Source organism: Streptomyces sp. NPDC056480, from assembly GCF_042795405.1.
Lineage (GTDB): Bacteria > Actinomycetota > Actinomycetes > Streptomycetales > Streptomycetaceae > Streptomyces.
Window position 1 is genome coordinate 1 of sequence record NZ_JBHTSA010000036.1, and the last position, 56,289, is coordinate 56,289.

53 protein-coding genes and 1 pseudogene (1 of these 54 only partly in view) are annotated in these 56,289 nt (G+C 73.2%); 33 read left to right on the top strand and 21 right to left on the bottom strand.

All coding sequences use genetic code 11. From position 1 onward, the window contains the following. Positions 1–35: 35 nt before the first annotated feature. Positions 36–209 carry a hypothetical protein gene (locus ACFQ79_RS17985; protein ID WP_167346844.1) on the bottom strand — a complete coding sequence of 58 codons (174 nt, stop codon included), beginning with the start codon at positions 207–209 and terminating at the stop codon, positions 36–38. Between the two features lie 216 nt (positions 210–425). On the opposite strand from ACFQ79_RS17985, the gene ACFQ79_RS17990 reads away from it, so the two are divergent. The 4 genes from ACFQ79_RS17990 (at position 426) to ACFQ79_RS18005 (ending at position 4,374) form a co-directional block, all read left to right on the top strand. Next, positions 426–1,775: an NYN domain-containing protein gene (locus tag ACFQ79_RS17990; protein ID WP_383584422.1), complete on the top strand. Its 1,350-nt coding sequence runs from the start codon at positions 426–428 to the stop codon at positions 1,773–1,775. 20 nt (positions 1,776–1,795) lie between these two features. Then, a complete protein-coding gene (locus tag ACFQ79_RS17995) occupies positions 1,796–2,767 on the top strand; it encodes an ABC transporter ATP-binding protein (RefSeq protein WP_266973452.1) in 972 nt (323 codons plus the stop codon). A gap of 97 nt (positions 2,768–2,864) precedes the next feature. After that, positions 2,865–3,698, top strand: coding sequence for an ABC transporter permease (locus ACFQ79_RS18000; protein ID WP_383584425.1), 834 nt, complete (start codon positions 2,865–2,867; stop codon positions 3,696–3,698). Positions 3,699–3,732: 34 nt separating this feature from the next. Further along, positions 3,733–4,374 carry a DUF2567 domain-containing protein gene (locus ACFQ79_RS18005; RefSeq protein WP_383584428.1) on the top strand — a complete coding sequence of 214 codons (642 nt, stop codon included), beginning with the start codon at positions 3,733–3,735 and terminating at the stop codon, positions 4,372–4,374. Positions 4,375–4,469: 95 nt separating this feature from the next. Here the strand turns inward: ACFQ79_RS18005 and ybaK are convergent, their stop codons facing one another. The 4 genes from ybaK to ACFQ79_RS18025 all read right to left on the bottom strand — a co-directional run bounded on the left by ybaK (position 4,470) and on the right by ACFQ79_RS18025 (position 8,518). After that, positions 4,470–4,967: a Cys-tRNA(Pro) deacylase gene (gene ybaK / locus ACFQ79_RS18010; RefSeq protein WP_383584430.1), complete on the bottom strand. Its 498-nt coding sequence runs from the start codon at positions 4,965–4,967 to the stop codon at positions 4,470–4,472. Positions 4,968–4,981: 14 nt separating this feature from the next. After that, positions 4,982–5,719, bottom strand: coding sequence for an LON peptidase substrate-binding domain-containing protein (locus ACFQ79_RS18015; protein WP_187623885.1), 738 nt, complete (start codon positions 5,717–5,719; stop codon positions 4,982–4,984). Positions 5,720–5,729: 10 nt separating this feature from the next. After that, positions 5,730–6,770: a hypothetical protein gene (locus tag ACFQ79_RS18020; protein WP_383584432.1), complete on the bottom strand. Its 1,041-nt coding sequence runs from the start codon at positions 6,768–6,770 to the stop codon at positions 5,730–5,732. A 134-nt stretch (positions 6,771–6,904) separates the two neighbouring features. Beyond that, on the bottom strand, positions 6,905–8,518 hold the full coding sequence (locus ACFQ79_RS18025) for an oxidoreductase (RefSeq protein ID WP_383584434.1): 1,614 nt from the start codon (positions 8,516–8,518) through the stop codon (positions 6,905–6,907). Between the two features lie 214 nt (positions 8,519–8,732). Between ACFQ79_RS18025 and hisD the strand changes: the two genes are divergently transcribed. The 10 genes from hisD to ACFQ79_RS18075 all read left to right on the top strand — a co-directional run bounded on the left by hisD (position 8,733) and on the right by ACFQ79_RS18075 (position 16,447). Then, positions 8,733–10,076, top strand: coding sequence for a histidinol dehydrogenase (hisD, locus tag ACFQ79_RS18030; protein WP_383584436.1), 1,344 nt, complete (start codon positions 8,733–8,735; stop codon positions 10,074–10,076). Between the two features lie 5 nt (positions 10,077–10,081). Continuing rightward, positions 10,082–11,197 carry a histidinol-phosphate transaminase gene (locus ACFQ79_RS18035; RefSeq protein WP_383584553.1) on the top strand — a complete coding sequence of 372 codons (1,116 nt, stop codon included), beginning with the start codon at positions 10,082–10,084 and terminating at the stop codon, positions 11,195–11,197. Then, positions 11,194–11,787 carry an imidazoleglycerol-phosphate dehydratase HisB gene (gene hisB, locus ACFQ79_RS18040; RefSeq protein ID WP_015032911.1) on the top strand — a complete coding sequence of 198 codons (594 nt, stop codon included), beginning with the start codon at positions 11,194–11,196 and terminating at the stop codon, positions 11,785–11,787. Before ACFQ79_RS18035 ends, hisB begins: the two co-directional genes overlap by 4 nt. Before the next feature lie 2 nt (positions 11,788–11,789). Beyond that, entirely contained in the window at positions 11,790–11,954 is a 165-nt protein-coding gene (locus ACFQ79_RS18045) for a hypothetical protein (RefSeq protein WP_266965024.1), read from the top strand. After that, positions 11,951–12,598: an imidazole glycerol phosphate synthase subunit HisH gene (gene hisH / locus ACFQ79_RS18050; RefSeq protein ID WP_383584438.1), complete on the top strand. Its 648-nt coding sequence runs from the start codon at positions 11,951–11,953 to the stop codon at positions 12,596–12,598. Before ACFQ79_RS18045 ends, hisH begins: the two co-directional genes overlap by 4 nt. A gap of 2 nt (positions 12,599–12,600) precedes the next feature. After that, positions 12,601–13,332 (top strand): bifunctional 1-(5-phosphoribosyl)-5-((5-phosphoribosylamino)methylideneamino)imidazole-4-carboxamide isomerase/phosphoribosylanthranilate isomerase PriA, encoded by a 732-nt coding sequence (priA, locus tag ACFQ79_RS18055; protein WP_015032908.1) that lies wholly within the window; start codon positions 12,601–12,603, stop codon positions 13,330–13,332. Beyond that, the gene (locus tag ACFQ79_RS18060; RefSeq protein ID WP_383584441.1) at positions 13,329–13,742 is read left to right on the top strand and encodes a RidA family protein; all 414 of its coding nucleotides are present in this window, start codon (positions 13,329–13,331) and stop codon (positions 13,740–13,742) included. Before priA ends, ACFQ79_RS18060 begins: the two co-directional genes overlap by 4 nt. After that, entirely contained in the window at positions 13,739–14,494 is a 756-nt protein-coding gene (hisF, locus tag ACFQ79_RS18065) for an imidazole glycerol phosphate synthase subunit HisF (protein ID WP_383584443.1), read from the top strand. The genes ACFQ79_RS18060 and hisF overlap by 4 nt, the downstream gene beginning before the upstream one ends. A 118-nt stretch (positions 14,495–14,612) precedes the next feature. Next, positions 14,613–15,200 (top strand): ArsR/SmtB family transcription factor, encoded by a 588-nt coding sequence (locus ACFQ79_RS18070; RefSeq protein ID WP_383584445.1) that lies wholly within the window; start codon positions 14,613–14,615, stop codon positions 15,198–15,200. Beyond that, positions 15,197–16,447, top strand: a complete 1,251-nt coding sequence (locus ACFQ79_RS18075) for an MFS transporter (protein WP_383584447.1) — start codon at positions 15,197–15,199, stop codon at positions 16,445–16,447. The genes ACFQ79_RS18070 and ACFQ79_RS18075 overlap by 4 nt, the downstream gene beginning before the upstream one ends. Positions 16,448–16,653: 206 nt before the next feature. On the opposite strand, the gene ACFQ79_RS18080 is transcribed toward ACFQ79_RS18075, so the two are convergent. Continuing rightward, positions 16,654–17,289, bottom strand: coding sequence for a TIGR03085 family metal-binding protein (locus ACFQ79_RS18080; RefSeq protein ID WP_383584449.1), 636 nt, complete (start codon positions 17,287–17,289; stop codon positions 16,654–16,656). 84 nt (positions 17,290–17,373) lie between these two features. Between ACFQ79_RS18080 and hisI the strand changes: the two genes are divergently transcribed. From hisI to lgt, 11 genes and pseudogenes are all read left to right on the top strand, one after another. After that, positions 17,374–17,766 carry a phosphoribosyl-AMP cyclohydrolase gene (gene hisI, locus ACFQ79_RS18085; RefSeq protein ID WP_383584451.1) on the top strand — a complete coding sequence of 131 codons (393 nt, stop codon included), beginning with the start codon at positions 17,374–17,376 and terminating at the stop codon, positions 17,764–17,766. Positions 17,767–17,777: 11 nt separating this feature from the next. Further along, positions 17,778–19,268 carry an anthranilate synthase component I gene (locus ACFQ79_RS18090; protein WP_383584453.1) on the top strand — a complete coding sequence of 497 codons (1,491 nt, stop codon included), beginning with the start codon at positions 17,778–17,780 and terminating at the stop codon, positions 19,266–19,268. Positions 19,269–19,282: 14 nt separating this feature from the next. Then, on the top strand, positions 19,283–19,933 hold the full coding sequence (locus ACFQ79_RS18095; RefSeq protein WP_383584455.1) for a TIGR02234 family membrane protein: 651 nt from the start codon (positions 19,283–19,285) through the stop codon (positions 19,931–19,933). A gap of 169 nt (positions 19,934–20,102) precedes the next feature. Further along, complete coding sequence (locus ACFQ79_RS18100) at positions 20,103–20,351, top strand: HGxxPAAW family protein (protein ID WP_383584457.1); 249 nt, start codon at positions 20,103–20,105, stop codon at positions 20,349–20,351. A gap of 446 nt (positions 20,352–20,797) precedes the next feature. Further along, a complete protein-coding gene (locus ACFQ79_RS18105; RefSeq protein WP_383584459.1) occupies positions 20,798–21,223 on the top strand; it encodes a DUF2752 domain-containing protein in 426 nt (141 codons plus the stop codon). A 155-nt stretch (positions 21,224–21,378) separates the two neighbouring features. After that, positions 21,379–22,188, top strand: coding sequence for an indole-3-glycerol phosphate synthase TrpC (gene trpC / locus ACFQ79_RS18110; RefSeq protein ID WP_383584462.1), 810 nt, complete (start codon positions 21,379–21,381; stop codon positions 22,186–22,188). A gap of 7 nt (positions 22,189–22,195) precedes the next feature. Then, a complete protein-coding gene (trpM, locus tag ACFQ79_RS18115; RefSeq protein WP_383584464.1) occupies positions 22,196–22,456 on the top strand; it encodes a tryptophan biosynthesis modulator TrpM in 261 nt (86 codons plus the stop codon). Between the two features lie 515 nt (positions 22,457–22,971). After that, positions 22,972–24,210: a tryptophan synthase subunit beta gene (trpB, locus tag ACFQ79_RS18120; protein WP_383584466.1), complete on the top strand. Its 1,239-nt coding sequence runs from the start codon at positions 22,972–22,974 to the stop codon at positions 24,208–24,210. Further along, entirely contained in the window at positions 24,207–25,028 is an 822-nt protein-coding gene (gene trpA, locus ACFQ79_RS18125; RefSeq protein WP_383584468.1) for a tryptophan synthase subunit alpha, read from the top strand. The genes trpB and trpA overlap by 4 nt, the downstream gene beginning before the upstream one ends. 63 nt (positions 25,029–25,091) lie before the next feature. Then, positions 25,092–25,949, top strand: coding sequence for a DsbA family protein (locus ACFQ79_RS18130; protein ID WP_383584470.1), 858 nt, complete (start codon positions 25,092–25,094; stop codon positions 25,947–25,949). Between the two features lie 88 nt (positions 25,950–26,037). Then, positions 26,038–26,887 (top strand): annotated as a pseudogene (lgt, locus tag ACFQ79_RS18135) (prolipoprotein diacylglyceryl transferase); the annotation flags it as partial. Positions 26,888–27,188: 301 nt separating this feature from the next. Here the strand turns inward: lgt and ACFQ79_RS18140 are convergent. The 7 genes from ACFQ79_RS18140 to ACFQ79_RS18170 form a co-directional block, all read right to left on the bottom strand. Continuing rightward, positions 27,189–28,034: an HpcH/HpaI aldolase/citrate lyase family protein gene (locus ACFQ79_RS18140; protein WP_383584556.1), complete on the bottom strand. Its 846-nt coding sequence runs from the start codon at positions 28,032–28,034 to the stop codon at positions 27,189–27,191. Between the two features lie 5 nt (positions 28,035–28,039). Beyond that, a complete protein-coding gene (locus ACFQ79_RS18145; protein WP_383584472.1) occupies positions 28,040–29,347 on the bottom strand; it encodes a CaiB/BaiF CoA transferase family protein in 1,308 nt (435 codons plus the stop codon). Beyond that, the gene (gene rbsK / locus ACFQ79_RS18150) at positions 29,344–30,282 is read right to left on the bottom strand and encodes a ribokinase (protein ID WP_383584474.1); all 939 of its coding nucleotides are present in this window, start codon (positions 30,280–30,282) and stop codon (positions 29,344–29,346) included. The genes ACFQ79_RS18145 and rbsK overlap by 4 nt, the downstream gene beginning before the upstream one ends. Beyond that, positions 30,279–31,931, bottom strand: a complete 1,653-nt coding sequence (locus ACFQ79_RS18155) for an ADP-ribosylglycohydrolase family protein (protein WP_383584476.1) — start codon at positions 31,929–31,931, stop codon at positions 30,279–30,281. The genes rbsK and ACFQ79_RS18155 overlap by 4 nt, the downstream gene beginning before the upstream one ends. Beyond that, the gene (locus ACFQ79_RS18160) at positions 31,928–33,106 is read right to left on the bottom strand and encodes an ADP-ribosylglycohydrolase family protein (protein ID WP_383584478.1); all 1,179 of its coding nucleotides are present in this window, start codon (positions 33,104–33,106) and stop codon (positions 31,928–31,930) included. The genes ACFQ79_RS18155 and ACFQ79_RS18160 overlap by 4 nt, the downstream gene beginning before the upstream one ends. Continuing rightward, positions 33,063–34,340, bottom strand: coding sequence for an ADP-ribosylglycohydrolase family protein (locus ACFQ79_RS18165; protein WP_383584559.1), 1,278 nt, complete (start codon positions 34,338–34,340; stop codon positions 33,063–33,065). Before ACFQ79_RS18165 ends, ACFQ79_RS18160 begins: the two co-directional genes overlap by 44 nt. Positions 34,341–34,699: 359 nt before the next feature. Continuing rightward, complete coding sequence (locus tag ACFQ79_RS18170; protein WP_383584480.1) at positions 34,700–35,695, bottom strand: ADP-ribosylglycohydrolase family protein; 996 nt, start codon at positions 35,693–35,695, stop codon at positions 34,700–34,702. A 254-nt stretch (positions 35,696–35,949) separates the two neighbouring features. On the opposite strand from ACFQ79_RS18170, the gene ACFQ79_RS18175 reads away from it, so the two are divergent. From ACFQ79_RS18175 to ACFQ79_RS18185, 3 genes are all read left to right on the top strand, one after another. Further along, complete coding sequence (locus ACFQ79_RS18175; protein WP_383584482.1) at positions 35,950–36,678, top strand: VIT1/CCC1 transporter family protein; 729 nt, start codon at positions 35,950–35,952, stop codon at positions 36,676–36,678. 541 nt (positions 36,679–37,219) lie between these two features. Next, positions 37,220–41,779, top strand: coding sequence for a glutamate synthase large subunit (gene gltB, locus ACFQ79_RS18180; RefSeq protein ID WP_383584484.1), 4,560 nt, complete (start codon positions 37,220–37,222; stop codon positions 41,777–41,779). Then, complete coding sequence (locus tag ACFQ79_RS18185) at positions 41,772–43,232, top strand: glutamate synthase subunit beta (protein WP_383584486.1); 1,461 nt, start codon at positions 41,772–41,774, stop codon at positions 43,230–43,232. The genes gltB and ACFQ79_RS18185 overlap by 8 nt, the downstream gene beginning before the upstream one ends. A gap of 131 nt (positions 43,233–43,363) precedes the next feature. On the opposite strand, the gene ACFQ79_RS18190 is transcribed toward ACFQ79_RS18185, so the two are convergent. The 6 genes from ACFQ79_RS18190 to ACFQ79_RS18215 all read right to left on the bottom strand — a co-directional run bounded on the left by ACFQ79_RS18190 (position 43,364) and on the right by ACFQ79_RS18215 (position 52,138). After that, entirely contained in the window at positions 43,364–43,819 is a 456-nt protein-coding gene (locus ACFQ79_RS18190; protein ID WP_383584488.1) for a hypothetical protein, read from the bottom strand. Next, a complete protein-coding gene (locus ACFQ79_RS18195) occupies positions 43,816–44,145 on the bottom strand; it encodes a hypothetical protein (protein WP_383584490.1) in 330 nt (109 codons plus the stop codon). The genes ACFQ79_RS18190 and ACFQ79_RS18195 overlap by 4 nt, the downstream gene beginning before the upstream one ends. After that, entirely contained in the window at positions 44,142–49,331 is a 5,190-nt protein-coding gene (locus tag ACFQ79_RS18200; protein ID WP_383584492.1) for a caspase family protein, read from the bottom strand. Before ACFQ79_RS18200 ends, ACFQ79_RS18195 begins: the two co-directional genes overlap by 4 nt. A 73-nt stretch (positions 49,332–49,404) precedes the next feature. Continuing rightward, positions 49,405–50,295 carry an alpha/beta hydrolase gene (locus ACFQ79_RS18205; RefSeq protein WP_383584494.1) on the bottom strand — a complete coding sequence of 297 codons (891 nt, stop codon included), beginning with the start codon at positions 50,293–50,295 and terminating at the stop codon, positions 49,405–49,407. Further along, a complete protein-coding gene (locus ACFQ79_RS18210; protein WP_383584496.1) occupies positions 50,292–51,014 on the bottom strand; it encodes an SDR family NAD(P)-dependent oxidoreductase in 723 nt (240 codons plus the stop codon). Before ACFQ79_RS18210 ends, ACFQ79_RS18205 begins: the two co-directional genes overlap by 4 nt. After that, on the bottom strand, positions 51,011–52,138 hold the full coding sequence (locus ACFQ79_RS18215) for an LLM class flavin-dependent oxidoreductase (RefSeq protein WP_383584498.1): 1,128 nt from the start codon (positions 52,136–52,138) through the stop codon (positions 51,011–51,013). The genes ACFQ79_RS18210 and ACFQ79_RS18215 overlap by 4 nt, the downstream gene beginning before the upstream one ends. 96 nt (positions 52,139–52,234) lie before the next feature. Between ACFQ79_RS18215 and ACFQ79_RS18220 the strand changes: the two genes are divergently transcribed. After that, a complete protein-coding gene (locus ACFQ79_RS18220; protein WP_383584500.1) occupies positions 52,235–52,843 on the top strand; it encodes a PadR family transcriptional regulator in 609 nt (202 codons plus the stop codon). After that, positions 52,834–53,553, top strand: coding sequence for a VWA domain-containing protein (locus ACFQ79_RS18225; protein ID WP_383584502.1), 720 nt, complete (start codon positions 52,834–52,836; stop codon positions 53,551–53,553). The genes ACFQ79_RS18220 and ACFQ79_RS18225 overlap by 10 nt, the downstream gene beginning before the upstream one ends. Here ACFQ79_RS18225 and ACFQ79_RS18230 read toward each other — a convergent pair. Continuing rightward, complete coding sequence (locus tag ACFQ79_RS18230; protein ID WP_383584504.1) at positions 53,548–54,453, bottom strand: aldo/keto reductase; 906 nt, start codon at positions 54,451–54,453, stop codon at positions 53,548–53,550. The genes ACFQ79_RS18225 and ACFQ79_RS18230 overlap by 6 nt on opposite strands. Before the next feature lie 68 nt (positions 54,454–54,521). On the opposite strand from ACFQ79_RS18230, the gene ACFQ79_RS18235 reads away from it, so the two are divergent. From ACFQ79_RS18235 to ACFQ79_RS18245, 3 genes are all read left to right on the top strand, one after another. Next, positions 54,522–54,935 (top strand): MerR family transcriptional regulator, encoded by a 414-nt coding sequence (locus tag ACFQ79_RS18235; RefSeq protein ID WP_383584506.1) that lies wholly within the window; start codon positions 54,522–54,524, stop codon positions 54,933–54,935. Between the two features lie 5 nt (positions 54,936–54,940). Beyond that, a complete protein-coding gene (locus tag ACFQ79_RS18240) occupies positions 54,941–55,321 on the top strand; it encodes a VOC family protein (RefSeq protein ID WP_383584509.1) in 381 nt (126 codons plus the stop codon). A 163-nt stretch (positions 55,322–55,484) separates the two neighbouring features. Next, a complete protein-coding gene (locus tag ACFQ79_RS18245; protein WP_383584511.1) occupies positions 55,485–56,000 on the top strand; it encodes a pyridoxamine 5'-phosphate oxidase family protein in 516 nt (171 codons plus the stop codon). 28 nt (positions 56,001–56,028) lie between these two features. On the opposite strand, the gene ACFQ79_RS18250 is transcribed toward ACFQ79_RS18245, so the two are convergent. Further along, positions 56,029–56,289: the final stretch of an acyl-CoA dehydrogenase family protein gene (locus ACFQ79_RS18250; protein ID WP_383584513.1), read on the bottom strand. The gene runs 744 nt beyond the window's last position; only the last 261 of its 1,005 coding nucleotides appear in the window; its start codon lies off the right edge, out of view; it ends in the stop codon at positions 56,029–56,031.

The window sequence follows — 56,289 nt, forward strand, 5'->3', positions numbered from 1 at the left end:
TCACGGGCGCGCCCCTTTGCCGTACGCGGAGGCCGTCAGTTGTGGCCGAAGCGCTTCTGACGGCCCTTGCGGGCGACATCGCTCGGCAGCACCTGAGACGCGCGCTGCGACGCCTCGGACTCCATCGCCGACTGCTGCGCCTGCTGGGCGCCGCGCTCGGCCGGGGACTGCTGCTTCTGACTGCGGTTCTGGTTGCGGTTCTTGGCCATGGGGATGCCTCCTCAAAGGGACCTAGGGGCCAGGGCCGCTGTCAGACTCACATACGCCACGAACCGCCGCATGTTGGATCATTACGGAGCGTAAGGCGCCCCGGAACGTGACTTCCGCCACGCCGATGATCCAGTTCCGACCGTCGAGCCCCCGCCCTTCGGGCAGACTCGAAGGAAATCCGAAGCAACTTCCGATCCCGAGGTTCCCGAAAGAGGGTGGAACACGTGGACCGCTGCGTCGTCCTGGTGGATGCCGGCTACCTGCTGGGAGCCGCCGCCAGTCTTCTGGCCGGGGAACCGGCCCGCTCCAGGATCACCGTCGATCACGCCGGGCTCATCCAGCAGCTGCGCCAGCGCGCCGAGGCCGAGACCGCGCTGCCCCTCCTGCGGATCTACTGGTTCGACGGAGCGCCCGACCGGGTGCCCCAGCCCGAGCACCGGAGACTGCGCGTGATGCCCCGCGTCACCGTCCGGCTGGGCGCGCTGACGCGGAGCGACGGACGCTGGGCCCAGAAGGGCGTCGACGCGGCGATGCACACCGAGCTGACCGAGCTCGCCAGGAACCGGGCCTGCTCCGACATCGTGCTCGTCACCGGCGACGGCGACCTGCTGCCCGGGCTGATGTCCGCCAAGGAGCACGGCGTCGCCGTCCACCTCTGGGCCGTCCAGGCCGCCGACGGCGACTACAACCAGTCCGAGGACCTGGTGGCCGAGGCCGACGAACGGCGCGTCCTCGACCGGACCTGGATCACCCGGGCCGTCCGCGCCAAGGACCTCACCGGGATCTGCTCGCCCCCGCCCGCCCCGCGCCCCGAGATCGCCGCCATCCTCTCCGCGCCGCTTCCCGAGGCGGCCCTCGCCGCCTCCGCCGAACGGGCCGCGGAGGCGGCGGCCGCCCGGGCCCCCGGGGAGGTCTCCCACGCCAACGGCGACGCCGGCAACGGTCACGCCCACCACGCGAACGGGCACGCGGGCGCCAACGGTCACCTCCGCGAGGACGACCGCGGCCACGCCACCGGCGTCCCCGCCCCGGCCTCCGGCAAGGGCGTCCCCACCCCCAAGGACCTGGCGGGACTGCGCGCCCCCGGCGCCGCCTCACCGGGCGCCCCCGTGCCCCAGGGCGCCAGCGCCCTCCGCTGGTCCTCCGACCGGGGCTGGGTCGAACGCCCCGCCGCCCCCCTCGGCGAACCGGCCGAGACCGCCTCCCTGCCGACCCTGGCCGCCCTCACCAGCGCCGAGCAGCGCTGGGCGGACCGCGAGGAGGACATCACCACCGTCGGCGGAGACCCCTTCGAGGTCGGGCAGGTGTTCGCCCGGCGGTGGATGGAACGGCTCCCCGAGCAGAGCCACGTCCAGAAGCTGTCCACCCTCTACCCCCGCATCCCGCACCGCATCGACGGCGAACTCCTCCGGTACGCCGCCCGATTCGGGCTGCTCGCCCACAAGGACGACCAGATCGACGAGCACGACCGGTATGCGATCCGGGCCGGTTTCTGGCGCGAGATCGACGTCCGGGCCGCCGCCGAACACGCCCCCGCGCCCGGAGCAGGCCCGGCGACCCCGTAGGCTCTTCCCCCGTGAGTACGGTGTGCGTGGTGCGGGATCTGGTCAAGACGTACCCCGCCACGCGCGGCGGGCGCGGTGCGCCGGCGACACCCGAGGTGCGGGCCACCGACGGGATCAGCCTCGACGTGCGCGGCGGCGAGATCTTCGGGCTGCTCGGCCCCAACGGCGCGGGCAAGTCGACCCTCGTCCGCCAGCTCACCGGGCTCATGCGCCCCGACTCCGGCAGCGTCCGGCTCCTCGGCCACGACCTGGTGCGCCACCCCGAGCGGGCGTCCCGCCTCCTCGCCTACCTCGGCCAGGAGTCCACCGCCCTCGACGAGCTGACCGTCGCCCTCGCCGCCGAGACCACCGGACGGCTGCGCGGCCTCACCGCCCGCGACGCGCGCGCCGAGCGCGACGCCGTCCTGGACGAGCTCGGCCTCGGCGCGCTCGCCTCCCGGCCGCTCAAGAAGCTCTCCGGCGGCCAGCGCAGGCTCGCCTGCGTCGCCGCCGCCCTCGTCGGCGAGCGCCCCGTCCTCGTCCTCGACGAGCCCACCACGGGCATGGACCCCGTCGCCCGCCGCGCCGTCTGGGCGGCCGTCGACCGGCGGCGCGCCGAACACGGCGCCACCGTCCTGCTCGTCACCCACAACGTCATCGAGGCCGAGACCGTCCTCGACCGGGTCGCCGTCCTCGAACACGGCCGGGTCATCGCCTGCGACACGCCCGCCGGACTCAAGGAGCGCGTCGCGGGCGAGGTCCGCGTCGAGCTGGTCTGGCGCGAGTCCGCCCCGCTCCACCTGCCCGAGGTCGCCGCGCTGCGCGACCTCGCCCAGGAGACGGGCCGACGCTGGATCCTCCGGCTCGCCCCCGACGCCGCCCGCACCGCCGTCGCCACCGTCACCGGCGGGGCCGCGTTCGCCGCGCTCGACGACTTCACCCTGGCCACGCCCAGCCTGGAGGACGTGTACCTGGCGCTGGGCGGCGCGACCGAGGGGCTGGTGAAGGCATGACCCTCCCCGTACCGGCGCACGCACACCGCGCACCCCACCGAAGCCGTGTCCCGCACGTACTGCCCGTACCGCACGTCACCCCCAGGAGCTGTACGCAGTGAGCACCGTGCCCGCAGAGGCCCTGCCGACCGGCACGCCTGCCGTCCGCACCGGCGCCGCCGCCGACGACGAGGCCGCCGCCCCCCTCGCCCCGCGCGCCCGGCTGCTGCCGGCCCTGGCCGCCGTCTACCGCGCGCAGCTCTCCCGCGCCCGGGTCGCCCGCATCCCGCTGCTCTTCGTGGCCACCTTCCAGTCCATCGGGATCATGGTCCTGATGCGCGGGGTCGTCGACGGGGGCTCCGAGGCGCGCGCCGTCGTGGCCGGCTCCACGGTCCTCGTCGTCGCCTTCGTCGCGCTCAACCTGCTCGCCCAGTACTTCGGCCAGCTGCGGGCCACCGGCGGACTCGACCACTACGCCACCCTGCCCGTGCCGCCCGCCGCCGTGGTGCTCGGCGCGGCGGGCGCGTACGCCTCCTTCACCGTGCCCGGGACCGCCGTCACCGCCGTCGCCGGCTCCGTGCTCTTCGGGCTGCCGCTCGGCCACCTCTGGATCCTCGCCGCCGTCGTCCCGCTCGCCGGCGCCGCGCTCGCCGGCCTCGGGGCGGCCCTCGGGCTCCTCGCGCCCCGGCAGGAGCTGGCCACCCTCCTCGGCCAGCTCGGCATGTCCGCGGCGCTGCTCCTCGGCGTGCTCCCGGCGGAGCGGCTGCCGCAGCCCATCGGCTGGGCGCGTGACCTGCTGCCGTCGACGTACGGCGTGGAGGCCCTGGCCCGCACCTTCGACCGCCGTCCCGACTGGGCGGCCGTCGCCCTCGACCTCGCCGTGTGCGGGGTGGTCGGCGTGGTCTCGCTGGCTCTCGCCACCTGGGCGTACCGGCGGGCCGCCGTCCGCTGAGGCGGGCCACGGACACACCTGGCACGATGGCGGGGTGACCGCACCCCTGACTCCGCCTCACCAGCCACCGCCGCACGACCCCGACTGGCCCCCGCCGCCCCCGCCGATGCTCGGCCCGGCCGGGGACCCGATCACGGCGGCCGAGGTCCTTCAGGGTGTCCTGGTGACCCTCGTCTCGGCGGTCGCCGGGGCGGTGCTCGGAGTGCTGTGGCTGAACCTGGCCCCGCGGGTCCTGCTCATCTCGGACGGCAAGGGCGTCTACCTCCGCAATTCGGAGGGCGAGTCGGCGATCGGCTCGGACGGAACGTTCGTCCTGCTCGCGCTGGCCTTCGGCGCGGTCGCCGCGCTCGTCGTCTTCCTCGCCCGCCGCAAGGGCGGTGTCCCGCTGGTGATCGGCCTCGCGCTCGGCGGCGTCCTGGGCTCGTTGCTCGCCTGGGGCCTCGGGACGTACTTCGGCCCGACGAGCGACGTCGTCGCCCACGCGAAGGCGGTCGGCCCCAACGTCGCCTTCGAGGCGCCGCTCGAACTGAACCTGGGGGCCGCCGCGATGCTGGCCTGGCCGCTCGCCGCGATGATCGTGCACCTGGCGCTCACGGCCGTCTTCGGCCCGCGCGACCCGGAACCCGAACCGTGGGACCAGCCGAAGGCGTACACCCAGGGGCCGGGCCGGAGCTGACGGCCCCGGCTCCCAAGGCGGCCGCGGCTGCCCCGGCTCCCACGGCGGCCGCGCCGCCCGACGGACGCGGCCGACCGTCAGGCGCGGCCCGACCGTCAGGCGCGGCCGATCGGGGCCACGACCGCCGACGTGAGGGCGGCCAGATCCGCGGGGGAGAGCTCCACCTCGAGGCCGCGCCGGCCCGCCGAGATGCAGATGGACGCGTGGTCCGAGGCTGAGGAGTCGAGGACCGTACGGAGCCGCTTGCGCTGGCCCAGCGGGGAGATGCCGCCCCGCACGTAGCCCGTGGTGCGCTCGGCCGCCGCCGGGTCCGCCATCGCCGCGCGCTTGCCGCCGACCGCCGAGGCCAGGGCCTTCAGGTCGAGCTGGCCCGCGACCGGGACCACCGCGACCGTCAGCTCGCCGTCGACGTCCGCCACCAGGGTCTTGAAGACCCGGTCCGGGGAGACACCGAGGGCCTCGGCCGCCTCCTCGCCGTACGAGGGGGAGGCCGGGTCGTGCTCGTACGCGTGCAGGGTGAACGGGGTACCGGCCGCCGTCAGGGCCACCGTCGCCGGGGTGCCCCCGCCGTTCTTCTTCTGCTTCTTCGCCACGCGCGCGCTCTTCCTCAGTTCGGGTACGTCGGGGCCTGCGTCAGGTCCACCACCGGCAGCGACGGCAGATGCCGGAGGACCGCCGTCTCCGCGCGCAGCAGCGTCAGCTCCTCGCGCAGCCGGGTCGCCGTGTCCGGAGCCTGGAGCAGCCGCTGCTTCGACGGCGTGTCGAGCACCGCCGCCGCCGCGACCAGGTACGAGACCACCGAGGGGTCGTCCGGCAGCTCGCTCGTCGTCAGCGAACGCTCGCGCGCGCCGGCCAGCCGCTTCTGGTAGCTGCGGAAGGCCCGCAGCACCCCCTCGGAGAGGCTGCCGGCCTCCTCGCCCTGCTCCTCCGGGATCTCCTCGACCTCGGCGACCAGGAACGGCCCGCTCGCGTCGACGGACAGCAGCTTCACCCGGGTCGTGCCGGTGGCCGTCACCTCGAAGCTGCCGTCGGCCCGCTCGCGGATCTGCACCGCGTCGGCGACGCAGCCGACCCGGTGGAAGGACTGGATGGGGTCGGAGCCGAAGCCCGCTGCCGGGCCCTTCTCCGGCAGCGCCGTCTGGTCCGGCATGCCGGGGGCCGTCGGGGCGACCTCGCGGCCGTCGCGGATGGCGACGACGGCGAAGCGGCGCGGCTCCGAGTCGTCGATCGTGAGCAGCTCGCGCATCATGGCGCGATAACGCTCCTCGAAGACGTTCAGCGGCAGCACGAGGCCCGGGAACAGCACCGCGTTGAGCGGGAAGAGAGGCAGGCGAGCGGTGGTCACAGCGGTCAGCCTAATGGCCGCCGGGCCCGCCCCGTCCGGCCCGTCCCTCTCCGGTGCCCCAGAGAGGGGTACGGCGGGCCAGCTCGGTCCTGACCGTGTCCCGCGCGGCGAGGAACCGGCGCAGGGGATCCTCCCGTACGGCACCCCTGCCGGCTCCCCACGGGAAGGAGGTCGCGTGGACCCCGATCCGGCCGAACTCCGCCCGCGCCTCCTCCCATCGCCCCCGCTCCACCAGCACGTACGCCAGCAGGTTGCGGACCTCGGCGGGCCACGGGTCGCCCGCGGGGAAGAGCGCCGACAGGACCAGGGTCCGGTCCGCCGCCCGGTCGGTCCGCGCCTCCGGCACGGACGGGTCCCGGTCCGGCGCCACCCGGAGCAGGTCGTAGGCGGCGCGGACCGGCAGTGCCCGTACGAGCGAGTCCGGGGCGGCGTCGTCGGCCGCCTGTTCGGCGAAGTCGAACGCGGCCCGGTGCGAGCCGTACCACTGCGCCGACAGGTACTTGAGCGCCGCGACATGGCAGCCGTAGTGGTGCGGGGAGCGGCGCACCGCCTGCTCCCAGAGGGACTCGAAGACGGCGGGCCCGGCGTGCGCCCCGCGCGCGTGGTCCAGGGCGAGCCGCCACGGCACCGGGTCGTGCGGCGCCTCCTCGGCCATCGCCTGGATCAGCGGAGTGAGTTCGCGCAGCCGCTCGGCCCGCGCGGGCGAATCCCAGGCCCGGCGGACGGCGAGCTGCGCGGTGACGAGCAGGGCGTCCGGATCGTGGGGCGCGGTGGAGATCCAGTGGGTCAGCCAGTCGTCCCTGCGGTACGCGAAGGTGGCGAGCCGGGTGACGTACCGGTCGCGGTCCTCCCACTCACCGGAGTCCCGGGTGGTGGCGAGCAGCTTCGCCGCGGGCTCCGGGTCGGCCAGGGCGGCGGCGACCAGGGCGGGGGCGAGCCGCTCGTCCGGGGCGTCGAGCAGCACGTCGTCGTCCGGCACGAACCCGGCGGCGAGCCGCGGGGCGTGCCGGGCCGAACGAACGGCGCCCCTCAGGGCTCGGAGCAAGGACATGGTGCGACGTATTGTCCCCCGGCCCCCGCCTCCGCGGCAGCCGGTCTCACGGCCCGCTCACCAAACCTTCGCCGCTGCCCGACGCGTACACCAATCCTCCTCCGCGCCGCCTCACCCCCTGCCCGGCAGCCGCCTCACCCCCTGCTCAGCAGCCGGGTCGCTCCCGCCGCCACCGTCGTCGCCAGAATCCAGCCCAGCAGGATCAGCACCGCCGCCACCCACTGCCATATCCCCTCCAGGCGCCAGTAGCCGTCCTGGCCGAGATTGATCACCGGGAGCAGCAGATCGAGCGCGTACAGCGGACCGTTCCACGCGGGGGCCTCCTCCGCCTTCAGCGGTATCGGGCGGTAGTGGGAGAAGGCCACCGTGCCCGCCGCCCACAGGACCGCCATCCACAGCGCCGCCCGGCCCGGCCGGTAGCCGTAGGCCACGGTCCAGTCCTGGAGGTAGCCCCAGAGCTTCCCCGCCACCGGCAGGGTCTCGCGTCTGCGCCGCTGCTTGGCCAGCAGCACCTCGCGGGCGTCGGCGTCCTCCCCGCTGCTGCGCAGGACGGCCGCCAGGCGCTCGTACGGCTCGGGGGCGTACTCCGGGGTCGCCGCCGCCACCCACTCCAGGCGCCGGGCCAGCGGGAAGTGTCCGTACGGCACGAGGTTCTCGTAGGCGAAGCCGCCCATCGCGAGCCCGCCGGGCCCCGGCCAGCTGGTCGACAGGTCGATCAGGGTGACGACCTTCGCGCCGTTGAGCACGACGCGGCCCTCCTCCGGCCGCTCGCCGTTGAACCGGAGCTCCGGGGTGACGATCCGGCGCAGCGAGACCTCCTCCCGGCGCGCCCCGCTCAGCAGGAACCGGGCGTGGTGCAGGTCCACCGCGTCCCCGAACCGGCCGTCGTCGAGCCGCACCCCGCCGTGGAACTCGACCGGCTTGCGGTGGGCGCCCTGGGCGGGCGTCACCCCGTACGGCGGGGTGGCCGTGCTCTGCCCCGCCTGTCCCGCGGTGCCCGACTCCTCGTACACCCAGGCCGCGTTCAGATAGAGCGAGCGCTCCACCGTCAGCTGCGGCGCGTTGAGCGCGCGGCGGCCCTGCGCGCCGCGCAGCACGCTGCCCCGCAGACTGAGCGACACGCCGATCTTCGCCCCGCGCAGGCTCAGCTCCCCGTGCGTCTCGATCAGCTCGGCCTGGAGGTCCTGGGCGACCACGAGGCCGTCCGCCGTGATGGCCCGGCCGCGCCGGTCCGGCCACACCTGGATCTGGTTGACGAGCAGGTCCGTGCCGATCTGCGCGTCGGTCAGCCGGATGCCCCAGCGCACCCGGCAGCGCGGCAGATGCAGGTCCCCCTCGGTGTGCAGCCGGGCCGCCTCCAGGCGCGGCAGCGCGCACTCGACCATCCGCAGCGTGCCGAACCGGGCCTCCGGCAGCACCACCTCGCCGTCGAACCGGCAGCCGTGCAGCTCCACGTACGGCCCTATCGTCCCGCCCGCCAGGTTCAGCACGCCGGTGATCCGCACGCCGCGCAGCTTCAGCGCGGCCACCCGCCCGGACCGGGCCGGCGGCCCGGCGAGCAGCAGCAGCGCCACCACGTCGGCGCGGACGCTCCGCTCCTCCCCCCAGTCCCGTCCCCCGAAGGGGTCGTCCCGCTCCGCGATCCCCTCCGTCAGATCGCACGTCCTGCCGACGACGAACGCCCGCCACACCGCCCGCTCCGGGCCTGTGAGACCGTCCGGCATCCCGTCCTCGTGCGGCTCGGTCACTGCCGCCCCCCTCGCTTTCCACGATCCGCTCGCACGATTCCGCGATTCCGGGTTCGGTCGGTTTCCGGGGTCCCGTGGATTCGTACAGCCGTTCTTCCCGCTGAGTGACGGGCTGAACGCTAACGGTCAGGAGTGGCGACAAGACGCCAGTGTGGCCCGTATCAGCCATTGATACGGGCGACCGGCGCTGTGGGCCGTCTGCGAGAATTGACCCGTGATCTCTCGAATCGATCTGCGCGGCGAGACCCTCCCCGAGGGTTCCGCCCTGCGCGACCTGCTGCCCCGTGCCGAGTTCGACGTGGAAGCCGCCCTGGAGACGGTGCGGCCGATCTGCGAGGACGTCAGGCATCATGGCGCGGCCGCGGTGATCGACTACGGGGAGAAATTCGACGGCGTCCGCGTCCCGGGCCTGCGCGTCCCCGCCGAGGCGATCGCCCGCGCCCTCGACGAGCTCGACCCGCCCGTCCGCGCCGCCCTCGAGGAGTCCATCCGGCGCGCCCGTCTCGTCCACCGCGAGCAGCGCCGCACCACCCACACCACTCAGGTCGTCCCCGGCGGCACGGTCACCGAGAAGTGGATCCCGGTCGAGCGCGTCGGTCTGTACGTGCCGGGCGGCCGCTCGGTCTACCCGTCCTCCGTCGTGATGAACGTCGTCCCGGCCCAGGAGGCCGGCGTCGAGGGCGTGGCCATCGCCTCGCCCCCGCAGAAGGACTTCGGCGGGCTTCCGCACCCGACGATCCTCGCCGCCTGCGCCCTGCTCGGCGTCGACGAGGTGTACGCCGCCGGCGGCGCCCAGGCCATCGCCATGTTCGCGTACGGCACGGAGGGGACGGCCGGCGAGCCCGGCTGCGCCCCCGTCAACCTGGTCACCGGCCCCGGCAACATCTACGTGGCCGCCGCCAAGCGCCTCCTCAAGGGCCGGATCGGCATCGACGCCGAGGCCGGCCCGACGGAGATCGCGATCCTCGCGGACTCCACCGCCGACCCCGTGCACGTGGCCGCCGACCTCATCAGCCAGGCCGAGCACGACCCGATGGCCGCCTCCGTCCTCGTCACCGACTCGGACGAGCTGGCCGCCGCCACCGAGGCCGAGCTGAAGACCCAGGTCGCCGCCTCCAAGCACGTCGACGACCGGATCGTCCCGGCCCTGGCGGGCCGCCAGTCCGCGATCGTCCTCGTCCGCGACCTGGCCGACGGCCTCAAGGTCGTCGACGCGTACGGCGCGGAGCACCTGGAGATCCAGACCCGCGACGCCGCGGCCGTCGCCGACCGCGTCCGCAACGCCGGCGCGATCTTCGTCGGTCCCTGGGCGCCCGTCTCCCTCGGCGACTACTGCGCGGGCTCCAACCACGTCCTGCCCACCGGCGGCTGCGCCTGCCACTCCTCGGGCCTCTCCGTGCAGTCCTTCCTGCGCGGGGTGCACATCGTGGACTACTCGCGCGACGCGCTCGCCGACGTCGCCCACCACGTGGTGACCCTCGCCGAGGCGGAGGACCTCCCCGCCCACGGCGCTGCGATCAAGGCAAGGTTCGGATGGAAGGTGCCGGAGACCAAGTGACCGGAATCAGCGATCGATCCCCCTGGGACGAGCTCCCCGTCCGGGACGAGCTGAAGGGCAAGTCCCCCTACGGCGCGCCCCAGCTCGACGTCCCCGTCCAGCTGAACACCAACGAGAACCCGTACCCGCTGCCCGAGCCGCTCGTCGCCCGCATCGCGGAGCGCGTCGCCGAGGCCGCCCGTACCCTCAACCGCTACCCCGACCGGGACGCGGTCGAGCTCCGCACCGAGCTCGCCCGCTACCTCACCCGGACCGGCGGGCACCCCGTCGCCATCGAGAACGTCTGGGCGGCCAACGGGTCCAACGAGGTCCTCCAGCAGCTGCTGCAGACCTTCGGCGGCCCGGGCCGTACCGCGATCGGCTTCGAGCCCTCGTACTCGATGCACGCCCTGATCGCCCGGGGCACCGGCACCGGCTGGATCTCCGGCCCGCGCGACGAGGACTTCACCATCGACGTGGCGGCGGCCGTCGCGGCAATCACCGAGAACGCGCCGGACGTGGTGTTCATCGCCTCGCCCAACAACCCCACCGGCACCGCCGTCGAGGCCGACACCGTCCTCGCCCTGTACGAGGCGGCCCAGGCGGCCAAGCCCTCCATGGTGATCGTCGACGAGGCGTACGTGGAGTTCAGCCACCGGGGGTCGCTGCTGCCCCTCATCGAGGGCCGCCCGAACCTGGTGGTCTCCCGGACCATGTCCAAGGCCTTCGGCGCCGCCGGACTGCGGCTCGGCTACCTCGCCGCCCACCCGGCCGTGGTCGACGCCGTCCAGCTGGTCCGGCTGCCGTACCACCTCTCCGCCGTCACCCAGGCGACCGCGCTCGCCGCCCTGGAGCACACCGACACCCTCCTCGGGTACGTCGAGCAGCTCAAGGCCGAGCGCGACCGGCTCGTCACCGAGCTGCGCGGGATCGGCTACGAGGTCACCGATTCGGACGCCAACTTCGTGCAGTTCGGGAAGTTCCCCGACACGCACGCGGCCTGGCAGCGGATCCTCGACCGGGGCGTCCTGGTCCGGGACAACGGCGTACCGGGATGGCTGCGGGTCACCGCCGGCACCCCCGAAGAGAACGACGCGTTCCTCGACGCGGTTCGTGAATTGATGAAGGAGCAGGAGCGATGAGCCGCGTAGGCCGCGTAGAGCGCACCACCAAGGAGACCTCCGTCGTCGTCGAGATCGACCTCGACGGCACCGGAAAGGTCGACGTGTCGACCGGGGTCGGGTTCTACGACCACATGCTCGACCAGCTCGGCCGGCACGGTCTGTTCGACCTCACCGTCAAGACCGACGGCGACCTGCACATCGACTCGCACCACACCATCGAGGACACCGCCCTCGCCCTCGGAGCCGCCTTCAAGCAGGCCCTCGGCGACAAGGTCGGCATCTACCGCTTCGGCAACTGCACCGTCCCGCTTGACGAGTCGCTCGCCCAGGTGACCGTCGACCTCTCCGGCCGCCCGTACCTCGTGCACACCGAGCCCGAGAACATGGCGCCGATGATCGGCTCGTACGACACGACGATGACCCGGCACATCTTCGAGTCCTTCGTCGCCCAGGCCCAGATCGCGCTGCACATCCACGTGCCGTACGGGCGCAACGCCCACCACATCGTGGAGTGCCAGTTCAAGGCGTTCGCCCGCGCCCTCCGCTACGCCTCCGAGCGCGACCCGCGCGCCGCCGGAATCCTCCCCTCCACGAAGGGCGCGCTCTGACCGTGAACGGCCTCTCCACCATCCTCATCGTCGTCGGGCTGTTCCTGCTCGGCGGCATCTACTCCTTCGTCAAGCAGCAGATGCCCAAGGGCCTCATCGCGCTCGTCGCCTTCGGCGCCGCGATGTGCCTCGCCGCCGGTGTGCTGCGGCTGGACGTGTGGGCATGACCGCGAGCACCCCCAGGAAGGTCGTCGTCTTCGACTACGGCTTCGGCAACGTGCGCTCGGCCGAGCGCGCCCTCGCCCGGGTCGGCGCCGACGTCGAGATCACCCGCGACTACGACACCGCGATGAACGCCGACGGACTCCTCGTCCCCGGCGTCGGCGCCTTCTCCGCCTGCATGCAGGGGCTGAAGGACGCGCGCGGCGACTGGATCATCGGCCGTCGGCTCTCCGGCGGCCGCCCGGTCATGGGCATCTGCGTCGGCATGCAGATCCTCTTCGCCCACGGCTTCGAGCACGGCGTGGAGAGCGAGGGCCTCGACGAGTGGCCCGGTACGGTCGAAGCGCTGAACGCCCCCGTCGTCCCCCACATGGGCTGGAACACCGTCGACGCGCCGCAGGACACCGAGATGTTCGCGGACCTCGACGCCGACGCCCGGTTCTACTTCGTGCACTCCTACGCGGTGCGCGAGTGGACCCTCGAGGTCGGCAACAAGAACATCCGCGCCCCCAAGGTCACCTGGGCCACCCACGGCGAGCCCTTCGTCGCGGCCGTCGAGAACGGCGCCCTGTGGGCCACCCAGTTCCACCCCGAGAAGTCCGGCGACGCCGGAGCCCAGCTCCTCACCAATTGGATCGAGACCCTCTGATCATGGCTCAGAAGCTTGAACTCCTCCCCGCCGTCGACGTCCGCGACGGCCAGGCCGTCCGCCTCGTGCACGGCGAGTCCGGCACCGAGACCTCCTACGGCTCCCCGCTCGAAGCGGCCCTCGCCTGGCAGAACTCCGGCGCCGAGTGGCTCCACCTCGTCGACCTCGACGCCGCCTTCGGCACCGGTGACAACCGGCAGCTGATCGCCGAGGTCGCCCAGGCCATGGACATCAAGGTCGAGCTCTCCGGCGGCATCCGCGACGACGCCTCGCTCGCCGCCGCCCTCGCCACCGGCTGCACCCGCGTCAACCTCGGCACCGCCGCCCTGGAGACCCCCGAGTGGGTCGCCAAGGTCATCGCCGAGCACGGCGACAAGATCGCCGTCGGCCTCGACGTCCGCGGCACGACCCTGCGCGGCCGCGGCTGGACCCGCGACGGCGGCGACCTCTACGAGACGCTCGCCCGTCTCGACTCCGAGGGCTGCTCCCGCTACGTCGTCACCGACATCGCCAAGGACGGCACCCTCCAGGGCCCCAACCTGGAGCTCCTGAAGAACGTCTGCGCGGCCACCGACAAGCCCGTCGTCGCCTCCGGCGGCGTGTCGTCCCTGGACGACCTGCGGGCCCTGTCCGGCCTGGTACCGCTCGGCGTCGAGGGCGCGATCGTCGGCAAGGCGCTGTACGCCAAGGCGTTCACCCTCGAAGAGGCGCTGGAGGCGGTGGCTTCCGCATGACCGACGGCGTGAAGAAGGTCGTCACCGGGGCCCCCTGGGAGGAGCAGTTCGGCTACTCCCGCGCGGTGGAGCTGCCGAACGGCCTGGTCCTCGTCGCCGGCTGCACCTCGGTGGTCGGCGGCCAGATCGCCGGCGGAGGCCCGTACGACCAGACGGTGAACTCCTTCAACGTGGCCTTCGCCGCCCTGAAGCAGCTCGGTCTGGGCCCGGAGGACGTCGTCCGCACCCGGATGTACATCACCCACGCCCGGGACGTGGACGAGGTCGGCCGCGCCCACAAGGAGCTGTTCGACGCCGTCCGCCCGGCCGCTTCGATGATCATCGTCTCCGGTTTCGTCGACCCCAGCCTGGTCGTCGAGGTCGAGGTCGAGGCGTTCCGCCCCGAGGGCCCGAAGGGCGGTGCGGCATGAGCCTCGCCGTACGGGTGATCCCGTGCCTTGACGTGGACAACGGCCGGGTCGTCAAGGGCGTCAACTTCCAGAACCTGCGGGACGCCGGCGACCCCGTCGAGATGGCCAAGCTGTACGACGCCGAGGGCGCCGACGAGCTGACCTTCCTCGACATCACCGCCTCCTCCGGCAACCGGGAGACCACCTACGACGTGGTGCGCCGCACCGCCGAGCAGGTCTTCATCCCGCTCACGGTCGGCGGCGGGGTCCGCGCGGCCGAGGACGTCGACAAGCTGCTGCGGGCAGGCGCCGACAAGGTGGGCGTCAACACCGCCGCCATCGCGCGCCCCGAGCTGATCCAGGAGATCGCGGAGCGCTTCGGCCGCCAGGTGCTCGTCCTGTCGGTCGACGCCCGGCGGACCGCCTCGGGCTCCTTCGAGGTGACGACGCACGGCGGCCGCAAGGGCACCGGCATCGACGCCGTCGAGTGGGCGCACCGGGCCGCCGAGCTGGGCGCGGGCGAGATCCTGCTCAACTCGATGGACGCGGACGGCACCAAGGACGGCTACGACACGGAGATGATCGCGGCCGTGCGCAAGCACGTGACCGTGCCGGTGATCGCGAGCGGGGGAGCGGGCAAGCTGGCCGACTTCCCGCCGGCGGTGGCGGCGGGCGCGGACGCGGTGCTCGCGGCCTCCGTCTTCCACTTCGGTGATCTGCGGATCTCGCAGGTCAAGGACGAGCTGCGGTCGGCGGGCCACCCGGTCCGCTGATCCGGCATTCCGCTTGGGGGAAGGGCTCCTTCGAGGGCCCTTCTTCTTCACCAGATGCACAGGATTCATTGCGCAATTTTCATTGCGCAAGTTTTCTTTCGCATCTAGGGTCGGTGTCATGACCTCGCCGGAGCACCGCCGGATCACCGATCTCGGCACCTTGAAAGCCATCTCGCACCCGCTGCGGATGCGCCTCTACCGCGCCCTCTTCGTGGCCCGCACCGCCACCGCGTCCCAGCTCGCCGACCAGGTCGACGAGGCGGTCTCGCTGGTCAGCTACCACCTGCGCAAGCTCGCCGAGCACGGCCTCATCGAGGAGGCCGAGAGCCGGTCGACGGACGCCCGGGAGCGCTGGTGGCAGCCGAGCTCGTACGGCTTCGGCATCCACGACGAGGACCTCCGCGACTCCCCCGAACTCGCCGCCGCCAGCGCCGCCTTCGGCCGTACCGTCGACGAGCAGCGCACCGGGATGTACTCCCGCTTCCTCGACGAGCGGCACACCTGGTCCGACACCTGGCGCTCCGCCTCCCTCAGCGCCGAGTGGCTGCCCCGCCTCACCGCCGCCGAGCTCACCGCCCTCGGCGCCGAACTCGAGGCCGTCCTGCGCAAGTACGACCAGCAGGCCCGCGCCGCCGAAGCCGCAGGCGACAACGAGGGCCGCGAGAACGTCGCCATCCACCTCAACGGCTTCCCCTACCGGACATGACCGCCACCGTGCCCGCCCCGGCGACCACCGCCGCCGCCGGGAGCCCCGCCCACCGTGACCCCCAGGTGCTGCGCTGGCTCGGCGCCTACACCGCCTCCACCCTCGGCGACAGCGTCTACCACCTCGCCCTCTCCTGGTCCGCCGTCCGCGGCGGCACCCCGGCCGAGGCGGGTCTCGTCATGGCGGTCAGCGCCGTGCCGCGCGCCCTGCTCATGCTCGGCGGGGGAGTGGTCGCCGACCGCTTCGGCCCGCGCCGGGTCGTCATCGCCTCCGACACCGTCCGCTGCCTCGTCGTCCTCGGCGTCGCCGCGCTCGTCCTCGTCACCTCGCCCACCCTCTGGACACTGGCGGGCGTCGCCCTCGTCTTCGGCATCGTCGACGCGCTCTTCATGCCCGCCGTCGGCGCCCTGCCGGCCCGGATCGCCCCGCACGACCAACTCGCCCGCGTCCAGGGCATGCGCGGCCTCGCCTACCGCTCGGGGGCCGTCCTCGGCGCCCCGCTCGGCGGCCTGGCCGTCGCCCTCGGCGGGCCGGGCACCGCCTTCGCCGTGGCCGGAGCGCTCTTCGCCCTCTCCCTGCCGCTGCTGCTCGCCCTCCGGATCCGCCCGCTCACCGGCGAGGCCCGGAAGCGGAACGGCACCGCGTTCGGCGACCTCGCCGACGGACTGCGCTATCTGCGCGGCCACCGGGTCCTCGGGCCGCTCATGATCGTCATCGCCCTCAGCGACCTCGGCTTCGTCGGCCCCCTCAACGTCGGCCTCGCGCTCCTCTCCGACCAGCGCGGCTGGGGAGCCTCCGGCATCGGCTGGGTCCTCGCGGGCTTCGGCGCCGGCGCCGGCGGGGCCTCGCTGCTGCTCGGCGTCAGGGGACGGGTGCCGCGCGCCGGAGCCGTCCTCGGCTGGGCCATGGCCGTCGGCGCCGTCTCGATCGGCGCGCTCGCCTTCGTCCCGCAGCTGCCCCTGGCCGTGGCCGTGGCCCTCGCCATCGGCCTGTTCGCCGGCCTCTCCGGGGCGCTCTGCGGAGCCCTCGTCCAGACCGAGTGCGACCCCGCCTACCTCGGCCGCGTCTCGGCCGTCTCCAGCCTGGTGAGCCTGGGCCTCGCCCCGCTCAGCTTCCCGCTCACGGGCGCAGCGATCGGCCTGTGGGGCGTGGGCCCGGTCTTCACCGTCAGCGCGGCGGTCTGCGCGGTCGCGGGCGTCTACGGCCTCTCCGTCAGGGCCGTACGCGGCGCGGAACTACCCGGCTAGCACCGGCCGACCGCCACCGGTCCGGCGCCGCGACCCGGCCGCCACCGTTCCGGCGCCGCGACCCGGCCGCTACCGTTCCGGCGCCGGGACCTGGTCGCCACCGTTCCGGCGCCGGGACCCGGCCGCTACCGTTCCGGCGTCGCGACCCGGCCCGCCGCCGGTCCGGCGGCCCCGGCTCGCGCGCCGGCTCACCCCCGCCCGACCGCTCAGAGACCCAGCTGCTTCGTCTCCCGCAGCCGTTCGATCGCCTCCGGCTCCCCGTCCAGCTCCACCTTGGCCGAGTCCTGGCGGCCGAACAGGTACATCGTCAGCTCGCCCGGCTCCCCGGAGACCGTCACCACCGGGGTGCCCCGGTGCGCCACCGCCGTCTGGCCGTTCGGCCGGCGCAGCACCAGGCCCACCGGGACCTTGCGGCCCAGCAGACGGGCGCTGCGCTCCAGGCGGGACCAGAGGGCGTCGGCGAAGACCGGGTCGAGCTCCCGCGCCGACCATGCGGGCTGGGCACGGCGTACGTCCTCGGCGTGGACGTAGAACTCGACGACGTTCGCCCCCTCGTCCACCTGCTTGATGGTGAACGGCGAGAACCGCGGCGGCCCCGTTCGGATGAGCTGGATCAGCTCCTCGTACGGCTTGTCGGCGAACTCCGCCTGCACCCGCTCCTGCCGGTCCTTCAGCGCCGGTACGAGCGAACCGGCCGCCGCGTCCGGGCGCCGCTCGCGCACCACCACATGGGCGGCGAGGTCCCGGGTCCGCCAGCCCTCGCAGAGCGTCGGGGCCTCGGGGCCCGCCGCCTCCAACAGGTCGGCGAGCAGAAGCCGTTCACGTTTGGCATGGGTCGACATGACCGCCAGCGTACGGCGGGTGCCGCCGGTCCGCCCAGTGGACGCCCCGCCGGACACCACCCCGGGGCGCGGCACAATGGCGCCATGAGCAGCACGCCCCGGACCCCCAGCGACCTCGACCCGGCCATCGCCGCGCGCCTCAAGCGCGGCCCCGACGGGCTCGTCCCCGCCATCGCCCAGCAGTACGGCACCGGCGAGGTGCTGATGCTCGGCTGGATGGACGACGAGGCCCTCCACCGCACCCTCACCACCGGCCGCTGCACCTACTGGTCCCGCAGCCGCCAGGAGTACTGGGTCAAGGGCGACACCTCCGGCCACGTCCAGCACGTCAGGTCCGTCGCCCTCGACTGCGACGCCGACACCGTCCTCGTCACGGTCGACCAGGTCGGCGCCGCCTGCCACACCGGCGCCCGGACCTGCTTCGACGCCGACGTGCTCCCCGTATCCGGGTCCGACGCGGACCCCGTCTCCGAGTAGGGTCTGGCGCCATGGATCTCGACACCTTCCGCAAGCTGGCGACCGACCGCCGCGTCATCCCCGTCAGCCGCCGGCTGCTCGCGGACGGCGACACCCCGGTCGGGCTCTACCGCAAGCTCGCCGCCGAACGGCCCGGCACCTTCCTCCTCGAATCCGCGGAGAACGGCCGCTCCTGGTCCCGCTACTCCTTCATCGGCGTCCGCAGCGACGCCACCCTGACGGTGAAGGACGGCGAGGCCCACTGGCTGGGCACCCCGCCCGTCGGCGTCCCCACCGACGGCGACCCGCTCCAGGCCCTGCGCGCCACCGTCGAGACCCTCCACACCCCGCGCGACCTGGCCTCGGGCATGCCCCCCTTCACCGGCGGCATGGTCGGCTACCTCGGCTACGACATCGTCCGCCGCCTGGAGAAGATCGGCGACTCCACCCGGGACGACCTCGAACTCCCCGAGCTGACCATGCTCCTCACCAGCGACCTCGCGGTCCTCGACCACTGGGACGGCTCGGTCCTGCTGATCGCCAACGCGATCAACCACAACGACCTGGAGACCGGCATCGAGGAGGCGTACGAGCACGCCGTCGCCCGCCTCGACGCCATGGAGGCCGACCTGGCCCGCCCGGTCGCCACCGCCCCCACCGCCCTGCCCGCCTCCGCGCTCCCCGAGTTCTCCGCGCTCTGGGGCGGAGAGGCCTACCAGGACGCCGTCGAGGACATCAAGGAGCGCATCCGGGCCGGCGAGGCCTTCCAGGTCGTCCCCTCGCAGCGCTTCGAGACCGCCTGCACCGCCTCCGCGCTCGACGTCTACCGGGTCCTGCGGGCCACCAACCCGTCCCCGTACATGTACCTCTTCCGCTTCGAGAACGGCTTCGACGTCGTCGGCTCCAGCCCCGAGGCCCTCGTCAAGGTCGAGGACGGTCACGCGCTGCTCCACCCCATCGCCGGCACCCGGCACCGCGGCGCCACCCCGCAGGAGGACCACGACCTCGCCGAGGAACTGCTCGCCGACCCCAAGGAGCGCGCCGAGCACCTCATGCTCGTCGACCTCGGCCGCAACGACCTCGGCCGCGTCTGCGCGCCCGGCTCCGTCGAGGTCGTCGACTTCATGTCCGTCGAGCGCTACTCGCACGTCATGCACATCGTCTCCACCGTGACCGGCGAGGTCGCCGAGGGCAGGACCGCCTTCGACGTCCTCACCGCCTGCTTCCCGGCCGGCACGCTCTCGGGCGCGCCCAAGCCCCGCGCGATGCAGATCATCGAGGAGCTCGAACCCTCCCGGCGCGGCCTGTACGGCGGATGTGTCGGTTATCTCGATTTCGCCGGCGACGCGGACACGGCCATCGCCATCCGCACCGCCCTGCTCCGCGACGGAACCGCGTATGTGCAGGCCGGAGCGGGTGTCGTCGCCGACTCCGACCCCGTCGCCGAGGACAACGAGTGCCGGAACAAGGCCGCGGCCGTCCTCCGCGCCGTCCACACGGCCAACCGGATGAACGGCGCCTGACCACGTAGGGGATAGTGGGGTACGTGAGTGCCGTACCCGTACCCCAGCCCCGCGCCGCCCGCGCGGCCGTCGCCGGCGGCGGCCGCCGCAGCCTGGCCGCGGCCCTCTTCCTCGGTGCCCTCGGCGCCACCGTCGTCCTGCTCTCCGCGGGCCAGATCTGGGCGGAGGGCACCGCGTCCGTCGGCGGCGGCAGCGTCTCCGTCGAAGCCGACGGCGGCACCGTCACCGGTGTGCCGACCGCCCTCGCGATCGTCGGCCTCGCCGCGCTCTTCGCGGTCTTCGCCGTCCGCCGCACCGGCCGCACCCTCGTCGCCGCGCTCCTCACGCTCAGCGGCGCGGGCGCCGCGCTCGCCGCGGTCCTCGGCGCGTCCGACCGCGCCGCCCTGGACGCCGAGGCCGCCCGCATCAGCGGAGACACCGCCGCCGCCGTGGCCGGTCTGAGCCACACCGTCTGGCCGTACGTGACCGCCGCGGGTGCCGTCCTCATCCTGCTCGCCGGCCTCTTCGCGCTGCGCTTCGGCAAGAGCTGGCCCGCGATGGGCGGCCGCTACGAGCGCTCGGGCACCCCGCGGGCCGCCCGCAAGGCCCCCACGAACGACCCGGACCGGCCCGAGGACCTGTGGAAGGCCCTGGACCGCGGCGAGGACCCCACGCACGGGGCGTGACGGGCCGAGCCGCGGCGCCCGAGGGCGCAGCCGAGGCTCACCCGACCGCGACGCGTGATCGTCCCGGTACCCCCGATTCACCCCCGCGCGCCCGCGTGCGGGACAATGAGCGCCGAGAGTCCGCGCACGCGAGACCTCACCATCGAGCAACTGCAACGAGGAGCAACTCATGGCGGGCAGCGCCCACGGACACACCCCGGCCGCCTGGACCGGTGTCATCATCTCCTTCATCGGCTTCTGCATCGCCGGCGTCTTCATGGTGGCCGCCAACCAGGCCGGTTTCTGGGCCGGCGTGGGTGTCATCCTGCTCGGCGGCGTCGTCGGCGGGGCGATGAAGGCCGCGGGCCTCGGCATGCCGAAGGACTCGGCGGCCGTCGTCGCCGCCCGCGAGGCCGCGACGCTCCAGGCCCGTTCCTGACGCGCCACGACACATCCGAGAGCGCAGCCCGGCCGTGCCGGGCTGCGCTCTCGCGCGTCCGGGGCGAGAATCACCGGGTGGACCCGCAGCCGACGGCCGGAGCCGTGACCGACGCATCCAGCACCCGACCGGGTGAACCTGTCCCACCGACCGAACCGGCCCGCGAGGAGGCCCCCGGGGGACCGGGGGCTGCCGGGGCGCCCGGGGCTGCCGGGGCGCCTGGAGCTGCCGGGGCGTCGGCGGAGGGGCCGTCCACGCCTGCGCACACGCCTTCGCCCACGCACGGGCACACACACGGGCCCGCGGGGCCGGGGGCCGGGTCCGCAACGGCTGCGCCCACGGGGCCGGGGGCCGGGTCCGCCGCGCCTCCGCACGCGCACGCGTGGCCCGGTGGGGGGACCGTTCCGCCGCCGGGCGCCTGGGGGCCCGGCTGGACCGGCGGGCCCGTGACGGCACCGGTACCGCCACCGGCCCGGTCGCTCGCGCGTCGGCTGTTCGCGCCCGTCGCCACGCTCGCCGGGGTGGCGGCCGCCTTCGCGTACGTCGGGACCGTCGACCCCAACGAACCCGGGCACTACCCCGTCTGCCCGCTGCTCCGCTTCACCGGCATCTACTGCCCCGGCTGCGGTGGGCTCCGCAGCGCCCACGCCTTCGTCCACGGCGACCTTCCGGCCGCCCTCGGAGCCAACGCCCTCGCCGTCATCGGCTACGGAATCTTCGGCGTCCTCATGGTCGTCTGGCTGAATCGTGCTCTCCGCGGGGTGCCCATGCGCCTCGCGGTCTCCCCGGTCCTGTGGTGGGGGATCGGGGCCGTGCTCGCCCTCTTCACCCTGGTCCGGAACCTTCCCTTCGGCTCCGCGCTGGCCCCCTGAGGGCCCCGTGCGGCGCCGCGTGGACCCCTACGCGAGTCCCAGCAGATGGGACGCGACTCCGGCCGATGCGAGTCCGGGGCCGTCCTGCGGATAGGATCGATGTGGCTGAACCTGGTTCATCATCACCATCACCGTCCCGGAAGGGGGCCCCTCGCGTGAGTGTGCTCGACGAGATCATCGAAGGCGTACGCGCCGACCTCGCAGAGCGGCAGGCGCGGGTCACCCTCGACGAGCTCAAGGAGCGCGCCGCCAAGGCGCCGCAGGCCAAGGACGGCGTCGCCGCACTGCGCGGCGACGGCGTCAAGGTGATCTGCGAGGTCAAGCGCTCCAGCCCGTCCAAGGGCGCGCTCGCCGCGATCGCCGACCCGGCCGGACTCGCCGCGGACTACGAGGCGGGCGGCGCGGCCGTCATCTCCGTCCTCACCGAGCAGCGCCGCTTCGGCGGCTCGCTCGCGGACCTGGAGGCCGTCCGGGCCAAGGTCGACATCCCGGTCCTGCGCAAGGACTTCATCGTCACCGCGTATCAGCTCTGGGAAGCACGGGCGTACGGAGCGGATCTCGCGCTCCTCATCGTCGCCGCCCTGGAGCAGGAGGCCCTGGTCTCCCTCATCGAGCGCGCCGAGTCCATCGGGCTCACCCCGCTCGTCGAGGTCCACGACGAGGACGAGGTCGAGCGTGCCGTCGAGGCGGGCGCCCGGATCATCGGCGTGAACGCGCGCAACCTGAAGACCCTCAAGGTCGACCGCTCCACCTTCGAGCGCGTCGCCCCCGAGATCCCCGCGCACATCGTCAAGATCGCCGAGTCCGGCGTCCGCGGCCCGCACGACCTCATCGCCTACGCCAACGCCGGCGCCGACGCGGTCCTGGTCGGCGAGTCGCTCGTCACCGGCCGCGACCCGAAGGCCGCCGTCGCCGACCTGGTCGCCGCCGGCGCCCACCCGGCACTCCGGCACGGCCGGAGCTGACCGCGTCATGACCCGCCGCCGCGCCACGCCGACCCCTCCGGGCACCGCCCGGGGGACCGTCGGCGTGCCCGGCGGCAGGCTGCGCGTCGCAGCCGCGTCCGTACCCGCGCCGCACGCCCCGCTGGCCCGGGGCTGCCGTCCGCGTGGCTGCCGCGCGCCCGCCCGCCGTGTCCACGGTCGCCGGGTGCGGTACGTCATCGGGGACGAGCCCGGCCAGGTCAACGGCATGCGATGGCGCCGGCGCCCTGCGCGCACCTCCACGAACTGACGCAACCGCCCAGCCACCGAGCCCTCCGGCCCTGTGGCCCAGCGCCGTACCGCGCCGCGCCGTTGTCCCCGCCACCCGCCGCCCGTGTGGGCAATCGTCCCGCTGGGGCGGGACGGGTGGGCACACGGGACGGCGCGCTCGGCGGCGCCTCCGCCCCTTGTGCCTGAACCCGCACCGCAAGCACGGTGCACAAAGGGTGCGGGTCAGGGCGCGGGGAGCCTGGGCCCGGCAAGGGGCGCCGTCCGTTGTGCCCACCCGTTCCGCCCCTGGGAGTCCCCCCTGGACGAAGTCCTTGGGGGAGGAACGAATGCCCACAACGGGCGGGGCGAGCGGTCCGAGGCCCACGACGGGCGAGGCCCACGACGGGCGAGGCCCACGACGGGCGCGGCCCGCAGTGGGCGCCGACCGCGGCGCGAGCCGGCTATGGCGTTGGCGGACAGGAGTGGGGCGGGCGCATACCGTGACCATCGACCGCACGTAAAACACGGGGCACCCGCCCCGCGAGGAGCATCCGCATGTCCAGCGAGTTCTTCATTCCAGACCCGGAGGGTCAGGTCCCCACCCCCGAGGGCTACTTCGGTGCCTACGGCGGCAAGTTCATCCCCGAGGCCCTCGTCGCCGCCGTCGACGAGGTCGCCGTCGAGTACGACAAGGCCAAGTCCGACCCGGAGTTCGCCCGCGAGCTCAACGACCTGATGGTCAACTACACGGGCCGCCCGAGCGCCCTCACCGAGGTGCCCCGGTTCGCCGAGCACGCCGGCGGCGCCCGGATCTTCCTCAAGCGCGAGGACCTGAACCACACCGGCTCGCACAAGATCAACAACGTGCTCGGTCAGGCCCTGCTCACCAAGCGCATGGGCAAGACCCGCGTGATCGCCGAGACCGGCGCCGGTCAGCACGGCGTGGCCACCGCCACCGCCTGCGCCCTCTTCGGCCTCGACTGCACCATCTACATGGGCGAGGTCGACACCCAGCGCCAGGCCCTCAACGTGGCCCGGATGCGGATGCTCGGCGCCGAGGTCGTGGCCGTGAAGTCCGGCAGCCGTACCCTCAAGGACGCCATCAACGAGGCGTTCCGCGACTGGGTCGCCAACGTGGACCGGACGCACTACCTGTTCGGCACCGTGGCGGGCCCGCACCCCTTCCCCGCCATGGTCCGCGACTTCCACCGCGTCATCGGCGTCGAGGCCCGCCGCCAGATCCTGGAGCGGGCCGGCCGCCTCCCCGACGCGGCCATCGCCTGCGTCGGCGGCGGCTCCAACGCCATCGGCCTCTTCCACGCCTTCGTCCCGGACGCGGACGTCCGTCTGATCGGCTGCGAGCCGGCCGGCCACGGCGTCGAGACCGGCGAGCACGCGGCCACCCTCACCGCCGGCGAGCCGGGCATCCTGCACGGTTCGCGGTCGTACGTCCTCCAGGACGAGGAGGGCCAGATCACCGAGCCGTACTCGATCTCGGCGGGCCTCGACTACCCGGGCATCGGCCCGGAGCACGCGTACCTGAAGGACAGCGGGCGCGGCGAGTACCGCGCCGTCACCGACGACGCCGCCATGCAGGCGCTGCGGCTGCTCTCCCGTACCGAGGGGATCATCCCGGCCATCGAGTCGGCGCACGCCCTCGCCGGGGCGCTCGAGGTCGGCAAGGAGCTCGGCAAGGACGCCCTGCTCCTCGTGAACCTCTCCGGGCGCGGCGACAAGGACATGGACACGGCCGCCCGCTACTTCGGCCTGTACGACGGGGAGGGCTCCAAGTGACGACCGGCAACATCCAGCTGCTCAGCGACACCCTCGCCAAGGCGAAGGCCGAGAACCGGGCCGCGCTCATCGCGTACCTCCCGGCCGGCTTCCCGACCGTCGACGGCGGCATCGCGGCGATCAAGGCCGTCTTCGACGGCGGTGCGGACGTGGTCGAGGTCGGCCTCCCGCACAGCGACCCGGTCCTCGACGGGCCGGTCATCCAGACCGCCGACGACATCGCCCTGCGCGGCGGCGTCAAGATCGCCGACGTCATGCGGACGGTCCGCGAGGCCCACGAGGCCACCGGAAAGCCGGTCCTCGTCATGACGTACTGGAACCCGATCGACCGGTACGGCGTCGAGCGCTTCACCGAGGAGCTCGCCGCGGCCGGCGGCGCGGGCTGCATCCTGCCCGACCTGCCGGTCCAGGAGTCCGACGTCTGGCGTGCGAACGCCGACAAGCACGGTCTCGCGACCGTCTTCGTCGTCGCGCCCAGCAGCAAGGACGAGCGCCTCGCCACCATCACGGCGGCCGGCTCCGGCTTCGTCTACGCGGCCTCCCTCATGGGTGTCACCGGCACCCGCGAGTCGGTCGGCGAGCAGGCGGCCGACCTGGTCCGCCGCACCCGCGCCACCTCCGCGCTGCCCGTCTGCGTCGGCCTCGGCGTCTCCAACGCCACCCAGGCCAAGGAGGTCGCCGCCTTCGCCGACGGCGTCATCGTCGGCTCCGCGTTCGTGAAGCGGATCCTCGACGCCGACGGCGACGAGACCGCGGGACTCGCCGCCGTAAGGGAACTGGCGGCCGAACTCGCCGAGGGCGTCCGGCGCGTTTCGTAACCCATCCGGGTGGATCTGCGACCGGGGAGGCACGCACGTGCCTCCCCGGTTCGTTTCCGAGGCGTGAGCCAGAAGAACAGTGGTGACGGTAATCGGAGTGCGCGGGAGCGTCTCCAGCAGCAGCGCGAGCACGAGAAGGCCCGCGAGAAGCAGCGGCGGATCCTGATCGTGTCGGCGGCGGTGGTCGGCGTCCTCGGACTCGCCGCGGTCGTCGGTGTGATCGCCGCGGGCGGCGACAAGGACAGCGGATCCGACAAGGCGGGCCCGGTCGTCGCGCCCACCGGGGCGACCGAGGAGGACGGCAAGCCCGCCGTCCCCACCGGGAAGGCGGACGCCCCATCGACGCTGGCGATCTGGGAGGACTTCCGCTGCCCGGCGTGCGCCCAGTTCGAGAACGCGTTCCGGGACACCATCCACGAGCTGGAGGCCGCGGGCGCGGTCAGGACCGAGTACCACCTCGCCACCCTCATCGACGGGAACATGGGCGGCAGCGGCTCCCTGCGCGCGGCGAACGCCGCCGCGTGCGCCCAGGACGCGGGGAAGTTCACCGCGTACCACGACACGCTCTACATCAACCAGCCGCCGGAGACGGACGACGCCTTCGGCAGCAACGACAAGCTGATCGAGCTCGCGGCGAAGGTGCCGGGGCTCGACACGCCCGCCTTCCGCAGCTGTGTGAACGACGGCACGCACGACACCTGGGTGGCCAAGTCGAACGAGGCCTTCCAGAACGGCGGCTTCCGCGGCACGCCGTCCGTCCTGCTCAACGGGGAGTCGATCTTCCCGCAGAAGGGGAACGAGCAGATCTCCCCGGACAACCTGAAGAAGTGGGTCGCCGAGGCAAACAAGGGCAAGAAGCCCGGCACGGCGGCCCCGGCGACCGCCCCCGCGGCCTCCCCGGGCTCTCCCTCGGCGGGCTGAGCCGCCGCCTCCGGCCCGGGTTAGTTACCCATACGTTGCCGGGTGGGCTGCCGTCCCGCCCGCCCGGCAGGGTAGCGTCGGTCCTGCCATGGACCTTGCCTACATTCCCAGCCCGTCGACCGGCGTGATCAACCTCGGACCGATCCCGCTGCGCGGCTATGCCTTCTGCATCATCATCGGTGTCTTCGTCGCCGTCTGGTACGGCAACAAGCGCTGGATCGCCCGGGGCGGCACCGCCGGCACCGTGGCCGACATCGCCGTCTGGGCGGTGCCCTTCGGCCTCGTCGGCGGACGCCTCTACCACGTGATCACCGACTACCAGCTGTACTTCAGCGAGGGTGAGAACTGGGTCGACGCCTTCAAGATCTGGGAGGGCGGCCTCGGTATCTGGGGCGCCATCGCGCTCGGCGCGGTGGGTGCCTGGATCGGCTGCCGCCGCAGGGGCATCCCGCTCCCGGCGTACGCCGACGCCATCGCTCCCGGCATCGCGTTCGCCCAGGCCATCGGCCGCTGGGGCAACTGGTTCAACCAGGAGCTGTACGGCAAGCCGACCGACCTGCCCTGGGCCCTGAAGATCACCGAGGGCGCGAACCGCGAGGCCGGGCTCTACCACCCGACCTTCCTGTACGAGTCGCTCTGGTGCGTCGGTGTCGCCGTCCTCGTCATCTGGGCCGACCGCCGCTTCAAGCTCGGCCACGGGCGCGCCTTCGCGCTGTACGTCGCCGCGTACTGCGTGGGCCGGGCCTGGATCGAGTACATGCGCGTCGACGAGGCCCACCACATCCTGGGCCTGCGCCTGAACGTGTGGACCGCGATCGGCGTCTTCGTGCTCGCCGTGGTCTACATGGTGATCTCGGCGCGGATCCGCCCGGGCCGCGAGGAGATCGTCGAGCCGAAGGCCGCGAAGGAGGCCGCCGGCAAGGCGGCGGGCAAGACGGCCGAAGGCGACGAGGACGCGTCGCCCGAGGACGCTGCCGCGGACTCCGTCACGGATCCCCTCACGGACAGCGGGAAGGACGCCGACAGCGCCGACGCCGCTGGCCCCGACAGCTCCGACAGCTCCGACAGCTCCGACCGTTCCGGTGGGGACGTGGAGCACGGGGCCGACAACGGCGCCGGGTCCGCCGCCAAGAGCTGAACCCCCTCCAGCCGGTCGAAAGGGCCGTCGGGACCGAGAGGTCCCGGCGGCCCTTTCGCGTACGCGGGTGCGGGAGCCGGGCTCATGCCCGGGTCCCGGCGTCAGGCCGTGCGGGCCGCGAGGGCGAGGGTCCGGTGGGCGCCCGCCACCACCGCCGCGTCCACGAAGCGCCCGTCCGGGAGGGCGAGGGCGCCCAGCTCGGGGCCGGCGGCCGCGACGACCTCCCGTGCCGCGTCGACCTCCTCCGGGGTGGGGAGGTAGGCGCGCTCGATGACCGGGAGCTGGCGGGGGTGGATGGCCGCCCGGCCGAAGAAGCCCATGGCACGGCCCCGGGCGCAGCCCGCGGCCAGCGCGTCCAGGTCGCTGATGTCGGGATGGACCGACTGGGCCGGGGGCGGGAGGGCGGCCGCGCGGGCCGCGACCACCACCCGGCCGCGCGACCAGTCCAGGGCGCAGTCCTCCCGTACCCCGAGGTCCGCGCGGAGATCGGCCTCGCCGAGCGCGATGCCGCGGACGGCGGGATGGGCGGTGGCGATGGCGTACGCGTGCTCCACGGCCAGGGCGTTCTCCAGGAGCGGGTAGAGCGGGAGGCCGGGGGCGAGCTCGACGAGCCGGTGGATGTCAGTGGCGTGTGTCACCTTGGGAACACGAAGACCGTGGAGGCCGGGGAGGAGGGCCAGGGTGGGGATGTCGCGCGGGGTGTGGACGCGGACGTGGACCGGGACGGGGTGCGGGTCCGTGAGCAGATCGGCCGTGGCCTCGAGGGCGTACGCCTTGCGGTGCGGGGCGACCGCGTCCTCCAGATCGACGATGACGACGTCGGCGCCGGAGGACAGGGCCTTGCGGACCACATCGGGGCGGTCGCCCGGGGCGTACAGCCAGGTGAGGGCGGGCGTGGAGGGCGGGCGGCGCGTCGTGGCCTTCGCGCGGGTCGGGGTCTCGCTCATGTTGCTCATACCGCTCCCTGCTCGCGGAGGCTGCCGATCTCGGCGGGGGTGAGGCCGATCTCGGAGAGGACGGCGGTGGTGTCGGCGCCGTGGGGGCGGCCGGGCCAGCGGATGGCTCCGGGAGTCTCGGAGAGGCGGAAGAGGACGTTCTGCATCTTGATCGGGCCCAGTTCGGGGTCCTGCACCTCGGTGACGGTGCTGAGCGCCTGGTACTGGGGGTCGTCGACGACGTCCCGGATGTCGTAGACCGGGGCGATCGCCGCCTCGGCCTTCTCGAACACCGCCATCGCCTCGTCCCGGGTGCGGCGGGCGATCCAGGAGCCGACCGCCTCGTCGAGGACGTCCGCGTGCTCGGCCCGTCCGGTGCCGTCGGCGAACCACGGCTCGTCGATCAGATCGGGGCGGCCGACCAGCACCATGACGCGTTCGGCGATGGACTGGGCGGAGGTGGAGACGGCGACCCAGGAGCCGTCGGAGGTGCGGTACGTGTTGCGGGGCGCGTTGTTGCGGGAGCGGTTGCCCGTGCGGGGCTGGACATAGCCGAGCTGGTCGTACCAGAGGGGGTGGGGCCCGATGACCGAGAGCATCGGTTCGATGATCGCCATGTCGACGACCTGGCCACGCCCGGTCGTGGTCCTCGCGGTGAGCGCGGTCATCACCGCGTACGCCGTGGCCAGGGCGGCGATCGAGTCGGCCAGGCCGAAGGGGGGCAGGGTGGGCGGGCCCTCGGGCTCGCCGGTGATGGCGGCGAAACCGCTCATGGCCTCGGCGAGGGTGCCGAAACCGGGGCGGTGGGCGTACGGGCCGAACTGGCCGAAGCCGGTGACCCGGGCCAGGACCAGACGCGGGTTGACGGTGGCGAGCTCCTCCCAGCCGAGACCCCAGCGTTCCAGGGTGCCGGGGCGGAAGTTCTCCACGATCACGTCGGCGTCGGCGGCGAGCGCGAGAAGGGTGTCACGGCCGCCGGGGGAGGACAGATCGAGGGTGATCGTCCGCTTGTTGCGGCCGAGGACCTTCCACCAGAGACCGATGCCGTCCTTGGCGGGGCCGTGGCCGCGGGACGGGTCGGGCTTGCGGGGGTGCTCGACCTTGACGACGTCGGCGCCGAAGTCGCCGAGCATCGTGGCGGCGAGCGGGCCGGCGAAGAGGGTCGCGAGATCCAGGACCCGCAGACCGTGGAGGGGCGCTCGGGGTGCGGCGCCGACGGCGGACGTGTCGGAGCAGTGGGAGGCGTGAGCGGCGTGAACGGCGTGGGACGGGGTGGTGGACGCGGCCGGGGTGTGCGGCGTGCGGGCGTGAGGCGTGGGGGTCATGCGGGGTCGGTCTCCTTCTCGTCCTGGTCCCGGGGCTCGCCGAGGGAGCCGAAGGCGGCCTCGATCTCGGTGCGGTAGGGCATCGACGTCGACGCGCCCTCGCGCTGGACGGAGAGCGCGGCGGCGGTCCCCGCCCAGGCGAGTGCCTCGGGGGCGGGGCGGCCCTCGCCGAGGGCGACCACCAGCGCGCCGACGAAGGTGTCACCGGCGGCGGTGGTGTCCACGGCCCGGACGCGGGGCGCGGGCACCGTCACCGGATCGGCGCCCCGGACGGCGTACAGGCTGCCGGCCGCCCCCAGGGTGACGACGACCTCGGGGACGTCCCGGAGCAGCGCGAGCGCCGCCTCGCGGGGGTCCTTCAGGCCGGTCAGCGCGGCGGCCTCGTGCTCGTTGGGCACCAGCAGGTCGATGGTGGCGAGCAGTTCGGGAGGGAGGGGCTGGGCGGGGGCGGGGGTGAGGACGGTGCGGACGCCGAGGCGGCGGGCGGTCGCGGCGCCCTCCACGACGACGGAGAGGGGGAGTTCGAGCTGCAGCAGCAGGGCGTCGGCGGTGCCGATGAGGGCCTCGTCGCCGTGGTCGAGGGAGGTGACGGTGCCGTTCGCACCGGGGACGACGACGATCGCGTTGCCGCCGTCGTCGTCGACGACGATGTGCGCGGTGCCGGAGGCGCCCTCGGCGGTGCGCAGGAGATCGGTGTCCACCGAGCACTGTTCGAGGGTGGCCCGGAGCCGGGTGCCGAAGTCGTCGGCGCCGACCGCGCCGATCATCGACACCTCGCCGCCGGCGCGCGCGGCGGCGACGGCCTGGTTGGCGCCCTTGCCGCCGGGGATCGTACGGAAGGCGCGGCCGGTGACGGTTTCGCCGAGGGCCGGGGCCCTCGGGACGTAGGCGACGAGGTCCATGTTGGTGCTGCCGAGTACGACGATGCTGGTCATGGGCGTACTGCCTCCAGGTGGGTCAGTTCGGCCAGGGTGTCGAAGCCGATGCCGTCGAAGGACGGGACGGAGGTCGCGAGACGGTTCTTGAGGGGGGAGGTCCAGCGCTCCGGCAGCCGGTCGGGGTGACCGGCGAGCAGCCCGGCGACCGAACCCGCGGTGGCGCCGTTGGAGTCGGTGTCCCAGCCGCCGGAGACCGCCGCGCAGATGGAGCGGGTGAAGTCGCCGTCGGCGTGGGTGAGGGCGGCGGCGAGCAGGGCGGCGTTGGGGACGGCATGCACCCAGTGGTACCCGCCGAGTTCGGCGTGCAGACGGTCGACGACGGCGTCGAAGTCGGGGGTCTCGCGGGCGAGCCCGATCCCTCGGCGGACCGCCCGTGCGAGGCGGGACCGCGGTGGGATCACGGCGAGGCCCTCCGCGAGCGAGCGGTGGACGTCGGCGGTGCCGGTCGCGGCGGTGGCGAGGGTGGCGGCGACGAACATGGCGCCGTAGACGCCGTTCGCCGTGTGGGTGAGGGTCGCGTCCCGGTACGCCTGCCCGGCGGCGGCGACCGGGTCCCCCGGGTGGGTCCAGCCGTGGACGTCGGCCCGGATCTGGGCGCCGATCCACTCGCGGAACGGGTTGCGGTGGACGGCGGTCAGCGGGGGTTCGACCCCGTCGAGGAGATTGCGGTAGGCCACGCGCTCGGCCGTGAAGGTGCGGCCGGCGGGAAGCTCGTCGAGCCAGAGGCGGGCGACGTCGGCGGTGGTGAAGCCGCGGCCGTGGCGCTGGAGCAGCAGCAGGTTGAGGAGGGGGTAGTTGAGGTCGTCGTCCTCGGGCATCCCGTCGATGTTCTCGGCGAGGGAGGTGGGGGCGGAGCGGCGGTTCCAGGGGTGGGCGGCGAGCAGCTCGGGCGGGACGCCGCGGGCGGTGAACCAGGTGGAGAGGGGCCAGTTGCCGGTGGCACGGGCGAGGGCGCGGATGGCGGGGAGGCCGAGCTTCTCGACGGGCTTGCCGAGAAGGCAGCCCGCGGCTCGGCCGAGCCAGGAGGCGTGCAGGCGGTCGTGCAGGCGGTCGTGTAGACGGTCGTGCGGGGTGTCGCCTCCCCCCGACCCGCCGCCTGCGCCCGTCGGCGCGGGGGGACGCCCCCTTCCCGAGGCCTCGGCGGGGCCGGGGCCTTCGTTCGCGAACCCCCGGGTCCACGGCGCCTCGCGCGGGGAGCCGGAGCCCGACAACGGGGGATGCGTCCACCCCCCACCCCCGGACTCCGGCCGGGGGTGCCACCAACGCCCCTCTGGGCGACAGCCCGCAGTGACCGTCGCCGGGTCCCCGTCGGTGTCCCCGTCCCCGCCCCCGTCCGCGTCCGGGGCCTGGACCGGGGGAGGGGCGGTGTGGGGGGTCGTCAGCGCCCGGATGCCGGCGAGGTCCGTCGGCTCCTGCGCCGACAGCGGGGTGGGGAGGGCCGACAACGCGGCGAGGAGGGAGTCCGCCAGGGGGCGGAGGTCCGGCCGGGGGGAGGCGGAGGCGCCGGCCGTCTCCGGGGCGGGTGGGCCGCCCGCCGCCGCCCAGCGGGCCGCGAGGGCACGGGCGTCGCGGCCGTCCTCCGCCGCCTGGCGGAGTTCGTGGCCCACCAGGTCCTCCGCTTGGACCCAGGTCAGGCGGAGGCTCATCGGACGGCCGCACCCGTCAGGGTCGCGAACGTCCGCTCGTGGGCCCTGCGGCGTTTCCTGTCCTGGGCGAAGATCTCGTGGGTCACCTCCGTCAGGGCCCTCGCCGGCGCGTGCAGGTCCAGCCGGCTCGCCTCCGCCACCCGCTTCGCCCACTCGGCCGGCACCGCCTGCTCCCCGTGCAGCGCGCCCACGATCGCGCCCGCCATCGTGGCGATCGAGTCGCAGTCACGGCCGTAGTTGACGGAGCCCAGCACCGTACGCCGGTAGTCGCCCTCTCCGACGAGCAGCATGCCGAGGGCGATCGGGAGTTCCTCGATCGCGTGGAGACGGGACGGGCGACGGGCGCCGAGGGAGGGGGAGCGGTAGTCGGGGCCCACCGAGTCGAACGGGGCCACCGCCGTCCGGAGCGGCGTCAGCGCCGACTCGAAGTCCCGGTGCCGGGAGGCCACTTCCGTCACCGCCTCGATCGCCGCCAGGGTCCCGTCCTTCGCGAGCGACAGGGCGGTGTCGACCACGGAGGCCGGCGTGGCGCCGGGCTCGCACGCAGCCGCCACCGCCGCCGCGAACACCGCCGCCGCCTCGCGGCCGTACGAGGACTGGTGCGCGCCCGCGATGTCGAGGGCCTCGGCGTACGCGGCCTCCGGGTGGGCCGCGTTGACGAGCCCGACCGGGGCCATGTACATCGCGGCACCGCAGTTGACGATGTTGCCGCTGCCGGCCTCGCGCGGGTCCACATGGCCGTAGTGGATGCGTGTCACCAGCCACTTCTCGGCCAGGAAGATCCGCTGGAGCGGGAGTGCCTCCGCCTCCAGTTCCGGGATCCAGACGGGGTTGCCCATGAGGTCGGGGACGAGGTGGTCCGCGACCGCGTACGCGTCGAGGTGGCCGCGGACCTTCTCGTACACCCGGATCAGCGCATGGGTCATCAAGGTGTCGTCGGTGACGTGCCCGTCGCCCTTGTGGTACGGGGCGATGGGGCGGGCGGTGCGCCAGGCGTCGCCGTTCCACGGGCCGACGATCCCGGTGACGCGGCCGCCGTGGCGTTCCAGGATCTGCTGGGGGGTGTAGCCCTCGACGGGGCCGCCGAGCGCGTCGCCGACGGCGGCCCCGAGGAGACTGCCGGTGATCCGGTCATCCAGTGCGGGCGTCACCACGGGGGGTGTTGTGGGTGTCATGTCGGGATTGTCCACCCAGGGTGGGCGGTTCCGTGGCTGCGAGCAGCCCGGCGAGTTCGACCAGATCCGTTCCCGCGAGGCGGGGCAGCGCGCAGCCCGCGAGGGTTCGGCACGCCTCCCGCCAGGTCGCCGGCACCGAACGGCCCCCGCCCAGCGCCCCGGTGAGCGCGCCGGCCAGCGCGGGCGCGGAGTCGGCGACCCGGGAGAGGCAGACGGCGGCCGGGACGGCGGCCGTCATCTCGCCCCGGGCGGCGGCGGCGAGGGCGAGCGCCACCGGGACGGTCTCGGCGGCGGCGATGCCGTAGCTGTAGACGTGGTCCACGATCTGGTGCTCGAGGAGCGGGACCAGTTCGAAGGCCGAAGCGGCGGTCTGGGCCAGCTTCACCGCGTACCGGGCGTTGCGGCCGATCTCGGTGACGGGCGGGAGCTCGGCGAGCGCCGCCTCGACGGCCTCGTCGACCGTCGCCCCGCCGAGGGCCGCGGCGACGGCCGCCGCCATCGCGCGGGCGCCGTGGACGCCGTCGCCGTCCTGGGTGTACCGGGCGTCGAACGCGGCGAGTTCGGCCGCGGCGCGGGGGTCGCCGGGGTGGACGACGGCCAGGACGACGGCCCGGACGGAGGCCGCGTCGTCGAAGAAGTGCGGGTTGTCGTGTCCGGTCGCGGGCGGACGCAGGCCGGTGGCGAGATTGCCGAGTCCCGCGCGGACGGAGATCCGGGCGCGCAGCGGGAGCACGGCGGACTCGACCTCGGGGGCGCGTTCCGCCGCGGCGGCGACCTGTCCGGCGAGGGCGTTCCAGGCGAGGTCGACGGCGGCGCGGAGCCGGCGCTCCTCCGGGAGGCCGGTGAAGACCGGGCCCGGGGCGGCGAGGATCGCCTCGGCGGTGAAGACCGCCCATTCGGCGTCGTCGGAGGGGCCGAGGCGGAGGGGCTCGGGGGGCTGGTTGAGGGCGATGGGGACGGGGAGGGTGGTCGTGGCGTTCTGCTCGGCGAAGGTGTCGAGCTCGCGGGTGAGACGGCGGGTCCACTCGGGCATGCGGGCGGCGCGGTGCCTGGCGGCGGGCCATCCTGCGGCGTCGCCTGCGGCGAGGCCGAGGAGGAGGCCCTCCACCGCGTCGCGCGGTGGCCTGCGGGGGGCCTCGGGCTGTCGGTCCTCTCGGGTGCCGCCCCACGAACCCGTGCCGTGCGGAGGGGCGGGGTCCGGTGTGTCGGTGCCCGGCAGCGGGGTCACCGTCAGGTCCTGGTGGGCGCCGAGCAGGGGGCCGGCGTCCGGCGAGGGGTGCCGCGCCCACCCTCCCCCGGACTCCGTCTGGGGGTGCCCCCACCGCCCTGCGGAACGATTGCCCACGGCGGTGGGAGCGTCGCCCAGGGCGGTGGGGGCGTCGCCCGCAGAGGCGAGAGCGCTGCCCAGGGCGGTGGGGGCGTCGCCCGCAGAGGCGGGAGCGCTGCCCAGGGCGGTGGGGGCGTCGCCCGCAGAGGCGGGGGAGTTGCCCACGGCGGTGGGGGCGTTGCCCACGGCGGTGGGGGCGTTGCCCTTGGCGGTGGGAGCGCTGCCCGCGGTCGCCGCGGCCGTGGTCGTCGTCGTGTCGTCGCTCATCAGGATTCCCCCTCCGGGGTCAGCAGGTCCGCTACGTCCAGGACGTGGTAGCCGCGCATCGAGGGAAGGCAGCTGCCCGTGACCGGGGTGATGGCCGAGGCCCATTCCTCGGGGATCGACCGCACCCCGCCGGCCGCGCCCGCGAGCGCGCCCGCCACCGCCGCCGTGGTGTCGGCGTCGCGGCCCATGTTGACCGCCGTCAGGACCGCCGTACGGAAGTCGCCCCGCGCCGCCGCGAAGGCGCCGAACGCCAGGCCCACCGCCTCCGGGGCCAGGTCCGTCCACGGGTAGCCGCCGATGACGACCGCCGAGCGGACCTGGCGCTCGCGGGTCAGCGGGTCCGGCTGGACGCGCTGGGCGGCGACCACCGCGCGGCGCAGCGAGCGGGCCGTCCACGAGTCCATCGGGACGGCCGAGAGGGCTGCCGCGATCACCGAGGTCACCCCCGCTCCCGCCATCGCGGCCGCGACGCCCGCCGCGACCGCCTGGCCGCCGTAGATGCCCTCGCCGTCGTGGCTGACGCTGCCGTCGATCGCGACCAGTCGGGCCGCCTCCGCCGGGCGGCCCGCCGCGAACACCCCGAACGGCGCCGCCCGCATGGCGAGACCGTCGCTCCAGGCGTGCCGGTGCTGCGCGGAGATGGGCGCGGCGAGGCCGCGGCGGAGGTTCTCCAGGGTGCCGCGCTCCGAGAAGCCCGCCCCGCGGAACGGGCCTTCGTCGAGATCGGCGATCCAGTGGTGCCAGGCCCGTTCGACGTGGTGGACGGTGAGGGCCGAGCCGTGCCGGGCCAGGAGCAGCGCCGAGAAGATGGCGTACTCGGTGTCGTCCGTGCCCGCCGGGCTGTCCGTCACGAAGCCCTCGATCCGGCCCCAGCGGCGGCGGATCTCGGAGGGGCGCATGTTCTCGGCGGGCGCGCCGAGCGCGTCGCCGACGGCGAGGCCGAGGAGCGCCCCTCTCGCCCGTTCGCGCGTATCGCATGCCGTGGTGGTCACCATGTCCGTGGCCCCTTCCTCGGTGGGGGCGCATCGACGGCGCCCCGATGCCTGGATCTGTGCCACGACGGGCCGCGAACTCGCCGAAGAAACGTCTCTGTCACCCGCCTGACACCTCGCCAGAACCCGGTTCACGCAGCAAGGCACGCCTTAGTAAGTACGGCCTGCCTTGCTGGCGCGCCCCTTACATCGCGCGTATTTTCGAGGGTGTTGGGGGCGGCGGGAGCAACCCGGCCCGCCGGAACGAGGGGAGAGCCATGTCCATCATCGAAGCTCAGGCGCCACTGCACGAGGCCCACCGCGACAACCACACGCACCGTGACGTGAACGGCGGTTGGCTGCGGCCGGCCGTCTTCGGCGCGATGGACGGACTCGTCTCCAACCTCGCCCTGATGACCGGTGTCGCCGGCGGCGCGGTCTCCACCCAGACCGTCGTCATCACCGGTCTCGCCGGACTCGCGGCCGGCGCCTTCTCCATGGCGGCCGGCGAGTACACCTCCGTCGCCTCGCAGCGCGAACTCGTCCAGGCGGAACTGGACGTCGAGCGCCGCCAGTTGCGCAAGCACCCCATCGACGAGATGGAGGAGCTCGCCGCGCTCTACGCCTCCCGGGGCGTCGAGCCCGCGCTGGCCCGCGAGGTCGCGATGCAGCTGTCGAAGGATCCCGAGCAGGCCCTGGAGATCCACGCCCGCGAGGAGCTCGGCATCGATCCGGACGACCTGCCGTCGCCGATGGTCGCCGCGGTCTCGTCCTTCGGCTCCTTCGCGATCGGCGCGCTCCTCCCCGTCCTGCCGTTCCTGCTCGGGGCGACCGCGCTCTGGCCGGCCGTGCTGCTCGCGCTCGTCGGGCTCTTCGCCTGCGGCGCGCTCGTGGCCCGGGTGACCGCGCGCGGCTGGCTCTTCAGCGGCATGCGCCAGCTCGTCCTCGGCGGCGCCGCCGCGGCCGTCACGTACGGGCTCGGCATGCTCCTCGGAGCCGCGCTGTAGCCCGTCCCGTACGGATGTGAGGCCGGGTGCGGATTCCGTACCCCCGCAGAAGACCGAGAGGCTCCCGAAAGGGGCCTCTCGGTCTTTTCGGTGCACCTTTTCGGGGCGTAAGCCTCTTATCGGCTGTGACGTATATCCCTGGCCCGATCCGCCGCAGCGATGAGACACTATGCACGACGCCACATATGTAGCCGGTTACTCGGCGGTTTCGAACCCGTGACCAACGGGAATGAGGCCTGAGCGTCGCTGGGCAACGAAGCCCACACAGTGACGGGTCGCCGACGACCCGGAGATCCTCCGGATCACCTCGATCCGTCCCCGCGGGGCAGGCCTCTGACCTCGCAAACCACAGGTGAACCCACACCACCGCTCCGTATCGGTGGTGTCCGCATGTTGGAATGCGCTATCCACTTAGCGAGAAACCAGCCATCATGTAACCTGCACGAAATTTCGCGGAGGGCCAACGTCGTCCCTCGGCAGCAGAGCTCCCCCAGACGTGGTCTGGGAGGTGCCCCCAGCCACGACGACGACGGGAGAGCCGATGCGTTCCGACGCCTGGTCGCCCATGGACGGTCGCCCTGCTCCGCAGGGGATGTACGACCCCCGTAACGAACACGACGCCTGCGGTGTCGGGTTCGTGGCCACCCTCACCGGTGTAGCCAGCCACGCGCTGGTCGAGCAGGCGCTGACCGTACTGCGCAACCTCGAGCACCGCGGCGCCACCGGCTCCGAGCCCGACTCCGGTGACGGCGCCGGCATCCTGCTCCAGGTCCCGGACGCCTTCCTCCGCGAGGTCGCCGGATTCGAGCTCCCCGAGGCCGGCGCGTACGCCGTCGGCATCGCCTTCCTCCCCGAGGACGGCACCGACGAGACCGTCGCGAAGATCGAGACGATCGCCGCCGAAGAGGGCCTGAACGTCCTCGGCTGGCGCGAGGTCCCCGTCGCCCCCGAGCTGCTCGGCGCCTCCGCCCGCTCCACCATGCCGGTCTTCCGCCAGCTCTTCGTCGCCGACGGCGAGACCTCCGGCATCGCGCTCGACCGCAAGGCCTTCGTCCTGCGCAAGCGCGCCGAGCGCGAGGCCGCGACGTACTTCCCGTCGCTCTCCGCCCGCACCATCGTCTACAAGGGCATGCTGACCACCGGCCAGCTCGAGCCCTTCTTCCCGGACCTGTCGGACCGCCGCTGCGCCACCGCCGTGGCCCTCGTCCACTCCCGGTTCTCCACCAACACCTTCCCGAGCTGGCCGCTGGCCCACCCGTACCGCTTCGTCGCCCACAACGGTGAGATCAACACCGTCAAGGGCAACCGGAACTGGATGACCGCCCGCGAGGCCCAGCTCGACTCCACCGTCTTCGGCGAGGGCTCGCTCGACCGGATCTTCCCGATCTGCACCCCGGACGCCTCCGACTCGGCCTCCTTCGACGAGGTCCTCGAGCTGCTCCACCTCGGCGGCCGCTCCCTGCCCCACGCGGTCCTGATGATGGTCCCCGAGGCGTGGGAGAACCACGAGACGATGGACCCGGCCCGCCGCGCCTTCTACCAGTACCACTCCACGATGATGGAGCCCTGGGACGGCCCGGCCTGTGTCACCTTCACCGACGGCGTCCAGGTCGGCGCGGTCCTCGACCGCAACGGACTGCGCCCCGGCCGCTACTGGGTCACCGACGAGGGCCTCGTCGTCCTCTCCTCCGAGGTCGGCGTCCTCGACATCGACCCCGCCAAGGTCGTCCGCAAGGGCCGCCTCCAGCCCGGCAAGATGTTCCTCGTCGACACCGCCGAGCACCGCATCGTCGAGGACGACGAGATCAAGGCCGCCCTCGCCGCCGAGCACCCCTACGAGGAGTGGCTGGAGACCGGCGAGATCGAGCTCTCCGACCTCCCCGAGCGCGAGCACATCGTCCACACCCACGCCTCGGTCACCCGCCGCCAGCAGACCTTCGGCTACACCGAGGAAGAGCTCCGCGTCATCCTCGCGCCGATGGCCCGCACCGCCGGCGAGCCCCTCGGCTCCATGGGCACGGACTCGCCGATCGCGGCCCTCTCCGCCCGCCCGCGGCTGCTCTTCGACTACTTCACCCAGCTGTTCGCGCAGGTCACCAACCCGCCGCTCGACGCCATCCGCGAAGAGCTCGTGACCTCCCTGCGCTCCTCGCTCGGCCCCGGCAGCAACCTGCTCGAGCCCACCTCCTCGACGTGTCGCAGCGTCACCCTGCCGTTCCCGGTGATCGACAACGACGAGCTGGCCAAGCTCATCCACATCAACGCCGACGGCGACATGCCCGGCATGAAGGCCGCGACGCTCTCCGGCCTCTACCGGGTCTCCGGCGGCGGCGAGGCCCTCGCCGCCCGCCTCGACGCCATCTGCGCCGAGGCCGACACCGCCATCGAGGGCGGCGCCCGCCTCATCGTGCTCTCCGACCGGCACTCCGACGCCGAGCACGCGCCGATCCCCTCGCTGCTGCTCACCGCGGCCGTCCACCACCACCTCATCCGCACCAAGCAGCGCACCAAGGTGGGTCTGCTCGTCGAGGCCGGTGACGTCCGCGAGGTCCACCACGTCGCCCTGCTCATCGGCTACGGCGCCGCCGCGGTCAACCCGTACCTCGCCATGGAGTCCGTCGAGGACCTGGTCCGCGCCGGCACCTTCATCGAGGGCCTCGAGCCCGAGCAGGCCATCCGGAACCTGATCTACGCGCTCGGCAAGGGCGTCCTCAAGGTCATGTCCAAGATGGGCATCTCCACCGTCGCCTCCTACCGCGGCGCCCAGGTCTTCGAGGCCGTCGGCCTCGACGAGACCTTCGTCGCCACGTACTTCAACGGCACCGCCACCAAGATCGGCGGCGCCGGTCTCGACGTCGTCGCCAAGGAGGTCGCCGCCCGCCACGCCAAGGCGTACCCCGTCTCCGGCGTCCCCTCGGCGCACCGCCTCCTGGACATCGGCGGCGAGTACCAGTGGCGCCGCGAGGGCGAGCCGCACCTGTTCGACCCGGAGACCGTCTTCCGCCTGCAGCACGCCACGCGCAACAAGCGGTACGACATCTTCAAGCAGTACACGGACCGGGTGAACGAGCAGTCCGAGCGCCTCATGACGCTCCGCGGCCTCTTCGGCTTCACCTCCGGCCGCCCCGCGATCTCCGTCGACGAGGTCGAGCCGGTCGCCGAGATCGTCAAGCGCTTCTCCACCGGCGCCATGTCGTACGGCTCCATCTCCCGCGAGGCGCACGAGACCCTCGCCGTCGCCATGAACCAGCTGGGCGCCAAGTCCAACACCGGTGAGGGCGGCGAGGACCCGGACCGCCTCTACGACCCGGCCCGCCGCTCCGCGATCAAGCAGGTCGCCTCCGGCCGCTTCGGCGTCACCAGCGAGTACCTGGTCAACGCCGACGACATCCAGATCAAGATGGCCCAGGGCGCCAAGCCCGGCGAGGGCGGCCAGCTGCCCGGCCACAAGGTCTACCCGTGGGTCGCCAAGACGCGTCACTCGACCCCCGGCGTCGGCCTCATCTCGCCGCCGCCGCACCACGACATCTACTCCATCGAGGACCTGGCCCAGCTGATCCACGACCTCAAGAACGCCAACCCGGTCGCCCGCATCCACGTGAAGCTGGTCTCCGAGGTCGGCGTCGGCACGGTCGCCGCCGGTGTCTCCAAGGCCCACGCGGACGTCGTCCTCATCTCCGGCCACGACGGCGGTACGGGCGCCTCGCCGCTCACCTCCCTCAAGCACGCGGGCGGCCCCTGGGAACTCGGCCTCGCCGAGACCCAGCAGACGCTGCTGCTCAACGGCCTGCGCGACCGGATCGTCGTCCAGACCGACGGCCAGCTCAAGACCGGCCGCGACGTCGTCATCGCCGCACTGCTGGGCGCCGAGGAGTTCGGTTTCGCGACCGCGCCGCTCGTCGTCTCCGGCTGCGTCATGATGCGCGTCTGCCACCTGGACACCTGCCCCGTCGGCATCGCCACCCAGAACCCGGTCCTGCGCGACCGCTTCTCCGGCAAGCCCGAGTTCGTCGTCAACTTCTTCGAGTTCATCGCCGAGGAGGTCCGCGAGATCCTCGCCGAGCTGGGCTTCCGCACCCTCGAAGAGGCCGTCGGCCACGCCGAACTCCTCGACACCAGCCGCGCCGTCACCCACTGGAAGGCGCAGGGTCTCGACCTGGAGCCGCTCTTCTACGTGCCGGAGCTGCCCGAGGGCGCGGTCCGCCACGCCCTGATCGAGCAGGACCACGGTCTGGAGAAGGCCCTCGACAACGAGCTGATCCAGCTCGCCGCCGAGGCCCTGAACGCCGCCTCCGCCGAGGAGGCCCAGCCGGTCCGCGCCCAGGTCGCCATCCGCAACATCAACCGCACGGTCGGCACCATGCTCGGCCACCAGGTGACGAAGCGCTTCGGTGGCGCCGGCCTCCCCGCCGACACCATCGACATCACCTTCACCGGCTCCGCGGGCCAGTCGTTCGGCGCCTTCCTGCCGAGCGGTGTCACCCTGCGCCTGGAGGGCGACGCCAACGACTACGTCGGCAAGGGCCTCTCCGGCGGCCGCGTGATCGTCCGCCCCGACCGGGGCGCCGACCACCTCGCCGAGTACTCCACGATCGCGGGCAACACGATCGGCTACGGCGCGACCGGCGGCGAACTGTTCCTCCGCGGCCGCACCGGCGAGCGCTTCTGCGTCCGCAACTCCGGCGCCCTGGTCGTCTCGGAGGGCGTGGGCGACCACGGCTGCGAGTACATGACCGGTGGTACGGCGGTCGTCCTCGGCGAGACCGGACGCAACTTCGCGGCCGGCATGTCGGGCGGTGTCGCCTACGTCGTCGACCTCGACCGGGACAACGTCAACTCCGGCAACCTGGGCGCGATCGAGGCCCCGTCGGACACCGACAAGGCATGGCTCCACGATGTCGTGCGCCGCCACCACGAGGAGACCGGCTCCACGGTCGCCGAGAAGCTCCTTGCCGACTGGGACGCGAACGCGGACCGGTTCAGCAAGATCATCCCCACCACGTACAAGGCAGTGCTCGCCGCCAAGGACGCCGCTGAGCTCGCCGGTCTCTCCGAGGCCGAGACCACCGAGAAGATGATGGAGGCGGCGACCCATGGCTGACCCCAAGGGCTTCCTGACCAGCGGTCGCGAGGTCGCCGAGACCCGCCCCGTGGGCGAGCGCGTCAGGGACTGGAACGAGGTCTACGTCCCCGGCTCCCTGCTGCCGATCATCAGCAAGCAGGCCGGCCGCTGCATGGACTGCGGCATCCCGTTCTGCCACAACGGCTGCCCGCTCGGGAACCTGATCCCCGAGTGGAACGACTACGCCTACCGCGAGGACTGGTCGGCGGCGCAGGAGCGCCTGCACGCCACCAACAACTTCCCGGAGTTCACCGGCCGCCTCTGCCCGGCGCCCTGCGAGTCCGCGTGCGTGCTCGGCATCAACCAGCCGGCCGTCACCATCAAGAACGTCGAAGTCTCCATCATCGACAAGGCCTGGGACGCGAACGACGTCAAGCCGCAGGTGCCCGAGCGCCTGTCCGGCAAGACCGCCGCCGTCATCGGCTCGGGCCCGGCGGGTCTCGCCGCCGCCCAGCAGCTGACCCGGGCCGGCCACACCGTGGTCGTGTACGAGCGCGCCGACCGCATCGGCGGCCTGCTGCGCTACGGCATCCCCGAGTTCAAGATGGAGAAGCGGCACATCAACCGCCGCATCGAGCAGATGCGCGCGGAGGGCACCAAGTTCCGCACCGGCATCGAGATCGGCCGCGACCTGACGTCGACGGACCTGCGCAAGCGGTTCGACGCCGTGGTCATCGCCGCCGGCGCCACCACCGCCCGCGACCTGCCCGTCCCGGGCCGGGAGCTGAACGGCATCCACCAGGCGATGGAGTACCTGCCGCTGGCGAACAAGGTCGTCGAGGGTGACTTCGTCGCCCCGCCGATCACCGCCGAGGGCAAGCACGTCGTCGTCATCGGCGGCGGCGACACCGGCGCCGACTGCGTCGGCACGGCACACCGCCAGGGCGCGGCCTCGGTCACGCAGCTGGAGATCATGCCCCGACCGGGCGAGGAGCGGAACCCGGGCCAGCCCTGGCCGACCTTCCCCATGCTGTACAAGGTCACCTCCGCGCACGAGGAGGGCGGCGAGCGGGTCTACTCCGTCTCCACCACCCACTTCGAGGGCGACGAGGAGGGCAACGTCCAGTTCCTCCACCTGGTCGAGGTCGAGTTCGTCGAGGGCAGGCTGACCCAGAAGCCGGGCACGGAGCGCAGGATCCCCGCCCAGCTGGTCACGCTCGCGATGGGCTTCACCGGCACGGACGTGGAGAACGGCCTGGTCGCCCAGTTTGGTCTGGACCTCGACGAGCGGGGTAACATCGCCCGAGACGCGGACTTCGCCACCAACGTCGATGGCGTGTACGTCGCCGGCGACGCCGGCCGCGGTCAGTCGCTCATCGTCTGGGCCATCGCCGAGGGCCGCTCGGCCGCCCGAGGCGTGGACCGCTACCTGACCGGAGCCAGCTCCCTGCCGGCCCCGATCCGCCCGACGGACCGTTCGCTGACGGTCTGATCCGCCCGGATCACCCCGAGAACGTCCCGTACAACGACGTACGGAACTGAGCGCGGCGCCCCCCGAATGTCCCCGACCGGACGACTGGGTGGGCGCCGATGCGCGTCCTGACGCGTGCGGGGCCGGTCGGGTCAGCTGACCGGACCCGGGAGGATCCAGGTGATCAGGGAGGCGGCCGACACGGCGAGGACGCCGACGAGGCCCATCCAGCGGGCCCGGCCGGTGGTCCGCCGGACGGCGGCGGCCCGCTTCTTCTCGTAGTTCAGCAGGTACTCCGCGTCGGTGAGCACCTCCTCGTCCGGCCGCTCGTGAACGGCCGAGACCATCATCCAGGAGGCCGCGAGGAGGAGCAGGAACGCCCCGGCGAGCAGGCCGATCACCCACCACCTCGGGCCCGTGGTCATCCTGCTCAGGTTCTCCTGCCCCTTGAGCACGAAGATCACGGTGAGCAGTCCGGTGAGCGTGGTGAGGAAGTTCCGGTACCCCTCCGCCTGCTGGAGCGCGGCCCGCAGCCGCTCGGGCGGGCTCGCCATCGCCCGCCCCCGCAGGGAGGCGTCCCACAGCTCGTCGTCGGTGAAGCCGCTCACAGGGCGACTCCCCCCGGCGGCAGCGCGATCCAGAACGAGGCTCCGCAGCCGTCCGGGACGCCGTCGGGCCGGTTCAGGTGCCAGGTCGTGCACTCGCACCTGGCGGGCCTCGGCTCACCCGTGGCCAGAAGGTCCCGCAGGGGCTTCGAGGGGCCCTTGGTGACGTACTGGACGGCGGCGATGACGTTCTTCGTCACGCACCGGCACTGAGGACACTCACCGGTGGCCTCCACGCCGCCGCCGTCGCTCCGCGCCTGCCAGAGGAAGGTGGTGAGGGGCTGGGTGAGGGGGAAGGGCTTGCGCTGGTACGGAGTGGTGGCGCTCATGTCTGTGGTCCTCCGGGGGCGGGAACGACGAGCGAGAAGAGCCGGGCATAGCGGCGGAGGCCGTCACGGACGTCGTCCTCGGACTGCTCGGTCTCCTCGGCACAGAGAACGACGTGCTCGTCGGCGACGGTTCCCGCCACGGCGGGTGCCCGGCCGGTCAACCGCTCGGTGAGGACGATGACATCACGCCAGCCGGGGACGATGTCCCTTTCCCCACCCACGGGTTCGGGAGTGGTGACCCGGAGACCGAGGCTCGCGAAGGGGGCGTAGCGGTCGTACGTCTTCCCCAGCGTCCAGCCGAACCGGCCTGCCACGAGGACGAGTTCGAGGGGGCCGAGGACGCCTGGGCCGAGGAGACCCGGATCGAACGCGGCGAGGTCGAAGTCGGTGGGCAGGAAGTTCTCCAGCTCCTCTGCCCCGGGGCCCGTGAAGGGGCCGGGGAGGGCGGGGCCGCCGACGGAGTGGAAGGCGAGGGAGTTGCGGACGGTGGTGCCCAGGCTCTGATTGGCGCGCCTGGCCTGGTGGAGAAGTTGTTGGCGGGAGAGGTGGGAGCGGAAGGCCATCCGCTTGTCGGCCGCCTCTTCGATGAAGAGCGTGGCGACCGTCAGATGCGGGGTGAGGACCCGGACGGACTCGGGCAGGTCGACGATCTTCAGGGGGAAGGGCAGGGTGAGCGCTCTCAGCCGATCGACCTGGGCACCGATGGTGCCCTTCTCCCTGGCGGCGAAGTAGGCCAGGGGTTCCAGACCCAGGCCCTGCGCGTCGACGTCCCAGCGGCCGGCGCTGTAGGGCGAGAAGGGGTACACCGTGTGGAGGAGACGGTCCAGGTAGGGGTCCAACGTGGTGATCTGCTCGAGGCTCGCTTCGACGAGGGACACGCAGCCGGGGGCCAGCACGCCGCACGCGTCCAGATGCAGCAAGTCCTGGAGCAGCGCGTCGAAGCCGACACTGGTGTCCACGTAGCGCAGCGCGGCGGTGACGCGCCAGGGGCCGAAGGGGGCCTGATCCGAGGTCTCCGACTTGAAGGGCAGGAGTTCCCCGACCCAGTGAGGAACGGTCCAGTCGGCGGCGCTGGGCGGTACATGGGGTGCCGAGAGGCTCGTGGCCGCGGTGAGGCCGTTGATCTGCTCCACTACTCGGCCGACGGGAACCCTCATGCCCATGGACCGTCTGAACACGTCGAACAGAGTGAGGTCACGCCTGACCCAGGGGTACTCGCCGTCCACGTCGTACGAGAGGAGACGGCGCTCGTCACCGGTCAGCGGCGGATGGCCGAGAGTGACGTCGGAGACTCCCGGCGCCAGGTGGAACCCCAGCGGTTCCAGCTCCTTGATCCGCTCGACGAGTTGCTCGCGCTGCTCGACGGAGGGGGCGCGCACCAGAAGGTCCAGGGGATGGACGGATCCCCCTTGCCAGGCATGGGGGCTTCTTTCCGTGAGCGTGGCGGTGGTGGTGGCCAGCGCGCTCGCCTCCGTTTCGAGAACGAGGCCCCCGGTGAGCCGAGGGATGTCCTCCCAGCCGGGAACGGGCGTGCTGACCACGAGCTCTCGTGCCGCGGCGATGGTCTCGGTCAGGGTGATGTCGTGTACCGCCGCCACGAGGAGGAACGGGGCGAACAGTGCCGGGGCATGGTGCTCCTCGGTCCGCCGGGGACGCCGCGCGTACCGGTCGGCGAAGTAGAGGTCGGCCATGACCGGCGTCGGAACGAAGTCGTCGAGCGCCCGGATGTCCGCGGCCTCGGGCACCTGGACACCGGCGATGGCGTAGCGACGCAGCGCCCGCACGGCCGCCGAGAGGGGCTGTCCGACGAGTGCCGCCGCCCGCAGGGGCGCGGCCCACGAGCCGTCGGGCACGACGCGGTCGAACAGCAGCGCGTCGATACCCTGGGGCAGGGGGTAACCGCTGGGTGTGAAGGGCTTGTGCGACTCGCTGAAGACGTTCAGTGCGGAGCTTCGCCACTGGTCGAACAGGGCACCTTCGTGAAGGCGCTCGTCACCGAAGGTCCGCTCGTAGTAGTTCAGTCGGATGGACCTTCGGTCGAAAGGCAGGCATCCCACCTCGCGCAGGCGGAAGGTGGACGTGGCCAGGCTCCGCTCCTCCTGTGTCGCGTGCAGGACACCCGTGGCGTCTTCGTCGAGCGAGTCGAAGACCATCACCGCCAGGGGCGGTTCGCTGAGGGCGAGTTCCCACAGCCAGCGCAACCGCACCTCCTCGAAGCTGTCGACGGCCTCGGTCACTCCGTCGAGCAGACGCTTCTCCACCCCCTTCTGGTCCCAGTCGACCAGCCCGTTGCGGTCCACCGTCGGGACCGGCTGGTCGCGTTCGCGCAGGTTGAAGACATAGCCGTCGACCTCCGGGGCGTTCCTGACGACGACGCCGTCCAGGAGGAGCTGACCCTTGCCCTGGACGAGCCAGGCGTCCGTCCCCGCTCTCGCCGGGGCGGCCGGCCAGTCCTCCGAGGCCTTGAGCTCCCCGGGGGGCCACTCCTCGGAGCGGATCTTGTTGCCCTCGCGGTCCAGTTCGAGCGCCGTCACACGGTGGTCACTCACCCAGAGCAGCTTGCGCAGGGTCTCCACCAGGGACGGCGGCGTCTCGCCGTCCGCGCTCAGGTAGAGGCGGACCACCGTGCCGCCGCGTTCCGGGGCGGCGGTGGCCTCCACGATCTCCAGGAGGCCGGAGCCGGACTGGATGGTGGCCTGGAGCGGGGCCTCCGTGCGGGACGGGTTGCCGTGGAGGTCGACGGTGGAGGTGGTGACCACCACCTCCTCCGCCAGCATGAAGTAGCTGAACACGCCGATGCCGAAACGGCTGTTGAAGGGGACCGGCTCGATGCCGGCGCGCCGCCAGTTCCGGCGCTCCTGGACGAAGTCCGGGTCCTGCTCGTACCGCTTTCCCGCACGGGCGAACATCGAGGTGAGCTTCCTGCGGCTCATCCCCGTTCCCGTGTCGTGGCACTCGATGTAAGGACGGTCCTCGTCGTCGTACCCCTGGACGAAGGAGATCTCCGGCTCCTGGCCCCTTGCCCGGCACCTGTTCAGCCGCTCCCCGTACGCGGTCCTGAGCTGCCGGTAGCGGCAGGCGTCCAGGGCGTTCTGGTACAGCTCGCGGACGGCGAGCATCTTGTCGCCGTACAGCTGGGTGCCCATGAGCAGCGGGCGGATCTCGTCCTCGGCGAGCCGGAAGCGTTCCAGTGGTTTGGTGTACTGCTGTTCCAGCGGCTCCAGGAACTCGGTGGTCACCTTCCTCGGGACTCCGCGCAGCAGGTCCGGAGCGGTGGTGCGGGCCTCCTTCCAGCTCCGGTGGAGCGCACGAACCGAGGCGTCCGCCGTCGCCGCCAGCTCCTCCACGGCCGCGTGCAGCGCGGGATGCGGGCAGAGGAAGTCGACCGCGAGGTCGTACCCGTCGCCCCCGTCCGGCGGCATGTGCTCGTCGTGGGACTCGAGGCGGTACTCGGAGAGGGCCGCGGTGACGTCCGAGGGCACGAGGCGGCGGTGCGCTCCCAGGTGGTCGACCAGCACGCTGGACATGCGCCGGGGGTCGGCGGCCAACAGGGAGGCCAGCCAGACGAGGTACGCGAGGTCGCGGGCACGCCACGTGTTGCCGGGTACGGCGGGATGCTCGTTCCAGCGGAGTTCGCCGCTGTCGTTGATCCGAGGGCTGCTGCCGGGCGCGACCGTGACGTGCGCAAGCACCTGGCGGAGCTGGCGCTCGATCAGGGCGCGTTTCTGCGGGGAGGGTTCGCTGGGAGAACCGCCGCTGACCGCCGCCGTCACCATGTCCAGCAGGTGGTCGACCGCCGGGTAGTCGCCCGTACGGTCCCACAGCCGATCCCAGTCGGCGATGAACCGGTGTCGCAGCCAGTGGTCGGCCGCCGCGGCCGGCTCGTGGAGATGACGCTGACGCAGCGTCTCGGCAGCCAGGCTGACCTGCGAGTGGGCACGGGACACGTCGCGCGCCGCGTCGCACACCAGGCGGTCGTGCGGGGTGAGGGCCTCGCGCCCCCGACCGTCCTCGCGCCGGTCGATCCTGTCCGGCCGTAACGCCGCCAGCTCGCTCAGAGCGATGGCCACGACGCCCTCGTGCAGGAGCGGAGCCGCGAGCAGCGCCGCGGTCTCGGCGGGGGTGAGTCGCTCGCCGCCGGTGAGGCGGGCGGCCTCGACGAGGCGGCCGAGGCGGTCCACCACCCGGAGCGGGTAGTCGGGATCGCTCCACGGGGTGACGAGCGCGGAGTCCGTGACGAGGCGACTCTTCGCGACCTCGCGCGCGAGCTCGGACAGCCTTTCCTTGACCCGGTCGTGGACGGCCGCCTCGTGCGAGGTGTGCTGCCAGAGTGCGGAAGCGCTGATCGCATCGGCCCAGCGCTGGGTCACCCGTGAGCCGCGGCAGAGAACCAGCCGGTCCGCGAGGCCCTCCGCGCACTGGAACTCGACCGTCGGCGCGGTTTCCATGAGGAGTGAGGCGAGCCGGTCGACCCGGTTCCGGACGAAGTCGTGGACGTCCTTGAAGGTCTTCGGGGGGCTGTTCCGCGACAGGGCCTCGGAGAGGGCGATGCCGAAGTAGCTGCCCTTCTCGGGGTCCGCGTAGGCCGGCTGGCCGCGGCCGCTCGCGTGCAGCCAGGCCACGTCGCGGTAGGCGGAGTTCACGAGAGGCGTCTCGTGCGGGTCCGTGGGCGCGTACGGATCCTCGACGCGGCACGTGTCGAGGCAGACGACGACCGTGACACCCGTAGGGAGGTCGCCGAGGAGGACCTCGGGGCTGACTTCGAGCATCGCCCGGCCGAACAGCGAGCCGTCGGCGCGGGGCCGGGCGTCGGCGGTGAGCAGGTACTCGCGCTCGCCGACGGTCACGCCGTGGCAGGAGAAGTAGAGGAACGCGGTGTCCCCGGCCCCGCAGGAGAGCAGGAACTCCTCCAGGGCGGTCTCGATCGAGCCGGACGTCGTGTCCTGTCGCTCGGGGTCGGTGTGGCCGGGGTGCAGGGCGTCGACGTGGTAGCCGGACTCGGCGAGGGCGGAGCCCACCATCTCGATGTCGCGGTCGACGAAGTCGAGCGGGGGGTAGCGCAGGGAGAGCGCCTCGTCCCGTTCGAGGAACGGGGTCCTCCCCACGCCGATGAGCAGTGCCCGCCGCTTCCCGGTGACGCCCGGCTCTCCGGCCGTGTCCGCCGGCGCGTACGTCGTCGAGCTCACCCGTGCCCCCAACTCCCTTGTGCGGCCCCCTGGACGTCCATGATTTCAGAACGTCACAGCGCGTGGAGGGCTCTCACGGGGACACGGTCCTCAGCCACGCCGCCGCCCCCTCCAGTGCCGCGTCCGCCTCCGGCAGTGCGCCCGTGCCGGCCAGGAAGCCGTGGAACATGCCCGTGTGCAGGTGGACCTCGGTCCGGACGCCCGTAGTGGAGAGGCGGCGGGCGTAGGCGAGGCCCTCGTCGCGGAGGGGGTCGCAGTCGGCGAGGACGATCAGGGTCGGGGGGAGGTGCGAGACGTCGGCCGCCAGGGCGGGGGAGGCGGCGGCCGGGTCGCCTCCGGGGCCCGCGTACTGCTGCCAGTACCAGCGCATGTGTGCCGTCGTGTGGAAGTAGCCCTCCGCGAAGTCGCGGGCCGACCGTCCCTCCAGGCGGTGGTCCAGGGCCGGGTAGAAGAGGAGTTGGCCCGCCAGGGGCGGGCCGCCTCCGTCGCGGGCGCGCAGGGCCGCCGCCGCTGCCAGGTTCCCTCCGCTGCTGTCGCCCGCCAGGACCAGCGGGCGGCCCGGGTACCGGTCCGCCGCCCACCCCAGGGCCGTACACACGTCGTCCTCGGCCGCCGGGTGGCGGTGCTCCGGCGCACGCCGGTAGCCGACGGAGACGACGGTGGCGCCGGTACGGGCGGCGAGCGCGCGGCACGTGCGGTCGTGGGTGTCCAGGTCGCACAGGACCCAGCCGCCGCCGTGGGCGAAGACGACGACGAGGTCCTCCCGCCCCTCGTAGAGCCGTACGGGAACGCCGTGCGCCGAGGCGGCCGGGGCCGGGGGGATCTCGCCGAGGTGCGCCCTTGCCGCCGCCCTCAGCGCCTCCGCGCCCGCCTCCGGGCGCGGGAAGGCCGCCGACATCGCGTCGCAGAGCGCGCGGGCGGCCGGCGTGAGGGGGTCGGCGGGCCGTGCGTCGGTCGTCGTCATGCGGTGAGTCCTCCGTCGATCGTGAACTCGGCGCCCGTCACGTACGAGGACGCCTCCGAGAGCAGGAACGCGACCAGGTCCCCGACCTCCTCCGGGCGGCCCATCCGGCCCAGGGGGACGTGCGACCAGTCCCGGTCCGCGACCGCCGTCGTCATGGGGGTGTCGACGGCGCCCGGGTGGACCGAGTTGACCCGGACGCCGTACGGCGCGAGGTCGCGTGCGGCCGAGCGGCTGAGCCCGCGCAGGCCGAACTTGCCCGCTCCGTACGCCGCGTGGCCGGGGACGCCCACGCGGCCCGCCGTGGACGACACGTTCACGATCGATCCGCCGCCCGCCTCGCGGAGCGCGGGCAGCACGGCCTGGATGCCGAGGAACGGCCCCAACAGGTTGACCCGGAGGAGCAGTTCGAAGTTCTCGTAGGTCTCCGACTCCACCGGGGCCGTCCGCCAGAGGGCCGCGTTGTTGACGAGCCCGTCGATCCCGCCGTACGTGGCGACCGCCGTGTCCGTCACCGTGCGCCACCCGTCCGCCGACGTCACGTCGTGGCGGACGAAGACCGCCGCCCGGCCGAGGTCCGCCGCCACCGATCGGCCCTCCTCCTCCCGTACGTCGGTGAGGACGGCCCGCGCCCCGGCCGCCACCAGGAGCCGGGCCTCGGCGGCGCCCTGGCCGCGTGCCGCGCCCGTCACGATCACGACCTTGCCGTCCAGGGCGCTCACGCGGCCGCGTCCAGGGCCCGGAAGTGCGGGATGACCTTCGTGCCCCACTGGCGGATGGTCTCCAGGCAGGCCTCCTGCGGCACGGTTCCCATCTGGATCAGGCACATCACCTCGTCGACGCCGATCTCCCTGAGCCGTTCGACGTACGCGATGGCCGTGGCGGCGTCCCCGTACGCGTGGTCGGTGTTGTAGGTGCCGGTGTCGACCGGCCGGGCGGGGACGTTCGCCTCGTGCAGGCGGGCGATCAGCTCGTCCCGTTCACGGGCGAGCGCCCCTGCGTGGTCCTCGTCCTCCGCGTAGCCGGTGGGCGCGGGCGCGCCGCCGTACCAGTGGGCGATCGACTCGGCGAAGAAGCGCTGGCCCCGGGTGCCGAGCCGGAGCGCGCGGTCCGCGTCGTCCAGGACGACGGTCGGGCAGAGGGCGGAGAAGTGGTCGTTGACCTCGGTGGAGACGAACCGGGATCCGTCCCGGTCGGCGAGCGCCTCGTCGTACACCGCGCGCATCGCGCGGACGTCGTCGGCGCCCGCGAACCCCATCACCAGGGCTCCGATGCCGAGTTCGGCCGCCTGCCGGAGCGACGCGTGCTGCGAGCAGGCCATGAAGAGCGGCGGGTGCGGGTGCTGGACCGGGCGGGGCAGGATCGCGCCGGGGCCGATGTCGAGCGAGCCGTGCCACTCGAACTCCGGCTCGCGCCACGCGGCGGCGAGGATCCGCAGGGCCTCCTCCGTCTGCGGCGTGGTGTCCTCGGGGCGCACCCCGAACATCCGCATCTCCTGGCGGGTGGCGCCCCGTCCGGCGCCGATGTCGACCCGGCCGCCGGAGAGCACGTCGAGCATGGCGGCGCGTTCGGCGACCCGGACGGGGTGCTGGTAGCCGAAGGGCATGGTGACCACGCCGTGGCCGACGCGGATCGTGCGGGTGCGGGCGGCGACCCAGGTCAGGAAGATCTCGGAGGCGCTCATGTGGGCGTACTGGGTGAGGGAGTGGTGCTCGACCGCCCAGATCCGGTCGAAGCCCATCTCCTCGGCGAGGACGGCCTGTTCGACGCAGTCGTGGAGGACACGGTGTTCGCGGGCGGGGGTCGGGTCGACGAGCTGTGCTTCGAAGATCATGGAGAACTTCACGGGGTGCTCCTCCCGGAGAAGGGACAGCGAGTATGCCTAATCGAAATACTTCTAGCAGGCATAGGTGAGGGAGGGAAGGGCCGTAGACTGCCGACCGTGGCGGACGAAGAGACCGTGCCGGCGCTACCGGCGACCAGCTGGGCCGTGCTCGGACTGCTCTCCTTCGGGCGGGAGTTGTCCGGCTACGACCTCAAGAAGTGGTCGGACCGGTCCGTGGGGCTCTTCTACTGGAGCCCGTCCTTCAGTCAGATCTACAGCGAGCTCAAACGCCTGGAGAAGGCCGGATACGCCGGCTCGCGGCTGGTCGCCCCGGAGGCCGGCTCGCGCGACAAGCGCGTCTACCGGATCACCGACGAGGGCCTCGCCGCCGTCCGGCTCTGGGCCCGCACCGGCCCGCTCGACCCCCCCGCCCTCAAGCACGGGCCGATGCTCCGGCTCTGGCTCGGCCATCTCCTCGAACCCGAGCGGATGCGGGAGGTCCTCGCCGCGCACCGGGAGTACGCCGAGACCATGCGGCAGCGCGCCGAGGCCGACGCGGCGGACGCGTCGGCGGACGAGGCCTGGGCGTACCCCCGGCTCACCCTCACCTGGGCCGAGCGGTACTACACCGCCGAGCGCGATCTGGCCGACGCCATGCTCGCGGACATCGAGCAAGTGGAGCGGGACGCGGCGGGCGGCCCGGAGGGAGAGGGTCCATGGCACTGAGTCTGCGGAAGGTCGAGGAGACCGCGCCCGCGCTCGTCAGCCTCTACAAGCAGGCGGGCGAGTCGCTGCGACGGCACGGGATCGACGGGCAGCGCGTCGCCGTCTATCTCGTCGTCGACTACTCGGGGTCGATGAAGCCGTACTACTCCCGCGGCGCCGTCCAGGCCCTGGCCGACCGGGTACTGGGGCTCTCCGCGCAGCTCGACGACGACGGGCGGGTGCCCGTCGTGTTCTTCTCCACCGACATCGACGCCGAGACCGAGATCAGGCTCGACGACCACGCCGGCCGGATCGACCGGATCGTCGCCGGGCTCGGGCACATGGGGAAGACCAGCTACCACCTGGCCATGGACGCCGTCATCGACCACTACCTCGACAGCGGCTCCACCGCGCCCGCGCTCGTCGTCTTCCAGACCGACGGCGGGCCGATCAACAAGCTCGCGGCCGAGCGGTACGTGTGCAAGGCGGCCCGGCTGCCGATCTTCTGGCAGTTCATCGGCTTCGGCGACCCGAGCAGCCGGCAGTTCGAGTTCCTGCGCCGCCTCGACGAGCTGGACGTGCCGGCGAGGCGGCCCGTCGACAACTCCGGTTTCTTCCACGCGGGTCAGGACCCGAGCGGGATCCCCGACGCGGAGCTGTACGACAGGCTCGTCTCCGAGTTCCCCGGCTGGCTCGCCGCGGCCCGACGGCAGGGCATCGTCCGGTCATGAGGCGGCTTCCCCCACCTCCTCGCCGAGCCGGGCGAACTGCTCCTCGGTGAGGGCGAGGTCGAGCGCGCCCAGGTTCTCCACGAGATGCGCGGCCGAGGTCGTGCCCGGGATCGGGAGGATGTGCGGGGCCCGGTGCAGCAGCCAGGCCAGGGCCGTCTGCGACGGGGTGGCGCCGATCTCGCGGGCGACCCGGGCGACCGGTCCGTCCGGGCCCGCGTGTCCGCCCATGGCGACCGGGAAGAAGGGGACGAACGCGATCCCGCGTCCGGCGGTGTGCTCGACGACGGCCTCGTGGTCGCGGTTCGCCAGGTTGTAGAGGTTCTGCACGGCCGCGATCGGCGCGACCGCCTCGGCCTCCGCCAGCTGGGCGACCGTCACCTCCGACAGGCCGATGTGCCGGACCTTGCCCTCCTCCTGGAGCCGCCGCAGGGCGCCGATCTGCTCGGCGACCGGGAAGTTCTCGTCGATGCGGTGCAGATGGAGCAGGTCGATCCGCTCGGTGCGCAGCCGGCGCAGGCTCAGCTCGGCCTGCTGGCGCAGATAGGCGGGGTGCCCGAGCGGCACCCACTCGGTGGGGGAGGGCCGGACCACGCCGACCTTGGTGGCCACGGCGACCCCCTCGCCGTACGGACGCAGGGCCTCGGCGAGCAGCTCCTCCCCGGCCCCGAGGGCGTACGCGTCGGCCGTGTCGAAGAGGGTCACGCCCGCCTCGGCGGCCGTCCGCAGCAGCGCGACCGCCGCCGTCCGGTCGGCCGGAGCCGTCCAGATGCGGGCCTCCGGGCCGCTCGGGTCGCCGGGGCCGTCGGCGAGTCGCATCGTGCCGTAGCCGACCCGCCGGACCGGGAGGTCGCCACCGAGCTGGAATATCGTCGTGTCCGAGGCGTTCGTGTCGTTCGTCATGCTCGGACCGTAGGAGCTCACACGGATGTGAGGTTCAAGCGCGCACGGGCGAATGTGAGGGGGGTCACATGAAGATCGGTGAGCTGGCGCGCGAGACCGCGGTGAGCGTCCGGCTGCTCCGCTACTACGAGGAGCAGGGCCTCCTCGCCTCGGAGCGCACCCCCGGCGGGCAGCGGGTGTACGGCCCCGACGCCCCCGCCGTCGTGCGCCGGATCCGGGCCCTGCTCGGTGCCGGACTGCCGACCCGGGTCATCGCCGAGGTCCTCGACTGCGTCTGCGGCAGCGAGGCGGAGATCGAGCCCTGTCTCAGCCCGATGCTGGTCGCCCGGCTCGACGCGATCGACGAGCAGATCCACGACCTCCAGGGCGCCCGTTCCTCCCTCGCCGCGCTCGTGGCGGAGAGCGAGGGGAGGGAACTCGCCACCGCCGACCGAGCGAGGGGGAATCCGGTGGCCCGCGGTCGCGGCCGTGGGCGATCATGACGCCCATGACTTCTCTGGTACGACACGTGACCATTGACTGCGCCGACGCCTACGCCCTCGCCGGCTTCTGGGCGAAGGTCCTTGACTCCAAGGTCTCCGACGAGGACGAGCCGGGCGACGAGGAGGCGCTCGTCGAGACGCCCGGGGCCGGCCTGCTGTTCATCCAGGTCCCCGAGGCGAAGGCGGGCAAGAACCGCGTCCACCTCGACCTCCAGCCGCAGGACCGCACCCGTGACGAGGAGATCGAGCGGCTGCTCGGCCTCGGTGCGACCCTCCTCGACGACCGCCGGAACCCGGACGGCACCGGCTGGGCGACCCTGGGCGACCCGGAGGGCAACGAGTTCTGCGTCGAGCGCAGCGCCGCCGAGCGCGCCGCCACCTCCTGATCCCGGCCCCCGGCTCCCGGCCCCTGGCCCTGGCTTCCGGCCCTGGCTCCCGGCCCCTGGCTCCTGCCCATGGCTCCCGGCTCCTGACTCGTGGCGCCCTGATCCCGAGACGTACGGAGTAGTCCGGACAGTGGGTGTCGGGCATCCGGTGTTTCCTGGACGCATGGGAGACACCGGAACCGGAACCACCTGGTCGGCCTTCGAGGCCGCCGAACCCGCGTTCGCCGAGACCGTGCGCGAGCGCTTCGGGCAGTACACCCACCACGCCCTCGCCACCGTGCGCGAGGACGGCTCGCCCCGGCTCAGCGGCATCGAGGTGGGCTTCCGCTTCGGCGAGCTCTGGCTCGGCATGATGCCCGGCTCCCGCAAGGCCCACGACCTGCGCCGCGACCCCCGGCTCAGCCTCCTCGCCAACCTGGGAGCGGGCACCGGCATGGGCGGCGGGGACGTCCGCGTCTCCGGGCGGGCGGTCGAGGTCACCGACCCGGAGACCGTCGCCCGGTACGTCGCCGACGCGGGCGAGCCCCAGCCGTTCCACCTCTTCCGGGTGGACCCCACCGAGGTCGTACGGACCTGGGTGGACGGCGACGAGCTCGTCGTCCGCACCTGGTCCGCCGGGCGCCCGGCCCGCACGTTCCGCCGCGGCAACGACGACAGCCCGCCCCGCCGGGTGTCATGAGCCCGTTCGGCGGGGCGTCACGGCCCGGTCAGGAGTACGCGCCGAGGACCGCCGCCCGGCAGGTGGCCGGGTCGCCCCAGGCGTCCCTCAGGGGGCGGGCCTTGCGGAGCCACAGGGACAGGGGCAGTTCCTCCGTGTAGCCGATCGCGCCGTGGACCTGGAGGGCGGTGCGCGCCGCCGTGTACCCGGCCTCACCCGTGGCCGCCTTGGCCGCGGCCAGGTCCCCGGGCGTCATCGTCACCGCCGCCCCGAACAGCAGCGGCCGCGCGAACTCCAGGGCGAGCAGCGT

Bases quoted from the DNA above. Each gene is read 5' to 3' on its own strand.
- ACFQ79_RS17985 (WP_167346844.1), bottom strand. From the start codon at position 209: ATGGCCAAGAACCGCAACCAGAACCGCAGTCAGAAGCAGCAGTCCCCG.
- ACFQ79_RS18020 (WP_383584432.1), bottom strand. From the start codon at position 6,770: ATGTCCTTGCTCCGAGCCCTGAGGGGCGCCGTTCGTTCGGCCCGGCAC.
- hisB (WP_015032911.1), top strand. From the start codon at position 11,194: ATGAGCCGCGTAGGCCGCGTAGAGCGCACCACCAAGGAGACCTCCGTC.
- hisH (WP_383584438.1), top strand. From the start codon at position 11,951: ATGACCGCGAGCACCCCCAGGAAGGTCGTCGTCTTCGACTACGGCTTC.
- priA (WP_015032908.1), top strand. From the start codon at position 12,601: ATGGCTCAGAAGCTTGAACTCCTCCCCGCCGTCGACGTCCGCGACGGC.
- ACFQ79_RS18060 (WP_383584441.1), top strand. From the start codon at position 13,329: ATGACCGACGGCGTGAAGAAGGTCGTCACCGGGGCCCCCTGGGAGGAG.
- hisF (WP_383584443.1), top strand. From the start codon at position 13,739: ATGAGCCTCGCCGTACGGGTGATCCCGTGCCTTGACGTGGACAACGGC.
- ACFQ79_RS18070 (WP_383584445.1), top strand. From the start codon at position 14,613: ATGACCTCGCCGGAGCACCGCCGGATCACCGATCTCGGCACCTTGAAA.
- ACFQ79_RS18075 (WP_383584447.1), top strand. From the start codon at position 15,197: ATGACCGCCACCGTGCCCGCCCCGGCGACCACCGCCGCCGCCGGGAGC.
- ACFQ79_RS18080 (WP_383584449.1), bottom strand. From the start codon at position 17,289: ATGTCGACCCATGCCAAACGTGAACGGCTTCTGCTCGCCGACCTGTTG.
- hisI (WP_383584451.1), top strand. From the start codon at position 17,374: ATGAGCAGCACGCCCCGGACCCCCAGCGACCTCGACCCGGCCATCGCC.
- ACFQ79_RS18090 (WP_383584453.1), top strand. From the start codon at position 17,778: ATGGATCTCGACACCTTCCGCAAGCTGGCGACCGACCGCCGCGTCATC.
- ACFQ79_RS18100 (WP_383584457.1), top strand. From the start codon at position 20,103: ATGGCGGGCAGCGCCCACGGACACACCCCGGCCGCCTGGACCGGTGTC.
- trpM (WP_383584464.1), top strand. From the start codon at position 22,196: ATGACCCGCCGCCGCGCCACGCCGACCCCTCCGGGCACCGCCCGGGGG.
- trpB (WP_383584466.1), top strand. From the start codon at position 22,972: ATGTCCAGCGAGTTCTTCATTCCAGACCCGGAGGGTCAGGTCCCCACC.
- ACFQ79_RS18140 (WP_383584556.1), bottom strand. From the start codon at position 28,034: ATGAGCGAGACCCCGACCCGCGCGAAGGCCACGACGCGCCGCCCGCCC.
- ACFQ79_RS18145 (WP_383584472.1), bottom strand. From the start codon at position 29,347: ATGACCCCCACGCCTCACGCCCGCACGCCGCACACCCCGGCCGCGTCC.
- rbsK (WP_383584474.1), bottom strand. From the start codon at position 30,282: ATGACCAGCATCGTCGTACTCGGCAGCACCAACATGGACCTCGTCGCC.
- ACFQ79_RS18155 (WP_383584476.1), bottom strand. From the start codon at position 31,931: ATGAGCCTCCGCCTGACCTGGGTCCAAGCGGAGGACCTGGTGGGCCAC.
- ACFQ79_RS18160 (WP_383584478.1), bottom strand. From the start codon at position 33,106: ATGACACCCACAACACCCCCCGTGGTGACGCCCGCACTGGATGACCGG.
- ACFQ79_RS18170 (WP_383584480.1), bottom strand. From the start codon at position 35,695: ATGGTGACCACCACGGCATGCGATACGCGCGAACGGGCGAGAGGGGCG.
- ACFQ79_RS18175 (WP_383584482.1), top strand. From the start codon at position 35,950: ATGTCCATCATCGAAGCTCAGGCGCCACTGCACGAGGCCCACCGCGAC.
- gltB (WP_383584484.1), top strand. From the start codon at position 37,220: ATGCGTTCCGACGCCTGGTCGCCCATGGACGGTCGCCCTGCTCCGCAG.
- ACFQ79_RS18185 (WP_383584486.1), top strand. From the start codon at position 41,772: ATGGCTGACCCCAAGGGCTTCCTGACCAGCGGTCGCGAGGTCGCCGAG.
- ACFQ79_RS18195 (WP_383584490.1), bottom strand. From the start codon at position 44,145: ATGAGCGCCACCACTCCGTACCAGCGCAAGCCCTTCCCCCTCACCCAG.
- ACFQ79_RS18205 (WP_383584494.1), bottom strand. From the start codon at position 50,295: ATGACGACGACCGACGCACGGCCCGCCGACCCCCTCACGCCGGCCGCC.
- ACFQ79_RS18225 (WP_383584502.1), top strand. From the start codon at position 52,834: ATGGCACTGAGTCTGCGGAAGGTCGAGGAGACCGCGCCCGCGCTCGTC.
- ACFQ79_RS18230 (WP_383584504.1), bottom strand. From the start codon at position 54,453: ATGACGAACGACACGAACGCCTCGGACACGACGATATTCCAGCTCGGT.
- ACFQ79_RS18235 (WP_383584506.1), top strand. From the start codon at position 54,522: ATGAAGATCGGTGAGCTGGCGCGCGAGACCGCGGTGAGCGTCCGGCTG.
- ACFQ79_RS18240 (WP_383584509.1), top strand. From the start codon at position 54,941: ATGACTTCTCTGGTACGACACGTGACCATTGACTGCGCCGACGCCTAC.
- ACFQ79_RS18245 (WP_383584511.1), top strand. From the start codon at position 55,485: ATGGGAGACACCGGAACCGGAACCACCTGGTCGGCCTTCGAGGCCGCC.